General features: G+C 43.0%; 52 protein-coding genes and 2 tRNA genes (2 of these 54 running past the window's edge). 23 read left to right on the top strand and 31 right to left on the bottom strand.

Going from position 1 to position 57,671, the window contains the following annotated elements; all coding sequences use genetic code 11:
* Both ACP69U_RS04765 and ACP69U_RS04760 read right to left on the bottom strand, forming a co-directional pair.
* A protein-coding gene (locus ACP69U_RS04765) for a YheT family hydrolase (RefSeq protein WP_426137959.1) crosses the window boundary here: on the bottom strand, positions 1 to 1,011 show its 5' portion. It extends 54 nt beyond the left edge of the window; only the first 1,011 of its 1,065 coding nucleotides appear in the window; the start codon lies at positions 1,009 to 1,011; its stop codon lies off the left edge, out of view.
* 113 nt (positions 1,012 to 1,124) lie between these two features.
* Complete coding sequence (locus ACP69U_RS04760; protein WP_426137958.1) at positions 1,125 to 1,736, bottom strand: YigZ family protein; 612 nt, start codon at positions 1,734 to 1,736, stop codon at positions 1,125 to 1,127.
* A 196-nt stretch (positions 1,737 to 1,932) separates the two neighbouring features.
* On the opposite strand from ACP69U_RS04760, the gene ACP69U_RS04755 reads away from it, so the two are divergent.
* Positions 1,933 to 2,637 carry a pseudouridine synthase gene (locus ACP69U_RS04755; protein WP_045442943.1) on the top strand — a complete coding sequence of 235 codons (705 nt, stop codon included), beginning with the start codon at positions 1,933 to 1,935 and terminating at the stop codon, positions 2,635 to 2,637.
* A 423-nt stretch (positions 2,638 to 3,060) separates the two neighbouring features.
* A complete protein-coding gene (locus ACP69U_RS04750) occupies positions 3,061 to 4,125 on the top strand; it encodes a disulfide isomerase DsbC N-terminal domain-containing protein (protein WP_250163446.1) in 1,065 nt (354 codons plus the stop codon).
* A gap of 154 nt (positions 4,126 to 4,279) precedes the next feature.
* Here ACP69U_RS04750 and ACP69U_RS04745 read toward each other — a convergent pair whose 3' ends face one another.
* Entirely contained in the window at positions 4,280 to 4,933 is a 654-nt protein-coding gene (locus ACP69U_RS04745) for a DUF2939 domain-containing protein (RefSeq protein WP_426137957.1), read from the bottom strand.
* A gap of 442 nt (positions 4,934 to 5,375) precedes the next feature.
* Here ACP69U_RS04745 and dnaJ point away from each other — a divergent pair, with 442 nt between their 5' ends.
* Complete coding sequence (dnaJ, locus tag ACP69U_RS04740; protein WP_193008379.1) at positions 5,376 to 6,515, top strand: molecular chaperone DnaJ; 1,140 nt, start codon at positions 5,376 to 5,378, stop codon at positions 6,513 to 6,515.
* Positions 6,516 to 6,697: 182 nt separating this feature from the next.
* Positions 6,698 to 7,546: a 4-hydroxy-tetrahydrodipicolinate reductase gene (gene dapB, locus ACP69U_RS04735; RefSeq protein WP_426137956.1), complete on the top strand. Its 849-nt coding sequence runs from the start codon at positions 6,698 to 6,700 to the stop codon at positions 7,544 to 7,546.
* A 151-nt stretch (positions 7,547 to 7,697) separates the two neighbouring features.
* Here dapB and ACP69U_RS04730 read toward each other — a convergent pair whose 3' ends face one another.
* Positions 7,698 to 8,591: a LysR family transcriptional regulator gene (locus ACP69U_RS04730; protein ID WP_193008381.1), complete on the bottom strand. Its 894-nt coding sequence runs from the start codon at positions 8,589 to 8,591 to the stop codon at positions 7,698 to 7,700.
* Positions 8,592 to 8,688: 97 nt separating this feature from the next.
* On the opposite strand from ACP69U_RS04730, the gene ACP69U_RS04725 reads away from it, so the two are divergent.
* The 3 genes from ACP69U_RS04725 to thrH are packed head-to-tail and all read left to right on the top strand — an operon-like array spanning position 8,689 to position 10,159.
* Positions 8,689 to 8,889 carry a hypothetical protein gene (locus ACP69U_RS04725; RefSeq protein ID WP_045454801.1) on the top strand — a complete coding sequence of 67 codons (201 nt, stop codon included), beginning with the start codon at positions 8,689 to 8,691 and terminating at the stop codon, positions 8,887 to 8,889.
* Positions 8,886 to 9,494: a LysE family translocator gene (locus ACP69U_RS04720; protein ID WP_193008382.1), complete on the top strand. Its 609-nt coding sequence runs from the start codon at positions 8,886 to 8,888 to the stop codon at positions 9,492 to 9,494. Before ACP69U_RS04725 ends, ACP69U_RS04720 begins: the two co-directional genes overlap by 4 nt.
* Before the next feature lie 11 nt (positions 9,495 to 9,505).
* Complete coding sequence (thrH, locus tag ACP69U_RS04715) at positions 9,506 to 10,159, top strand: bifunctional phosphoserine phosphatase/homoserine phosphotransferase ThrH (RefSeq protein ID WP_193008383.1); 654 nt, start codon at positions 9,506 to 9,508, stop codon at positions 10,157 to 10,159.
* Positions 10,160 to 10,268: 109 nt separating this feature from the next.
* Here thrH and ACP69U_RS04710 read toward each other — a convergent pair whose 3' ends face one another.
* The 8 genes from ACP69U_RS04710 to erpA all read right to left on the bottom strand — a co-directional run bounded on the left by ACP69U_RS04710 (position 10,269) and on the right by erpA (position 19,087).
* Entirely contained in the window at positions 10,269 to 11,444 is a 1,176-nt protein-coding gene (locus tag ACP69U_RS04710; RefSeq protein ID WP_055125679.1) for a type III PLP-dependent enzyme, read from the bottom strand.
* A gap of 164 nt (positions 11,445 to 11,608) precedes the next feature.
* Positions 11,609 to 12,163 (bottom strand): peptide deformylase, encoded by a 555-nt coding sequence (def, locus tag ACP69U_RS04705; protein ID WP_045442956.1) that lies wholly within the window; start codon positions 12,161 to 12,163, stop codon positions 11,609 to 11,611.
* Between the two features lie 314 nt (positions 12,164 to 12,477).
* Positions 12,478 to 12,732, bottom strand: coding sequence for a GlsB/YeaQ/YmgE family stress response membrane protein (locus ACP69U_RS04700; protein WP_045454808.1), 255 nt, complete (start codon positions 12,730 to 12,732; stop codon positions 12,478 to 12,480).
* A 369-nt stretch (positions 12,733 to 13,101) separates the two neighbouring features.
* A complete protein-coding gene (locus ACP69U_RS04695) occupies positions 13,102 to 14,625 on the bottom strand; it encodes a Mur ligase domain-containing protein (protein WP_250163450.1) in 1,524 nt (507 codons plus the stop codon).
* 426 nt (positions 14,626 to 15,051) lie between these two features.
* Positions 15,052 to 15,690: a copper resistance protein NlpE N-terminal domain-containing protein gene (locus ACP69U_RS04690; protein ID WP_426137955.1), complete on the bottom strand. Its 639-nt coding sequence runs from the start codon at positions 15,688 to 15,690 to the stop codon at positions 15,052 to 15,054.
* Between the two features lie 488 nt (positions 15,691 to 16,178).
* Complete coding sequence (locus ACP69U_RS04685) at positions 16,179 to 16,706, bottom strand: disulfide bond formation protein B (RefSeq protein WP_426137954.1); 528 nt, start codon at positions 16,704 to 16,706, stop codon at positions 16,179 to 16,181.
* Between the two features lie 76 nt (positions 16,707 to 16,782).
* Positions 16,783 to 18,357, bottom strand: coding sequence for a glutamate--cysteine ligase (gshA, locus tag ACP69U_RS04680; protein ID WP_426137953.1), 1,575 nt, complete (start codon positions 18,355 to 18,357; stop codon positions 16,783 to 16,785).
* A gap of 349 nt (positions 18,358 to 18,706) precedes the next feature.
* Positions 18,707 to 19,087 carry an iron-sulfur cluster insertion protein ErpA gene (gene erpA / locus ACP69U_RS04675; RefSeq protein ID WP_404641660.1) on the bottom strand — a complete coding sequence of 127 codons (381 nt, stop codon included), beginning with the start codon at positions 19,085 to 19,087 and terminating at the stop codon, positions 18,707 to 18,709.
* A 467-nt stretch (positions 19,088 to 19,554) separates the two neighbouring features.
* Here erpA and ACP69U_RS04670 point away from each other — a divergent pair, with 467 nt between their 5' ends.
* The gene (locus ACP69U_RS04670) at positions 19,555 to 21,576 is read left to right on the top strand and encodes an ABC-F family ATP-binding cassette domain-containing protein (RefSeq protein WP_426137952.1); all 2,022 of its coding nucleotides are present in this window, start codon (positions 19,555 to 19,557) and stop codon (positions 21,574 to 21,576) included.
* Between the two features lie 110 nt (positions 21,577 to 21,686).
* On the opposite strand, the gene ACP69U_RS04665 is transcribed toward ACP69U_RS04670, so the two are convergent.
* On the bottom strand, positions 21,687 to 22,049 hold the full coding sequence (locus ACP69U_RS04665) for a septal ring lytic transglycosylase RlpA family protein (protein WP_045442968.1): 363 nt from the start codon (positions 22,047 to 22,049) through the stop codon (positions 21,687 to 21,689).
* A gap of 572 nt (positions 22,050 to 22,621) precedes the next feature.
* Between ACP69U_RS04665 and ACP69U_RS04660 the strand changes: the two genes are divergently transcribed.
* Both ACP69U_RS04660 and ACP69U_RS04655 read left to right on the top strand, forming a co-directional pair.
* Entirely contained in the window at positions 22,622 to 23,593 is a 972-nt protein-coding gene (locus tag ACP69U_RS04660; protein ID WP_426137951.1) for a DnaJ C-terminal domain-containing protein, read from the top strand.
* 92 nt (positions 23,594 to 23,685) lie between these two features.
* Complete coding sequence (locus ACP69U_RS04655) at positions 23,686 to 24,009, top strand: chaperone modulator CbpM (RefSeq protein ID WP_426137950.1); 324 nt, start codon at positions 23,686 to 23,688, stop codon at positions 24,007 to 24,009.
* Between the two features lie 91 nt (positions 24,010 to 24,100).
* On the opposite strand, the gene sstT (ACP69U_RS04650) is transcribed toward ACP69U_RS04655, so the two are convergent.
* The 5 genes from sstT (ACP69U_RS04650) to ACP69U_RS04630 form a co-directional block, all read right to left on the bottom strand.
* Positions 24,101 to 25,303 (bottom strand): serine/threonine transporter SstT, encoded by a 1,203-nt coding sequence (gene sstT / locus ACP69U_RS04650; RefSeq protein WP_060490156.1) that lies wholly within the window; start codon positions 25,301 to 25,303, stop codon positions 24,101 to 24,103.
* A gap of 215 nt (positions 25,304 to 25,518) precedes the next feature.
* Positions 25,519 to 26,721 (bottom strand): serine/threonine transporter SstT, encoded by a 1,203-nt coding sequence (gene sstT / locus ACP69U_RS04645; protein ID WP_426137949.1) that lies wholly within the window; start codon positions 26,719 to 26,721, stop codon positions 25,519 to 25,521.
* A gap of 213 nt (positions 26,722 to 26,934) precedes the next feature.
* A complete protein-coding gene (locus ACP69U_RS04640) occupies positions 26,935 to 27,420 on the bottom strand; it encodes a DNA polymerase III subunit chi (RefSeq protein WP_426137948.1) in 486 nt (161 codons plus the stop codon).
* Between the two features lie 36 nt (positions 27,421 to 27,456).
* The gene (locus ACP69U_RS04635; protein WP_426137947.1) at positions 27,457 to 29,136 is read right to left on the bottom strand and encodes a leucyl aminopeptidase; all 1,680 of its coding nucleotides are present in this window, start codon (positions 29,134 to 29,136) and stop codon (positions 27,457 to 27,459) included.
* A 190-nt stretch (positions 29,137 to 29,326) separates the two neighbouring features.
* Positions 29,327 to 29,947, bottom strand: coding sequence for a cysteine hydrolase family protein (locus ACP69U_RS04630; RefSeq protein ID WP_426137946.1), 621 nt, complete (start codon positions 29,945 to 29,947; stop codon positions 29,327 to 29,329).
* Between the two features lie 564 nt (positions 29,948 to 30,511).
* Here ACP69U_RS04630 and ACP69U_RS04625 point away from each other — a divergent pair.
* Together ACP69U_RS04625 and lptG are read left to right on the top strand one after the other, a co-directional pair.
* Complete coding sequence (locus tag ACP69U_RS04625; protein ID WP_426137945.1) at positions 30,512 to 31,807, top strand: LPS export ABC transporter permease LptF; 1,296 nt, start codon at positions 30,512 to 30,514, stop codon at positions 31,805 to 31,807.
* Positions 31,807 to 33,033, top strand: a complete 1,227-nt coding sequence (gene lptG, locus ACP69U_RS04620) for an LPS export ABC transporter permease LptG (RefSeq protein WP_426137944.1) — start codon at positions 31,807 to 31,809, stop codon at positions 33,031 to 33,033. The genes ACP69U_RS04625 and lptG overlap by 1 nt, the downstream gene beginning before the upstream one ends.
* A gap of 121 nt (positions 33,034 to 33,154) precedes the next feature.
* Here lptG and ACP69U_RS04615 read toward each other — a convergent pair whose 3' ends face one another.
* From ACP69U_RS04615 to recN, 9 genes are all read right to left on the bottom strand, one after another.
* Positions 33,155 to 33,763, bottom strand: a complete 609-nt coding sequence (locus ACP69U_RS04615; RefSeq protein WP_045454832.1) for a class I SAM-dependent methyltransferase — start codon at positions 33,761 to 33,763, stop codon at positions 33,155 to 33,157.
* 140 nt (positions 33,764 to 33,903) lie between these two features.
* Positions 33,904 to 35,040, bottom strand: coding sequence for a YecA family protein (locus ACP69U_RS04610; protein WP_226950278.1), 1,137 nt, complete (start codon positions 35,038 to 35,040; stop codon positions 33,904 to 33,906).
* Between the two features lie 2 nt (positions 35,041 to 35,042).
* On the bottom strand, positions 35,043 to 35,981 hold the full coding sequence (gene xerD / locus ACP69U_RS04605; protein WP_426137943.1) for a site-specific tyrosine recombinase XerD: 939 nt from the start codon (positions 35,979 to 35,981) through the stop codon (positions 35,043 to 35,045).
* 24 nt (positions 35,982 to 36,005) lie between these two features.
* On the bottom strand, positions 36,006 to 37,208 hold the full coding sequence (locus ACP69U_RS04600) for a methyltransferase (RefSeq protein ID WP_426137942.1): 1,203 nt from the start codon (positions 37,206 to 37,208) through the stop codon (positions 36,006 to 36,008).
* Positions 37,209 to 37,345: 137 nt separating this feature from the next.
* Positions 37,346 to 37,672, bottom strand: coding sequence for a sulfurtransferase TusA (tusA, locus tag ACP69U_RS04595; RefSeq protein WP_426137941.1), 327 nt, complete (start codon positions 37,670 to 37,672; stop codon positions 37,346 to 37,348).
* A 60-nt stretch (positions 37,673 to 37,732) separates the two neighbouring features.
* Positions 37,733 to 38,212: a hypothetical protein gene (locus ACP69U_RS04590; RefSeq protein WP_193216895.1), complete on the bottom strand. Its 480-nt coding sequence runs from the start codon at positions 38,210 to 38,212 to the stop codon at positions 37,733 to 37,735.
* Positions 38,213 to 38,304: 92 nt separating this feature from the next.
* On the bottom strand, positions 38,305 to 38,832 hold the full coding sequence (ruvX, locus tag ACP69U_RS04585) for a Holliday junction resolvase RuvX (protein ID WP_426138021.1): 528 nt from the start codon (positions 38,830 to 38,832) through the stop codon (positions 38,305 to 38,307).
* Positions 38,833 to 38,956: 124 nt separating this feature from the next.
* Positions 38,957 to 39,520, bottom strand: coding sequence for a YqgE/AlgH family protein (locus ACP69U_RS04580; RefSeq protein ID WP_045443003.1), 564 nt, complete (start codon positions 39,518 to 39,520; stop codon positions 38,957 to 38,959).
* Positions 39,521 to 39,667: 147 nt separating this feature from the next.
* Positions 39,668 to 41,347, bottom strand: coding sequence for a DNA repair protein RecN (gene recN, locus ACP69U_RS04575; RefSeq protein ID WP_426137940.1), 1,680 nt, complete (start codon positions 41,345 to 41,347; stop codon positions 39,668 to 39,670).
* 733 nt (positions 41,348 to 42,080) lie between these two features.
* On the opposite strand from recN, the gene ACP69U_RS04570 reads away from it, so the two are divergent.
* Positions 42,081 to 42,416 (top strand): pyrimidine/purine nucleoside phosphorylase, encoded by a 336-nt coding sequence (locus ACP69U_RS04570; RefSeq protein WP_045443006.1) that lies wholly within the window; start codon positions 42,081 to 42,083, stop codon positions 42,414 to 42,416.
* 212 nt (positions 42,417 to 42,628) lie between these two features.
* Positions 42,629 to 43,399 carry a 23S rRNA (guanosine(2251)-2'-O)-methyltransferase RlmB gene (gene rlmB, locus ACP69U_RS04565; protein WP_055123702.1) on the top strand — a complete coding sequence of 257 codons (771 nt, stop codon included), beginning with the start codon at positions 42,629 to 42,631 and terminating at the stop codon, positions 43,397 to 43,399.
* Here the strand turns inward: rlmB and coaE are convergent.
* From coaE to pilB, 4 genes are all read right to left on the bottom strand, one after another.
* Positions 43,362 to 44,042 carry a dephospho-CoA kinase gene (gene coaE / locus ACP69U_RS04560; RefSeq protein ID WP_426137939.1) on the bottom strand — a complete coding sequence of 227 codons (681 nt, stop codon included), beginning with the start codon at positions 44,040 to 44,042 and terminating at the stop codon, positions 43,362 to 43,364. The two genes, rlmB and coaE, sit on opposite strands and share 38 nt — an antisense overlap.
* A gap of 124 nt (positions 44,043 to 44,166) precedes the next feature.
* The gene (locus ACP69U_RS04555) at positions 44,167 to 45,069 is read right to left on the bottom strand and encodes a prepilin peptidase (protein WP_426137938.1); all 903 of its coding nucleotides are present in this window, start codon (positions 45,067 to 45,069) and stop codon (positions 44,167 to 44,169) included.
* 25 nt (positions 45,070 to 45,094) lie between these two features.
* The gene (locus tag ACP69U_RS04550) at positions 45,095 to 46,318 is read right to left on the bottom strand and encodes a type II secretion system F family protein (protein ID WP_045443014.1); all 1,224 of its coding nucleotides are present in this window, start codon (positions 46,316 to 46,318) and stop codon (positions 45,095 to 45,097) included.
* Between the two features lie 392 nt (positions 46,319 to 46,710).
* The gene (gene pilB, locus ACP69U_RS04545) at positions 46,711 to 48,420 is read right to left on the bottom strand and encodes a type IV-A pilus assembly ATPase PilB (protein WP_426137937.1); all 1,710 of its coding nucleotides are present in this window, start codon (positions 48,418 to 48,420) and stop codon (positions 46,711 to 46,713) included.
* 641 nt (positions 48,421 to 49,061) lie between these two features.
* On the opposite strand from pilB, the gene tpiA reads away from it, so the two are divergent.
* The 9 genes from tpiA to truB all read left to right on the top strand — a co-directional run.
* A complete protein-coding gene (tpiA, locus tag ACP69U_RS04540; protein WP_087814885.1) occupies positions 49,062 to 49,874 on the top strand; it encodes a triose-phosphate isomerase in 813 nt (270 codons plus the stop codon).
* 214 nt (positions 49,875 to 50,088) lie between these two features.
* Positions 50,089 to 50,397, top strand: coding sequence for a preprotein translocase subunit SecG (gene secG, locus ACP69U_RS04535; RefSeq protein WP_025652589.1), 309 nt, complete (start codon positions 50,089 to 50,091; stop codon positions 50,395 to 50,397).
* A 186-nt stretch (positions 50,398 to 50,583) separates the two neighbouring features.
* Positions 50,584 to 50,667, top strand: a tRNA-Leu gene (locus tag ACP69U_RS04530).
* A 125-nt stretch (positions 50,668 to 50,792) separates the two neighbouring features.
* Positions 50,793 to 50,869: transfer RNA gene (locus ACP69U_RS04525), tRNA-Met, on the top strand.
* Between the two features lie 446 nt (positions 50,870 to 51,315).
* Positions 51,316 to 51,816 carry a ribosome maturation factor RimP gene (rimP, locus tag ACP69U_RS04520; RefSeq protein ID WP_045454872.1) on the top strand — a complete coding sequence of 167 codons (501 nt, stop codon included), beginning with the start codon at positions 51,316 to 51,318 and terminating at the stop codon, positions 51,814 to 51,816.
* 158 nt (positions 51,817 to 51,974) lie between these two features.
* Positions 51,975 to 53,459, top strand: a complete 1,485-nt coding sequence (gene nusA, locus ACP69U_RS04515) for a transcription termination factor NusA (protein ID WP_055123697.1) — start codon at positions 51,975 to 51,977, stop codon at positions 53,457 to 53,459.
* 151 nt (positions 53,460 to 53,610) lie between these two features.
* Positions 53,611 to 56,337 (top strand): translation initiation factor IF-2, encoded by a 2,727-nt coding sequence (gene infB / locus ACP69U_RS04510; RefSeq protein ID WP_426137936.1) that lies wholly within the window; start codon positions 53,611 to 53,613, stop codon positions 56,335 to 56,337.
* 203 nt (positions 56,338 to 56,540) lie between these two features.
* Complete coding sequence (locus tag ACP69U_RS04505) at positions 56,541 to 56,945, top strand: ribosome-binding factor A (RefSeq protein WP_045443024.1); 405 nt, start codon at positions 56,541 to 56,543, stop codon at positions 56,943 to 56,945.
* A 16-nt stretch (positions 56,946 to 56,961) separates the two neighbouring features.
* Positions 56,962 to 57,671 carry the 5' portion of a tRNA pseudouridine(55) synthase TruB gene (truB, locus tag ACP69U_RS04500; protein ID WP_045454875.1) on the top strand. The gene runs 370 nt beyond the window's last position, so only the first 710 of its 1,080 coding nucleotides appear in the window; the start codon lies at positions 56,962 to 56,964; the stop codon falls past the right edge of the window.

The raw sequence follows: 57,671 nt of genomic DNA, 5'->3' as shown, positions 1-57,671 counted from the left end.
AGGTATCCAGTTGATATCAAATCTTGATTTTTTATAAAGATGAGGTGACTTGTCTTTGTCGGAGCGATAACGAATAAAACCCACATGCCCGCCATGCTCAGTGTCTAAAATAGTGACACTGTCAGACACATCGTTTGGCATGGCGGTAAAACCAAGGAAGGGGTCGTCTTTGGCACTAATAAGTAACAATGGTTTCGTTACTTTTATTAAATAAGGCAGGGCTGATGAGGCTTGATAGTAGTGGTTATTAGAGCGGTAGCCATGACGCGGCGCGGTAAAGATATCGTCAAAGTCACTGATGCGATTGACCGCTTTGATCGAGTCGATCTCCTCTTTGCTGATGTCATTGGCTAAGGCTTTTTTGATAATTGGGTTGAGCAAATAAGGGGTGTAAATTCGATGGCTCAAAAAGCTGTGCATACTAAGCGCCGCCGATGACATATCGACGGGAGCGGAGATAACAGCCGCGCCTTGGCAGATTGCTTTATCACCATATTCGCCCATGTACTTTGCCAACGCGTTACCACCCAGTGACACCCCAACTGCATAAATATTGGCGTACTGTTGACTTAGGTTTTGCAGCGCGTGATGCACCTCATCGGTATCACCCGCATTATAAAAAACCCGACCATTAGCAGGAATGCCGCCACAACTGCGGAAGTGCGCCACCACAAAGTGCCAGCCCTGAGCGTGCATCTGATGCGCCAAAGCACGTGCATAATGGCTGTCGCTGCTGCCTTCCATACCGTGGAATAGCACGATTAATGGCGTTTGCTCACGTCCGCCATTTTCTACGGTTTCGATAGAATGCGCATCATAAAAGTCATAAGCAATATCACTTTCATCCAACGAGTCTTTTTCGACCACACGGCGATAAGTGGGCGCTTTAGGGGCAAAAAACTTAGGAAGGATACTTTGCAGGTGCGAATTGGTCAGCCAAAAGGGCGGTTTAAAAGGCGCTGGAGAGAAGGGTTGGCTCGGTTTTGAAGTTGGCGAATTTGATGTTGGCATAAAGGTATCTTATTTAATGGGCGTTAAAATCATCTTTAACAATCAGTGCCTTATCATACCCATGGCAGTTATCAAAACCAATAAGATTTAGTGAATGCTCAGTGAACGCATGGTTACTCATTCAATTTTCCCGACGCATTTAATACCCGTCCATCCATCGCCAGACGTTCTTTTAAATGGTCGATATCTGCTTCAGCAATCGTAACAGTCAATGTCACTTGTTTACTATAAGCAACATCATCGATACTGCCATTTAAACTGTCGACCACATAGCGGCATTGAGCTTCGGTCGCAAACTCTGCCAATATTTGCACTTGTACCATTGGCACATAAGGGCTTAAATCCATCTCATCGACGACTGCTTGCGCTGCGCCTGCATAAGCACGGGTTAGACCGCCTGCGCCCAGTTTAATACCACCAAAATAACGTACGACGATAATAATGACATTGCCGATAGATTTGTGTTGAAGTACGTTTAATATCGGGCGACCTGCCGTACCATTTGGCTCGCCATCATCATCAAAACCAGCACTGGTGGTGTTATCGGGATCGCCAATGATATACGCCCAGCAGTGGTGGCGCGCATCGGCATATTGCTCACGTAGTTGTTCCACGTGAAACATCGCCTGCTCACGCGAGGTTACAGGATAAGCATAAGCAATAAACTCGGATTTTTTAATTTCTAAGCGCGCAGTGACAGCGCGTTTTAGCGTTTGATAGCTCATATTTCATCAGGTCTAGGTTGGATATGGTAAACTTGTCTAACTTTCACTGTCGTCCATATTGGGTGCAGTGTTCATTTAATTTTTTATTATAGTACCACTTCTGACCCATGAAGATAGCGAACAAGCTCAGTGTGAGTGCTGGTATCGTTAGCTGCTACGGTAAAGTAGGTATCATCAAACGAATGGTAGGCAATATATGCGTCTAGATAAATTTTTGAGTAAAGCCACTGAGCTATCGCGTAAAGAATCTAAAAAAATTCTGCACGCTGGTGAAGTGACGGTAAATGATCAAGTCATTAAAGACCCCGGTGTCCATGTCGATGTCGTCAATGATGATGTGATTTGGGCAGGCGAGCCATTATCGGTCGCTGCGGGCAGTCGTTATATTCTATTACATAAGCCTGAAGGCTTTGAATGTACGCTGAAAGTAAAAGAGCATCCAATTGTCACTGAACTGATTGCAGTGCCAGAGCTTGGTAGCTTGCGCATTGCAGGGCGTCTCGATGTTGATACGACCGGCGCATTATTGATGAGTGATGATGGTAAATGGTTGCACCGTGTCACCAGCCCTAAGCATGAACATGCCAAAATTTATGAGCTGACTTTAGCAGATGCGATGGATGAAGCGGCGCAAGCCAATGCCGTCAAAGAAGTCGCTGAAGGCATCCTTTTAGAAGGCGACCACGAAGAAACAAAACCTGCGGTTCTAGAATTCATTGACGAGACCCATGCACGTTTGACCCTTGAGCAAGGTAAATATCATCAGGTAAAACGGATGATGGGTTACTTTGGTAATAGAGTGGTTGAGCTGCATCGCGCTAGTGTCGGTCATATTACTTTGGAAGGGTTAGAGAAAGGCGACAGTCGCTTTTTAACACCTGAAGAAGTCGCTAAGTTCTAAGTTTTTCATCTTGAAATGAACTCGCAAGCACTTCTTTACAATCAGCAGCCACTTCACGTGTGCTGCTTTTTTTGACCGTAGTGTTTGACCATGGTTTTTAACTATCGGTTTTACCCTGTTATGTCTCGCGTGCACACTGTGTTGCCTATCTCTTAAAGCTCAGTAGCAGTTTTGCAAAATTGAGCCGTTAAACCTTTGCAAAAGTATTCCTTGTGCTAAAGTCTGCCTATCTTTTTTTAATCTATTTTTTTACATAATATCGTTATCTTTATTAAAAGTAGCTATTGTTAGAAACGAGCATTATTAGAAGCGGCTATTCTTAAGATTGAGTGTTGTTAAAATTAAAGGTTGTTAAAAATCGTTGTTACTGAAACGCGCTGTTATTAAAAGCTGTTTTTGTTAAAACCAGATAGGACTGTCTCTGTGAAATCATCTCTATTAAAATCTGCCAGTTTAATTGGCGCCATGTTATTGGCAACCACCGCTTGTGCCCAGTCTAGTGATACTATGGCTACTAATCAAAAAACGAGCCAGAGTACTCAAAATACAAAAGCCGCTGGCACCGTTAGTAAGTCTGTTGACAGTCGCTTGCGCCAATTGCTCACTCAGGCAGGGATCAAAACACAAATCAGCTCTATTGTGCCGTCCAACTTGCCCAATATGTATCAAGTCAATTTGGCGGGGCAGTTGCCTTTGCATATCACTGAAGATGGCAAATATGTCATTCAAGGCGAGCTACAAAAGAATCCAAGCAAGCGTGTGGTCACCAAGACGCCAGCGCGTAGCACCAGTGCGCAGGCAGGCAAACCTGTCAGTGCGAGTGTCAAAGCTGATATATTGGCAAATATGGATGCGCTGAAAAATATGAGTGCCAAAACGCCGTTCTTTTATACCGCAGTGCCAGGTGTGATTTGGGGTGCGACATTGGAAGGCGTGCCTTTTTTACTATCGGATGATGCACAATATATTACTGATGGCGAGATATCTGTCATCGAAAACGGTCAATTCATCGGACTCGATGAGCAGTTTGAAAAGCGTAAAAATCAGTCTGTGTTTGCGACTTTAGATGAAAGCCAGCTGATTAATTATCCAGCGACAGGCCCTGAGAGAGCGGTTATTTATGTGGCAAATGATGTCAATTGTCCTTATTGCCGCCGCTTGCATCAACAGCTACCGATGCTTAATGCCAAAGGTGTGACGGTCAAAACCATTGGTTATCCGATATACGAGCAGTCCCCTGAGCAAATGCGTGGCATTTGGTGTCAAAGTGATGAGGACAGCCGCCGTAAAGCTTTTGATAAAGCAATGTTGCAGGGTGAGATGACACCAGCACCAGCAAGTTGTACAGCCGATCATGTGACGCCCAATCGTGAAAAAGCAGCAGGGCTTGCGGTGATGGCAACGCCTGCTATCTACCGTGAAGATGGCGTGCTGTTTCAAGCGAGCTTTGAGAGTCCTGAGTTTTTAGAATTTTTGGGTGTGCAGTAGCTCACACAGATGTTTAATCTCGCATAGATGTTTAATAAAGTTATGAATAAAAAATGTATTAAGAGATGACATTCCTTAATATTAATAAAAAACCGCCACATAAGTAATCTATGTGGCGGTTTTTTATTACCTATAACCGTTAAGGATATCAAGTCTATTGTGGCAACACGATATCAACGATTTTCCAATCAATTAAGCCGTTACGCTGCATCTCGATGGTGAGCGGATAACCTTTTACCTGACCGCTAATAGTGAAGCAATTAATACCGCAATAGCTTAATTTGGGCTTGTCACTGTCAGACCCTTGCGCTACCTGTTGCTCCAGTTCAGCGGCTTGTTTCTCCATGATTTGCTGCATTTGGCTTTTGACCACTGCATCCACATCACCGCGCTGGATGATAAGATTTTGAATCAAATTTTTGAGATCGACTTGATTACTAGCGATTGCCCATGCGGCGGCCAGCTCTTTGGTTGCGGTATTGGCCTGACCTTGGGTATTGATGACTTTTTCGATATTTTGCGGTGTTATAGCACCATCTACCGCCTGCGTGATAAAGCTATTGGCGGCTTGGGTTAATGCTTCGCCGCCCAGCTCAGCGACCAATGGATAATTGGCCATAGTCGCCGTAAACTGACTGGTGAGTTGGTTTTGGATACTAGGTCGCACTTGCTCATAGTCGATCGCTGCGGCGATGGTCGCGCCGTCTTTGGCATCGTAGGCATTTTTAAGCTGATAAGCGCTGTAATAGGGCGAGCCTGCATAGACAGCGACGGCAATGACGATTAATAAAATAATCAGCTTCTTCATAAAAATCAAACCCTTATCGCAAAATAAAAACGTAATGATGGGCAAATTTAATACTGGTGAGTATAAATATAAAACCCCAGAAATATAGCGATAAATATTAGCATGGCTGGGTCTTTTTAAGGTATGAAAACCTTTGTTCATTCCTTAATAAAACCTTTTTGTATGGCCAAGCGCACTATAGTGGATACTTTCCCTGCCTAAGCGCTTGATAAATCACCATAGCATCTCCATAAATAGCGCAAACTTTTAATAATTGATTTGGCTAAGCAGCATCCCGCCGTATTCGCTTGTAAGATTCATAGCAGTATCACCTCTTTTCTCTCACTATTTATGATGTTTCATGTGAAACCTTTGAGTGTCATAGTGAGTCGTATTAAGGTGGTGGTTGACTAGAACTACTGAATCGACTGTCCGGTGGACTGTAAAGACGATAGGAGAGCCCATGAGTAAGCGCGATTTTTATGAAGTATTAGGTGTGAGCAAGACCGCTGAAAGCAAAGAAATTAAGCGAGCTTACCGCAAGCTGGCTATGAAATATCACCCTGACCGTAACTCTGATGATCCAGATGCTGAGGATAAATTCAAAGAAGCATCCATGGCTTACGAAGTACTAAGCAGCGAAGAGAAGCGCTCTGCTTACGATCGCATGGGTCATTCAGCCTTCGAAAATGGTATGGGCGGCGGCGGCTTTGGCGGTGCAGGTGGTGGCGGTAATTTCCAAGATATCTTCGGTGATATCTTCGGCAACTTTGGCGATATCTTCGGTCAGCAGCGTGGTGGCGGCGGTGGACGTTCGCGCCGTGGTTCTGATTTACGTTACGTCATTGAGCTGACGCTAGAAGAAGCGGTACGTGGCTGTAAAAAAGAAATCAGTTTCACTGCGCCTGCGCCTTGCGACACGTGCGATGGCAAAGGGGCAAAAAATGCCTCTGATATCGTGACTTGTCAGACCTGTCATGGACAAGGTCAAGTGCGTATGCAGCAAGGATTTTTTGCCGTGCAGCAGGCTTGCCCACATTGTGGCGGCACTGGTAAACAAATCAAAAATCCGTGCTCTGACTGTCACGGTAATGGCGTTAAAGACAAATCACGTACGCTAGAAGTGTCTATCCCAGCGGGTGTCGATGATGGTGATCGCGTCCGTCTAGCAGGCGAAGGTGAAGCGGGCGGCGCGGGCGTCCAAAACGGCGACTTATACGTTGAAGTACGCGTAAAACCGCATAATGTCTTTACCCGTCAAGGGGCGGATCTATATATGGACGTACCCGTTAGCATCACCGATGCAGCACTGGGTAAAGAGGTCGAAATACCAACTCTAGATGGTAAAGTGAAAATCAAGGTTGCAGAAGGCACGCAAAGTGGTAAGTTGCTACGTGTGCGTGGCAAAGGCGTGACGCCAGTACGCACCACGATGAAAGGTGACTTGATTTGCCGTGTGGTTATCGAAACCCCAGTGAATCTGACTCGCGAGCAAAAAGACCTGTTGCGCCAGTTCCAAGATACGCTCGACGGTGATAGCAAGCATCAGCAGTCGCCACATAAGAAGTCATTCTTTAAAAAGATTGGCGACTTATTTGATTAACTGAGTTGTTTCAATCACTCGTTTGGTTAAATGACTAGATACAAAACCCCCAGTGTTTCATGTGAAACACTGGGGGTTTTTATTGACGCTATAAAAAACCATTCAGGTAGTGATATTTGCTAAACTTAGCATCATAACATTTAAAACCTTTCTTATTAATATAGAGCTTTTAGGATAAAAATATGAGCCAACAGATAACAGCGCAAGAAAATACAAATAAACAAGCCATCAAAGTCGGGGTTATTGGTGCTGGTGGTCGTATGGGGCGTATGCTAATAGAGGCAGTACAAGACAACTCGCAAACGACATTAAGCGCCGCGATAGAACGTCAAGGATCAAGCCTTGTCGGCGCCGATGCTGGCGAAGTCGCCGCTATCGGTCGCTTAGAGGTGCAGATTGTCGATGATTTAAAAGTTGTCATTAATGACATCGATGTACTGATTGACTTTAGCTTGCCTGATGCCACTGAACAAAATATGCAGATTTGCGCGGCAAACAATGTCGCGATGGTTATTGGGACGACAGGGTTCAATGAGCAGCAAGAGCAAGTGTTGGCAAAAGCCAGCGAGAAAATTGCGATTGTCTACGCTGGTAACTATTCAACAGGTGTTAATCTGTCATTGAAATTGCTCAACATGGCAGCGAAGGCATTTGGTGAGGATGCCGATGTAGAAGTTATCGAGGCCCACCATAAGCATAAAATCGATGCGCCATCAGGCACAGCATATATGATGGCAGAAGCCGTTGCAGAAGCTCGTGGACAGAACCTAAAAGATGTCGCTGTTTATGGCCGCGAAGGACAAACGGGCGAACGCAAAGCAGGTACTATTGGTATTCATGCCATTCGCGGAGGTGAAATCATTGGCGATCATACCGTGATGTTTATTGCCGATGGTGAGATGGTTGAAATTACCCATCGTGCCCGCGCGCGTATGACGTTTGCCGCGGGTGCTGTACGTGCCGCGACTTGGGTTATCAAACAAGAAGTTGGGCAATATAATATGCAGGATGTGTTGGGTTTGAATGACTAGATAGCGTTGAATATCTGAACAAAACTAATGGTCATAAAAAACGCGCTCATGATGGGCGCGTTTTTTATTACTCATCTCTGATGTACTCGTCTATGTGACCATAACTAGAGAATGTTAGCCTTGTTTTTAGAGGGCAGATAGCCGACATACTTTACAACTTATCTTGCAAATTTTTCATAAATTGTTCTTTACTGCGTGTCATCTTTATTTTCAACCAGTTTTTAAATATAACCTTCCTTTCATCTTCGTAAAAAGGGTAGTAGGACAATAAATGATAAGAAGAACTGTCCGCTACGGGAGGATGTACCAATTCTAAAAATTCATGTGAGATTTCTTTTTCCACCATAAATATTGAAACAATAGCTGTTCCTAAACCAGCTAAACATCCCTCAATACACAAATAGAAATGTTCTAACACCATGTGTTCGTACGATAAAATGTCACTACTCACCAACTTAGACTTATTTATGTGTTGCCATAAATGTGGTCGAGAAGAAGTAAGTAAAAGTGTATTGGTCTGATCCGTTCTAGTGTTGCGAACAGCAACTATGTATTCTTCAATAATTTTTTCATGAAATATATTCTTGTCCCATTCAAAATCATTTCTGCGCAAGGCAATATCGATAGATTTCCCTTGAAAGTCTACGATTCCACCGCCCGTCAGTAACACAATTTCAAAGCCATAGTTTAGTGAGTTAAATTCAGCCAAACGCGGTATCAACCATTTCATAGAAATAGTAGGTTCGCAGGATAGTACCAATTGTTTCTTTTCATATTGCTGATTTTTTAAATCTACAAGACAATCGTCTAATCTTGCAAAAACTTGCTGGCAACAGGCGAAAAGTAAGCTGCCATTGGATGTAAGTATGAGCTTCTTGTTCACTCTATCAAATAAAATAAGACCTAAAGCATCTTCTAGATTTTTAATCTGTTTGCTTACTGCGCTCTGTGTCACAAATAATTTTTGAGATGCTAACGTCACGCTACCATGCTGTGCAACGTAATAAAAAAACTTTAGCGAATTTAAGGATATCTTTTCTATCATGCCAAAAACTCATAAACTATCATGTAAATAACTCAATTTTAGTTTACTGAAAAATATAGGAAGATACAACTAAATTGAATAACTACATGAGGTAAGTGTGAAAAACACAGGAAATATAGCTAATAGAAGTATAGAGCTAAATAAATTTAATAATATTGATAAGTTTGTATCCATCTTAGAAGATGTAGGATATGTTTTTATTGATAGTAAATTATTCCAAAAGCTACAAGATTATAGGAATAACAAAGTAGTTTTAAGAGATGTACTAGTTGTTACTTTTAAAGAGATAGACAAATGACGGAATTTTTAGCCGTTATTATGATTACTATTCTTGCTGTCATCAGTCCAGGCGCTGATTTCGCTATCGTGACCAAGAATAGCTACTTATATGGGCGCTCTATTGGTGTATTAACTTCTATTGGTATAGCGTTAGGAGTATTAGTCCATGTCGCTTATACCTTGTTAGCCGTTGCCATTGTCATGGAGTTTGCGCCCAATTTTTTGACTATCATAAAATATCTTGGTGCGTTTTATCTCATTTATATTGGCTATAAAACATTTAGACAAAAACCTGTAAAGGACGTGGGTTCTTCTACCTGCATCAGTTCTGCACAATCGTTACGATATGGTTTCTTTACGAATGCCCTGAATCCTAAGACTACCTTGTTTGTTATTAGCACCTATACGCAAATAGTTAGCGCTATCACCCCAAAATCTATTTTAATCGGTTACGGGCTGTTCATGTCTGTAGCTCATTTCATATGGTTTGCTCTAGTGGCTTTATTGTTCTCTCAGCGTACTCTAAGAGAAAAAATGTTAAATAAACAAGTAGCGATCAATCGAGTGATTGGTTTCATATTAGGTTTGTTAGGTGTATTTTTGCTCTTTACAAACTTAAACTAAGGAGAGTCAAAATGAATAAAGTAGCCTTTATTGATGTGGAAGGTGTTTTAGTCCCAGAGATATGGAAGTTTTTAGCTAAGCGCCTAAATATATCTGAGCTAAGCATAACAACAAGGGAAGTAGAGGATTATCAAAAACTGATGCTATATCGCATAGCTGTTCTAGAAAAGTATAAGATTACTCTGCCAAAAATACAAAGTATTATCGGGCAACTCAATCCAATTGAAGGAGCAAAAGAGTTTCTGCATGCATTGAAGATGAAAGGTTTTGAGATTAAGATCGTGTCAGACTGCTTCCGTGAATTACTTGAAGGATTCTTGCAGCAACTCGAAGTTCCAATGGACACTGTATATTGTCATCGTTTACAGGTCGATAGTGCAGGTTATATTAATAAAGTGCTATACAGTCGCCAGCATGGTAAACATGAGATTATAGGAAAATATCCTTTATCATTGGGAAATAGTATGGCAATAGGCGATGCGTTTAATGATTTTAGTATGTTAGAAGCAGTATCTCATGGATACTTATTCTCACCTTCAAAAGAGGTCTTAGAGAAAGCTTTACCTACATTTAATATCGTAAATAGCTATCAGGAGGTTGTAGATTCTATTGGCATAAAATTTTTCGATAATAATGCCTTTTGTCAGGGACATGGTAAGTTATAGACGCTCCGTTACTGGACTCAATAAAAGGGTACTTTTACAAGAGACCTACTGTCAATGGAAAACGCGCCCGTCATGAGCGCGCTTTTTATCGATAATAATCTATTACAGATTAGTCAACGTAGATCACTTCTAACGGTGGAAAACCATTGAACTCAATAGATGAATACGAGTTAGTATAAGCACCCGTGGTCAACCAAAAGATTTTATCACCAATCTCCAGCTCTTCTGGCAATTGATAGCCCGCTTCTTCATACATGATATCGGTTGAATCACAAGTAGGACCTGCCAGTACTACAGTGCCTTTGCTGGTTGATGTTTCCATCTTAGGCGTATAAACCGGATACTTGATGGCTTCACCCAACGTCTCGATTAAGCCTTGGAATAAGCCCACATCGGTATAGACCCAACGCGTTAAATCGGTGTGCGACTTACGCGAGATAAGCACCACATCACTGACCAATACGCCCGATCCACCAACCAATGAGCGACCTGGCTCAAGGATAATCTCAGGCATGTCTTCTTCACTATAGTCGTCTGTCAAATAACGAGTGATCTCTTCAGCGTAGACTTTTATAGGGTTCACTTCACTGATATAGTTGGCTGGAAAACCGCCACCCAAATTGATCATTTGTAGCTTAATATCTTCTTCGTTTTTCATCCAGTCAAACATGTATTTGACCTTGGCTAGCGCATCATCCCAAGCGGCAACGTCTTTTTGCTGACTACCGACGTGGAATGAGATGCCATAAGGCACTAGACCCAAATCACGAGCTTGAATCAACAGCTCAATCGCCATATTGGGATGACAACCAAACTTACGAGACAATGGCCATTCAGCGGTCTCAGAGCCTTGTACTAAGATACGTACAAAGATTTTTGAACCAGGAGCGTGCTTGGCAATATTTTTTAGATCCGCTTCTGAGTCGGTCGCATATAAGTCAATACCTTTTTCAAAGGCATATTTGACATGCTCCGCTTTTTTGATGGTATTGCCATAAGAGATACGCGATGGTTCAACGCCGCAGTCTAATACGCGATCAAGCTCATAGATGGAGGCACAATCAAAGTTCGAACCAAGATCAGCAAGCAGGTTAATCACTTCAACAGCAGGACTGGCCTTCATTGCATAATGGATTTTAGCATTGGGAAAAAACCCAACCATTTCATGATATTTCGTTTTGATACGGCTAAGGTCCACGACCAAAAATGGCGTCTCGCGACCTTCAGCAGCTTGAGTGAATTTCTGCCAGCCGGCAGGGTCAAAATATTGGTCAATTTTGATCATGGTCATGGTAGGAAACCTTTAATAAAGACAGTAGGTGTTAAAGAGTAAATGCTCGCATCACGTCATTGTCATCTCACATTAGTGTCATCACGCATCTCACAGGTAATGAAACCTTGCGTCCATGCTGATTAAATGACGTAAAAATAGCTTAGAGGATGAATGGACTAAGAATGGCTGGGCTGTGGCTGTTTATCCGCCATTTGTTCGCCTTGTTTTTCGCGTATTTTAACGATTTTACGCACTTTATCGCGAGCACGAGTTTGCTTGAGACGTGATAGGTAATCGACGAATATGACCCCATTTAAATGATCCATTTCATGTTGGATACATACCGCGAGTAAGCCTTCTACTTCTTCATCGATTTTTTGACCATTCTCATCTAAGGCTTCAATGCGCACTTTGTTTGGGCGCTCGACACTGTCATAGACTTCAGGTACGGACAAACAACCTTCTTCATAGGGCTGTTTCTCTTCTACCAAGGGTGTCACCTTTGGATTGATAAAAACTCTAGGGCTATTTTTATCTTCAGACAGATCCATGACGATGAGCTGAATATGGCGATCCACTTGGCTTGCCGCCAAACCGATACCTTGTGCCTCATACATCGTCTCAATCATATCAGCGATTAAGGTTTTGATTTCAGCAGTCACTTCCTTAACAGGCGTAGCAATAGTACGCAGGCGCGGGTCTGGGTAATTTAAAATAGGGAGTAAAGCCATAACGCTCACCTCAATGATAGGGATAAAATAGGGTTGATATTATAGGATAAATGGGGACAAAAGTAATGCTTATCAATACTTTCGCACAATTATTGCTTTTTATCATCGTAAAAAATCAAGGAGGTCGCTTTTATTATAGGCATAAAAAAGCCCTGCAATTCGCAAGGCTTTTTTATTTATATAAGCTAGATTAGATGTAATCTGACTTGCATAAGTAGAGCTGCTTTTTAGTAAATTGAGTTTAGTAAATCAAATCACTTCTGAGTCATTAAAGTCACTTGGGGCAGCTAAAACATCTGACCAAAAGTGCAAAGTTATACGCCACGTTTGCTCATAATCATCTCGTAGATAAATAACAGGATGATCGCACCTATTACTGAGAATATCAAACCAGTAAATCCGCCATCAGCATTGATACCGATAAGACTAGCTAAGAAGCCACCTAATAAAGCACCGACGATACCCAATACAATCGTCATTATCCAGCCCATCGGGTCGCTACCTGGCTTGATAGCTCGTGCCAATAAACCTGCAACCAGACCTACAATAATCATCCAAATAAAGCTCATATTATTCTCCTAATTTATTATCATTTATAATAGTTAATCAATTTTGATAAGCTCATTGTAAGCACTGTATAGACGTAAAGGTAAGCGCGAAATGTTACCAGTGTATGAGCTATGTGAGGAAAATCGTAGATTTGCTAATATGCAGGTAGAATAGGTAAATGAAAGGTTACAAAGGTAGTGAAGTCGAAAACGCCATTTATATATTAAGGCATTTTTGGATATCGACGCTCCCTAATACTGATACGTTCTATAGTAATCGCAAGTAATCAGAAAAAGTTGATCATAAAAAAACGTTGCTCATTTATAATAAGCAACGCTCTTATTTGACACCAGAACTAGACCAGCTAGATTATTTGTTGCGTAGCTTTATTAAGTGGCTTTACTACGTAGCGCAGTTAATAAGCGTTGATGAATACCTTCAAAACCGCCATTCGACATAATCACAATGGCGTCACCCGCTTTTGCGTGCGTGTCGATATGCTCGATGATAGCATCGATACTAGAGAGCACCTGTTGGTTGCCCATGTTAGGATTTGCGCTATTGGCATTTTCAATGACTTCTTTTAGACCCCACTCCAGTCCTGTCGGCTCATACCATAAGGTATGATCGGCGAGAGCAGCAGACTCAGCCAAGCTGTCTTGATGAATGCCCATTTTCATGGTGTTACTACGTGGTTCAATAATCGCCCAAATGCGTCTGTCCGCCAGTTTCTTCTTGGCACCATCTAAGGTCGTAGTAATGGCCGTAGGGTGATGAGCAAAATCATCAAAGACTAAGATATCATTGACATCGCCAATCAGCTCCATCCGACGTTTAATGCCCGCGAATGCTGATAACGCCGCGCACGCAGTTTTGACACTGACGCCGATGTTATAAGCCGCTGCGGCAGCAACCAAGGCATTATTCACATTATGCATGCCGCTCATCGACCAATCGATGACTCCCGTGGCTTCTTCATCAGCAATATCAGCCGCAAAACTAACCGCAAATTGACCACCATCTTCGCTGATAAGTTCAGCTTGCCAATCACTACTATCTTTTACATGCTTATCTTTTGCATGGGTATTATCTGTTGCATAGGTATTATGTGCCGCTGAATTCAATACTGCTGTCCGCCAAACGGGTGTCCAAACCCCTTTCGCTAACGTCTCCTCTAAGCTGGCAGTCGCTGTGGGCATAATGATTTTGCCCGTGCTTGGAATCATGCGCACCATATGATGGAATTGGGTCTGAATAGCTTCAAGATCCGCAAAAATATCCGCATGATCAAATTCTAGATTGTTTAAAATAGCCGTACGCGGACGGTAATGAACGAACTTTGAACGCTTATCAAAAAATGCAGAATCGTATTCATCCGCTTCGATAACGAAATAGCCAGTATTTACCGAATCGTCATTATCAATTTTGTCAGCACCCAAATAACTGCTGTGAGCGAAGACGTGCTGTAAATGCTCATCAGTGGTATCAACCAGTGGCACACCGCCGATTAAAAACCCAGTATCGATACCCGCATAGTGCAATATCCAAGCGAGCATAGTCGTCGTCGTGGTTTTACCGTGAGTACCGGCAACGGCTATCACATGACGCGATTGTAATACCTGCTCAGATAAAAACTGTGGTCCTGAGGTATAGCGTAGACCTGTGTCCAGCATATATTCGATGACATCCATACCGCGCTTCATGGCATTACCAACGACGACTAAATCTGGTGCTGGTTGTAAATGCTCTACCAGATAGCCTTGCTCAATGGTCACGCCCGCGTTTTCCAGTTGGGTGGACATCGGCGGATAAACGTTGGCATCTGAGCCCGTGACCGTATGCCCAAGCTCGCGCGCTAGCAATGCCAGCGAGCCCATAAAAGTACCACAAATACCAAGAATATGAATATGCATAGACGTTCCGTACGAGCTTAAATTAAAAGAATAAAAATGGAGCATTGTCCCAAAAGTTACCGATATTAACCGTGGTTTATTCTAGGATACGCTCAACCTAATGATCATCAGTCTTGGCTATAATTAAAATATCATAAATGGTGACGGCGTTAACCGTGCTTCATGTACCAAACGTACTATTGACGCCCGCTTGCCTTATCTCTACTTTATATTGCTTCGACCCTATATTCTGTCACAAAAACAGTATAGGTTCGCCAAATAGCAGCGTCGAAAACAAGCCCTTATTGTAAAGTAAACACCGCATGATGACCAATAAAAAACGCCCAACAAGTAGGCGTTATTAAAAGGATGGTTTTGCTCATTGAGCATCACTATATTCAGAGCACCTAAAATTTAGAGCCTCTAAATGTTTATGCCGCTATTTTATTATTTACGCGACAGGGTATAATCATTGTTAGGTTTTTTATGTTCATCCATTAAGACAAGATGATTGTCTTGAATATGATACGCTTCAATGTTTTTGTCTTCATAGACAATCGTAATCATATCATTGTCTTGACGATAGACACCAGGTTCAAACAGGGGTGCATTCGGCATTTCCGGATTGTTATCTATACTGGTTTTTAGCACTGAACCATCAGCGAACAAATTCAATGTAATATCGGTGCTATCACAAGATTTACAGGGTACCATGCCACCATAATCGCCCATTAACGTGGCTTGTAACGTGCCATTACGCGGCTCTGAGCGTGTCAGCGATTGATGGGGATATGCACCGTTACTCGATTGGGCAGCTGCAATCAGCGATTGTCCTTCTGACACTTTATCTAGCTCACTACCCGCATTTAATAGATTGGTCTCTGACAAGTTCTCTGCGCTAGCTTGTGCGCTGTTCTCTTCTACATGATCGATAGGGGCGACCTTAGTCGTCATAGCTTTATCGCCGCTAGACGAGGTACTATCACAGCCGATGAGCAGCACACAGAGGGGCAGCGCTAGCAAACAACGACCACCGCGTTTGAGGATAGTTAGTGTGTTAGAACAAGTAGGCAAAAAATATATCATGGTCACACCAAAAAACAGTTTTTTAATAGTCATTCCAAATGATTATCGACACTATCGACAACTCAATACGTTGTCAAAAAGGAAAGATAATAGGAAGTATAAATGTTTAAATTAGAGTAGAAGACTACGAGACTACAAGTGCCATCTGAGGCTAGGCGGCAAGAAGAAGCTATCGGTAGCCTATCGCCAATCAGTCAACAGTGATGGATATTTGAAACGCTATTTTACCCATCAAAAGCAAATAAACTGTGTCAAGATATCAAAGGTTAAAGATATCTCTGTGGCCTTTTTGTTATGATAGGTTTAGCCATGAGCTAAGAATAATGGTTTAACATTGATAGATATGACGAACGAAAATTATCGGAGATATTCAATAGTGGTTCATTAAAGAACAGACGTTTAGTAATAAATACGCCTGTTCGTTTGGAAAAATGGATCTAGCAAAAACGAAGGATATAGCAAAAAGCAACGTATGGGCTAATTCGCTATCAAGCAAGGCGGCTAGGGGCAACAGGTCGTAAAATGCGCCATAATATCAACACGTGTACAACCAATAGCAGACTAAATAGAATCAAAGATTGTTCAGGAATACTTAGACCCATAAATGTCCACTCAACAGAGGCACATTCGCCAGAACCTGCAAAAACTTCTTTAAATACTTGCAAAATCGGTAGCGTATCTAGCCAATAATCCAGCCCTGGACCACAAGAAGGTACTTGATCGGCAGGTAGATGTTGTAGCCAAACATGACGTCCAGCCACGGCAGTCGCCCAGCCGATACCTGCTAAGCTACCAAGCCATAATACCAATCTAACTGCCTTAGATTTAGGATTGAATAATGCCGCTATCAAAGCAAAACTGCCCATGATTATGAGGCCAATACGCTGAAAAATACACAGTGGGCAAGGCGAAAATCCCATATAGCGCTGTAAAAAAAACAGCGCAAAACTCATACCTATCACGGCTATTATCACCAAAAATATTTGCAAATTGCGGTAAGTGGTCAGCTTTAGCATCGGGCAGTTACTCTTATAAAATAGTCATCTATACACGTTAAGTGGCGGTCAGAACTCAGAACTCAGCAATCAAAACTTAGCGATATTGCTGTAAAAATTCCATAAAATCTTCAGTTTCGGCTTTTTCAATCTCAGCTTGCTGTAATATCGATTTTTCTGCCAACACTTCATATTTGGCTTGGGTGTTCGGACTAAGCGTCTGCTGTAATAAAGACTCACGATGCTGCTGCGCCAAGGTAAAGCCAAGCTGCCATAAGCTGCCTAAACGCTGACTATCAGAGTTTACTTGTGCTGAAATGGTCGATTCTGAGTGCCCTGCTTTGCCTTGCATTAACGCGACTGCTGCACGGTAATCGTTGCCGCCATAATGCGCATCAAGTAGCGCGGCAAGTGGTTGCATACGTTCTAAATGCACCAGCATCCAGCTCTCAAGTAATTGCTCTTCGCCGTTGTTTATAATGTGTAAACCTTCGCGGCGACCTTCGTTTACCACGCGCTCAAGATTGATGGCTAAGGTCTCTTCTTCCTCAGGTAATAGATCAGGTGAGTCGCTCAGCAGACAGTACAGCGCCATGACCTCTAAGAAACAAGCGCTAGACAGACGAATACCGACATCGCTATAAGGGTCTAGATCGATGGCACGGAACTCAACATAAGCAATACCGCGACGCTCCAGTGCTTCTGTCGGTGTCTCACCGCTCATCGCGATTTGTTTTGGGCGGATAGGGCTATAGTATTCATTTTCTATTTGTAAAATATGATTATTGATTTGAATAGGATTGCCGTCGGCATCATCTAAGCCAAGCTTTGCAAAGCTTTCGTGCGGTGTCTGAATCGCACGGCGCAGCCCATCGACATACTCTGGCAGATAGTTATAACGAATATCGAGCTGTTCTTGCACACTATTGGTATAGCCAAGCTTGCCCATACGTAGACTGGTCGCGCCAGGCTTATAATAGGTTGAGTCGTTGAGTAGCTCTAAATCATGCTCACGACCGGCTAAGAAACAAGGACAAACGCTAGGACTAGCACCCAGTAAATACAGCACCAAACTGGTCAAGCGCTTAAAGTTACGGATAAGCCCTAAGTACTTTTCGTTTTTGAATTCTGCCAGCGTTTGTTCTTGCGCCGCGGGCGTTTCAGCTTGCCAGACTTCAAATAACCCGTCGCCAAAAGACAAGTTATAATGCAAACCTGCAATCGTTTGCATGCGGCGACCATAGCGGATACCAAGCCCGCTACGGTATAGCGTCTTGAGCTTACCCGTATTAGAGCTGCCATAATCAGCCAGTGGGATGTCTTCGTCATTCGATGACAGCATACAAGGCATAGACAGCGGCCACATCAGTTCACCTTCAGGCATGGCTTGATAGACCAGTACGTGCAACTGACGCAGCATGTTTAGCGTCTCTTTTGGTGAGGTTTTGGGGTCAGTAATTAGCTCAAGTAGGCTTTCTGAATAATCAGTTGTGATAAACGGATGGGTGAGCTTTGAGCCAAGTTTGGCTGGATGCGGTGTCTGAGCCAAGTAGCCATCGGGTCTTACGCGCAGCCCTTCTTTTTCGATACCGCGGAGCATGCCCGTTAAATGCTTGCTATCAAACCAATTAGGAATGTCAAAATTCACAAAGCTACTCGCAAAATTACTCATAATAGTCATCTATTGTTATTTATTATGGCGGCTCAAAACACGACTGGCGTTTGACCATAATGAAGGTAAATATTGGATTAAGAATGCCGTCAGTTTAGCTCAAAGCTGCCCTGAAAACCACGGACAATTACAAATACGATAAGCTTTACAGGCGCTCATTCCTCTTGATTTTAATAGGTATTTCAATAAAAAATTTTATGCACAGCGCATTACTGTTTTCTAAAAAACGCATAAAACAAGAAGCATCTACCTACGAGATAGATGCTTCAAAAGTACGACGTTAAGCTGTTTATGATAGCGTTGACTAACGAGGGAGGTATCTTGATCAAAAGTCATGCGTCTCGCCAACTTAAATAGAGAAGGATGAGCCACAGCCACACGTGGTGGTGGCATTTGGATTGGTGACGATAAAGCGTGCGCCTTCTAATCCCTCAGTATAGTCAACGGTAGAGCCTTGTAAATACTGATAGCTTAGTGAATCGACGACCAAGGTTACATCGTCATTATCAAAATTGGCATCGTCTTCATTCAGCTCATTGGCGAAGTTAAAGCCGTAAGAAAAACCTGAGCAGCCGCCGCCCGTCACATAGACACGCAACATCAGAGCGCTGTCGCCTTCTTCTTCACGTAGACGTCGCACCTTTTGTGCAGCGCTATCGGTTAAGCTTAAAACAGTTGGGTCTACTGGCTGGCTGGCGCTTGGATTAAATTGGTTGGCTGATTCGTTCATATCTACCTCAGTTGCTAGGATCAAATGCGGTCGTCCAGTTAGGGTTTGCAATGAAATAGTTGCAAATAAAGATACGCACGGCGTTTGATTCAATTGGGTGCTGTTATTATGGCGCTGCTATTGGTATGACTAATGGCGCATTATAAATATGATATCTGTGTCATTACAACGATTTGGTTGATAACGGGCACTTATCTCATCGCAGTATATCATAATGGGGGTATTGATTCGTTTGTCAAGAGTGACGCTACTGGCTGAAGGTGGCTGATTGATACTAGCGGTTATTATCCCCATAAACTCATGCTAAGAGAAAGACTTTTTGTGCGAATAAACACTTGGTTTTGAAATAGTTATTTAATCGTTTGCCTATGGGGCAAGCGTTTGAAATAATAGCCGCCAGTTAACATGCCAGATGTGTGTTTTTTATTGCCTTATATTTTATATTACTGTTGAGTTGAAGAGATTATATGATCGAATTTAAAGACGTTGGTGTTCGCCGTGATGGTCGAGAGTTGTTTGCAGGGGCAAGCTTCCAGCTACATCCGGGTCACAAAGTTGGCTTGACGGGCAACAACGGCACCGGCAAATCTACCTTATTTGCCTTATTGTTGACGCGAATGGGCAGAGGAGATACCGAGGTCACGCTTGATAGAGGTGAAGTCAGTATTCCTGATAGCTGGCATGTTGCACACATGGCTCAGGAAGTTGGTGCTACGACGCAGTCTGCGATCGATTATGTATTGAGCGGTGATGAGCAGTGGTATGAGATTAATGCTTCTTTGAATGATTTGAGTAGCGTCAGTGATGAGCAGATTGGGGTATTGCATCAGCAGTTTGATGAAATTGATGGCTATCGTACACCCACTAAAGCGGCACAAATCATGGCAGGTCTTGGTTTTAATACCAGCCAGCATGAATTACCCGTAGAAGGGTTTTCGGGTGGTTGGCGCATGCGTCTAAACCTTGCCAAAACCTTGATGAGCCGTGCAGACTTAATGTTACTCGATGAGCCGACCAACCATTTGGATTTGGATGCGATTTTGTGGCTTGAAACATGGATCAATGCCTATACTGGTCTGGTTATCGTCATCTCGCATGACCAAGCCTTTTTGGATGCCACCGTCGGTCATATCTTGCATGTTGAGCAACAAAAAATCACCCTTTATACTGGTAATTATCAGCAGTTTATTCGCACCCGTCACGAGCGTATGGCACAGCAGCAGCAAGCGTTTGAAAAACAAGAAGCGACTAAAGCACATTTGGATGACTTTATTCGTCGTTTCCGTGCCAAAGCCAGTAAGGCTAAGCAAGCACAAAGCCGTATCAAGCAGCTTGAGCGCATGGCTGAGCTGTCACCGATGATGGCGGACAACCCGTTCTCTTTCCGCTTTTATGAGCCAGCAAATATGAGCTCACCACTGATTGAGCTGACCAAAGCGGATATTGGCTATAGCGATACGCCACTTCTATATAATGCCAATGTGCAAGTGACGCCGGATACGCGTCTTGGCTTGCTGGGTATGAATGGCGCAGGTAAATCAACACTGATTAAAGCGCTGGTCGGTGAGCTTGGCGTATTAACAGGGACGTATCGTGTTTCGGATACCTTAAAATTAGGCTATTTTAACCAGCATCAAATGGATATCTTGGATGCCAAGGCCACGCCTATAGAGATGTTGCGTCGTCTAGCCGGTAAAACCTCTGATGCGATGTTACGCTCGTTTTTAGGCAGTTTTGACTTCCGCGGTGAGCGTATTGATACGCCGAGTGAGCTATTCTCTGGGGGCGAGCGTGCGCGTTTGACCCTGGCATTGATTGTTTGGCAACGTCCGAACGTTCTGGTACTCGATGAGCCGACCAACCACTTAGATTTACAAATGCGCCAAGCGCTGACCATCGCCTTGCAAGGATTTGAGGGGGCAGTGGTACTGGTTTCGCATGATCGTGAGTTGATTGCCAACGTCTGTGATGAGCTGTTTTTGGTACATGATGGTCAAATCGAGGAGTTCGATGGCGACATCAGCGACTACGGTAAGTGGTTGGCAGAGAAGCGTAAACAAGAGAACTCATCAGATAAAAATACCAGTAAGAAGAAAAGTAAAAAAGAGAGTAAGAAATTCGTTTCACGTGAAACAGATAATGGTCAAGTGAGTAATAAAGCACCTGATCATTCATCAAAAAGTAAAGCGACGACGCCTACGCTTAGTAAAGATGCGCAGCGCAAATTGGCGGCTGAACAACGCAAACTCACCGCGCCTATTCGCCGTGAGATAGAAGAAATAGAAAAGGCATTGGCTAAAATTGATGGACAGCTCGTGACGCTTGAAGAAAAACTGGCTGATACGGATTTGTACGAAGAAGGTCGCAAGTCTGATTTGCTGTTATTACTTAACGAGCAAACGGCATTGCAGCAGCAGCACAGTGACAATGAAGAAAAACTATTGCTTTTGATGACGACATTAGAAGAAATGGAAGCGGGTTTTGAGTAGAGAGCTGTTCGTTATAGTAAATAGTAGGTTTTGATTGTTTTTTAATCTATATTTGCTTGATAATACAGTCACAAAAAAGGGAGAGCGCTGGCTCTCCCTTTTTTATTACGTTATTCCTTACGGTATTTACCATCACCATAAGACAGTATTTCCATTGTGGTCGTACATAACTGACAGTTTATTTGACCAGCAGCGGCTTTCGATAAATCCAAAATACGACCCCGAATGAAAGGGCCTCTATCGGTAATTTTTACGATTACACTCTGCTTTGTCTTCTTGTTGGTCACTTGTACCTTCGTACCAAACGGCAACGTGCGATGCGCAGCGGTCAAAGAGTTCATGTTGAAGATACTACCACTAGCAGTGCGTTTACCGTGGAACTGACTACCGTAATAACTGGTGTTTCCAGCAAAAACGGTGGTACTCAGCAATAGTGATAATGTGATAACCAAAGACTTGATTAAATAAGACATTTAATACCTTTAAGCAATTTATAAAATAGACAGATACACTTGCCTATGTTATTCATACTCCCTATGAGTATAAACAATATATTCATTTTACAACACATACTTTGTCATATTCTTACGGTTCTGTAAAAGAACTACCAAGGTCAAAACGCTCATTTATGCACGCTAGCTACTGAATACTAGTGATCTATATGTAATTGTTTTAAATACTGATTTACATTGTTAATGGTATTTTTGGCTTGACTCTCTATTTTTTCATTAGGGCGAGTGTTAAATTGATATGACGTCTGTGGTTATCAAAGAATAGTAATGCCAGAATTATAGAGAAACACATCACTACCGTGGCACAAGTGAATAACAATGTATTAAGTGCTTCAAACAACCTAAACACTGCTGTTGTTCGGCACTATTACTGGTAATATTTGTATAACGGTATTGAATTTTTATATTACTATCATTATTAGATAGACTATCGTTACCACCTGTTATGTCGCAGTTGAATAAATTTCCGTACCATATCGTTTAAAATGGGCATACCAGTATCATTAACATGCTTTTATGTTGAGGACAAAAACATGGCAGAGAAAAATTACTATGACATTTTAGGGGTCAAAAAAGACGCGTCAGCTGCAGATATTAAAAAAAGATACCGTAAGCTTGTCCGTCAATATCACCCTGATGTGAGCGATGATCCAGATGCAGACAATAAGATTGCTGAGATTAATAATGCTTACGAAACCATTAGAGATGAAGAAAAGCGTGCTGAATATGACGCCATGCTAGACAATCCCTTTGCTGGTCAAAGTGGTGGTTTTGGTGGTCAATCTGCAAGTGGCGGGCAAGGCGGCTATCGCTGGGAAGATATCAAAGATCAGTTTGGTGAAGGCGAAGCTTATGGCGATGGTGGCTTCCGCTTCGATGACATCTTTTCGGCATTTGGTCGCGGTGCGGGTGGCCAATCGCAGCGTGGTGGTTTTGGCTCGCAAGATAGCAAAGGTCAAGATCAGCACGCAGAGATTACAGTTGATTTGGCGTCCGTTTATAATGGCGACGACTACAGCATTAAGTTGAATGTCCCTATTCGTCAACCGAATGGCAGTGTCGAGTATGACAACAAAACGCTGAAAATTAAAATCCCTAAAGGCATTACTGATGGCAAGCAAATTCGCCTAGCAGGGCAAGGTGCCGCTGGTATTGGTGGCGGTAAAAACGGCGATTTATTTTTAAAAGTAAAAATCCGTCATGCAGACAATATCCGTATCGAAGGCGCTGATGTTTATCAAACCGTCAATATAGCACCATGGGAAGCGGCGTTGGGTGAAAAAATCAACGTCAGTACGCCAGCTGGTACGCTTGCTGTGACTGTGCCTAAGAACAGCAAGTCTGGTAGCAATTTACGTCTAAAAGGTAAAGGTATCCCTGCTAAGCAAGCGGGTGATTTGTATCTAACCTTAAACATCGTGAACCCTGATATTAGCACTGAGGCTGCGACCCAAGCTTATGAGCAACTAAAACAAGCCTTTGCCGATATCAATATTAGTCGTTAATGGCCACCAAAAATTACTCACATTGAAACACTGTAATAGAGATGAAGACCATACGATAACGATGAAATAAAGAGCAAACGAGGATAATAGCTATGAAACACTCGCCTGAATTTACCGACATTATCATGAGCTTGGATGAGCTGGTATCTGCCTGTGGCCAAGAGCGCCAATGGGTCATCGAATTGATTGAAGAGGACATCATCGAATATGATGTGCCGGAACGTGAGCAGTTCACTGGTTATCAGCTGACGACAGTGCGCCGTGCCTCGCGCCTTAGCCGCGACTTTGAAGCCAGTGTTCCTGCGATTGGCTTGATACTTGAGTTATTGGATGAGCTCGAACAATTACGCCAATTTAAACGCCAATTAGATATGCAGACACCAGTGATTGAAATTGAAATCGATCCTTCAAAATAACTTATATCCCTTTATTCGGTACGTAAAAAATCAGCATAAAAAAAGGGTCTCTAAAATGAGACCCTTTTTTTACAAATAATATATTTAGCGTTTAACGCGCATATTTTGGATCAGCTGCTGCGGTGAACAGTACATCCGTTGAAGAGTTCAACGCCGTTTCGGCTGAATCCTGTATCACACCAATAATAAAGCCAATCGCAACCACTTGCATAGCGATATCATTTGGAATACTAAATAAGCTTGCTGCTAATGGTATAAGCAATAATGAACCACCAGCGACACCAGAGGCACCGCACGCACTAATGGTTGCAACCAAACTGAGTAGCAGTGCTGAGGCAAAGGTCACTTCAATACCGAGTGTATGCGCGGCTGCAAGCGTTAAGACGTTAATCGTAATCGCCGCGCCGGCCATATTAATGGTCGCACCCAGTGGAATCGTTACCGAATAAGTATCTTCGTGTAGACCCAGTTTGCGGGCAAGGTTCATATTGACGGGAATGTTAGCAGCCGAGCTACGCGTAAAGAATGCGGTAATCCCTGACTCACGCAAGCATTTGAATACTAGCGGATAAGGGTTTTTGCCCGTTTTGATCAGTACAATAATAGGATTAGCAATCAAAGCGATAAATAGCATACAACCGACCAGTACCATCAAGATACGCGCATAACCTGCCAAAGCCGCAAAGCCTGTCTCAGCGACGGTGTTGGCGACCAAACCCAAGATACCAAAAGGTGCTAGGGCAATGACCCACTTCACCACTTGGGAGATGGCGTCAGAAAAATCACCGACCACAGCGCGTGTGGTATCACTGGCTTGGCGCAGGGCGAAACCGATGATAATTGCCCACGCTAAAATACCAATATAGTTGGCTTCAGCGATGGCATTAACTGGGTTTGCGACCAGATTTAGTAGTAGATTGGTCAGTACTTCTTTGAGGTTGGCTGGTGGGACTTGCTCAATTGTGGCGTTGACCAATACCAGTTCTGTCGGAAATAAAAAGCTCGCGCCGACAGCTGTCAGTGCGGCTAAAAAAGTGCCAAACATATACATGATAAGCACAGGCTTGACGTAAACTTCATTACCGCTGCGATGTTGGCTAATGGCCGCCATGACCAACACAAATACCAGTATCGGTGCAACGGCTTTTAGTGCTCCTACAAATAAGGTACCCAACAATCCTAAGGCAATACCGATATCTGGTGCCAACCAACCTATCAATACTCCCGCTATCAAACCGATAATAATAAGTGGTACTAGACCAATGCGCTTATACATCGCAAAAAATGAATACATCCTTACCCCGACAATCTAATGAATAATAAAAGAGATCAAGCCATTTTATGTTTTTTGCTTTACTAGTCTCATACTCGTATAAAGGTAAGATTCGTAAAACAGAATAAAAATGGGTAAAGTATAACCAAAAAAAGGGCAGTTAAGCCCTTTTTTTATTTTTATACCTATCAATTAAGGTGATTGGTTTGTTATGGTCGTCTTTAACACACCCAACATTAGCGTGCGTATTTTGGATCAGCAGCGGCAGTAAACAAGACGTCTGTTGATGAGTTCAATGCGGTCTCTGCGGAGTCTTGCAGCACACTAATAATAAAGCCAATAGCCACCACTTGTAGCGCAATGTCATCAGGAATATTGAATAAACTGGTCGCCAAAGGAATGAGTAGTAATGAGCCACCAGCGACGCCAGAGGTGCCGCCAGCACTAATCGTAGCGACTATACTGAGCAGTAGTGCTGAGCCAAAGGTCACTTCAATACCGAGTGTATTCGCGGCTGCAAGCGTTAACACATTAATAGTAATCGCGGCACCTGCCATATTAATAGTGGCGCCTAATGGCAGGGTGACTGAATAAGTATTTTCATGTAAGCCTAATTTGCTGGCAAGGTTCATATTGATAGGAATATTGGCAGCAGAGCTACGGGTAAAAAACGCAGTAATACCAGATTCACGTAAGCAGGTGAATACCAGTGGATAAGGGTTTTTACCTGTTTTGAAATATACGAGGAGAGGGTTGGTCACCAAAGCAATAAACAACATACAGCCTATCAGTACTAGCAAAATTCGTGCATAGCCCAATAACGCAGCAAAGCCAGTATCAGCGACGGTATTGGCGACTAACCCCAAGATACCAAAAGGTGCTAGCGCGATGACCCATTTGACTACTTTTGAGATGGCATCTGCAATGTCATTGACAGTGCTGCGAGTCGTCTCGCCAGCTTGTCGTAGCGCAATGCCAATAATAACGGCCCAAGCTAATATACCGATATAATTAGCATTGGCTAGTGCAGCAACTGGATTGGCGACGAGACTGAGTAATAAATTGTTCAATACTTCTTTTAAGTTTGCTGGCGGTACTTGCTCGATGGTCGCATTCACTAACGTCAATTCGGTTGGGAACAAAAAGCTGGCACCAACAGCGACCAAAGCGGCTATAAAAGTGCCTATCAGATATAAAAACAGCACCGGTTTTACATAGACCTTATTCCCGCTACGATGTTGACAGATAGCTGCCATCACTAAGAAAAATACCAGTATAGGGGCAACGGCTTTTAGGGCACCTACGAACAGGGTCCCCAAAATACCTAAGGCAATACCCACACTTGGCGCCAGCCATCCTATCAAAGTACCTAGTACTAAACCGATAACAATCAGCGTTACCAATCCTATTCGTTGGTACGTCGCTATTAATGAATGCATTTTTACCCCTTTAGTCCATTTGGAAATAAATATTAGCTTAAAAATCGTTAGCTTAACGACCGAAGGATGTTAGCATTTTTTGTGATAAGCGCCTACTGACAGATTTTATAAGGCAGTAGGCAATAACGTACTTATAAGCCTCTAAGAATTTTAAAAGTCAAAATTTAAGCACAAAAAAACGCCATAACTGGCGTTTGATTTTGTAATAGAAGACTAAACTTTGAAATGGGTAAGCTCATACCCTAATTGCTGGTAATGCTTATATTTAGCGCGTCCTGCCTCAGTGCTGACCATATCAGGTTTGATAAGCTCTAAAATACGAGTTGGCAACGTATTGCTGGTAGCATTTATAAAGTCATTAACGGGACGTATCGTAGTATTGAGTACGATCCCTTTAAAATCGGCTGGCATATAGCTGGCAAGCAACACTGGTGCTAATAATTTATGATTAATATCAGTATTAGCAACATCCATATCAGCGCCTTCTGTATTAGAATCTAAAAGGCGTTGATGTGGTATAAAGCTCGTATCTTCTTGTGCCCAAAGCGCTTTATCGAGCTCACCAATTAACGTTTCATCCTCAGCAAGGATTAATAACGATTGGCTGCTCTTGTTGAGCGCCGTCTGGGTCAGCTGACAAATAAAGCCCAAGAAATCTTGGGCTTTATTCTCAGTTAATACATAAAAGCTAACTTTCATAGAGTGGTTTTCATTGAGTGATGATTCATCAATAGATTATGCCATATTTGCGCTATTTTTTAGGTATTGCATAAATAATGGCACAGGACGACCAGTCGCGGCTTTGTCTTGACCTGAAACCCATGCCGTACCAGCGATGTCTAAATGCGCCCATGCTTGGCCTTCTTCGATAAAGCGCGATAAGAAACAGGCAGCAGTCACAGCGCCAGCACCTTTACCGCCGATGTTTTGTATATCAGCGATAGGTGAGTCAATCTGCGCTTGATATTCGTCATCCATTGGCATGTGCCAGATTAGATCGCCTGATAGGTTACTGGCGTTTTCTAAGTCAAACAACACATCTTCGTCATTACTAAAGACTGCCGAGCGTACATGACCCAACGCAACCACACAAGCACCAGTCAAGGTTGCGACATCAATGATGGCTTTTGGCTGATAATACTTCTGCACGTAGCATAAGGTATCGCACAATACTAAACGACCTTCAGCATCGGTATTCAGGATTTCAACGGACTTACCGTTCATTGCTATGATGATATCGCCAGGGCGCGTTGCCTCTCCTGATGGCATATTTTCAGCACAAGCTAGGGCACCGACGACATTGATCGGTAGACGCGCTTCACATAATGCTTTTAGAGTACCAAGTACCGCAGCAGAACCGCCCATATCAAATTTCATCTCATCCATCGCCGCACCCGGCTTGATTGAGATACCACCTGAATCGAAGGTAACACCTTTACCGACTAAGACGATAGGCGCGTCATTATTTGCAGCATTGGCATTGTCTTCGCTATTCTGTTCAGCATTTTTAGCGGCTTTTTTGCTAGCAGCTTTGGTTGGTAATTTATCAGCCAACGCTTTTAGACCGCCAGCGACTTTTGCGCTGTTGGTGGTGGCTTTGTTAGTATCGCTATCAGTATTGGCGCTAAAATTAGACTTGCCGCGATACTCCATGAGTACCAGTTTGCCTTCTTTGGTAGAGCCTTGCGCGACCGATAAGAAGCAGTTCATACCCAGTGCTGACATCTCGTCTTCACCAAGTACCGTTACTTTTAAGAGGTCAGGATAAGTGTTTGCCAATTCCTGTGCTTGCTCAGCCATATACGCTGGGAAACAGATATTACCCGGCTCATTGGCAACATCACGGGTCAAGCTTTGACCAGTAAAGACCGCTTGTGCAAAGTCTAACGAATCTTCTAAAGATGGCTCTGCCAATAAGTAGATATCCGTTAAAACAGGCGTTTGCTGCTCAGATTTGTACTTGTCAAAACGATAGCTTGCTGCCAGTAGGCTCAGCGCAAATTGGCTAAACTGGTTTTCTTCTAAGCTATCGCCCAGCACTACAGTGATAGAATCGACGCGTTTTTGGGTGCTCTTATAAATGGTCTTAGCAATTTTTTCTAGAACGCTATGACGCAATTTATCAACATTACCCACACCGACCAATAATAGCTGTACTGGATTTTCTTTGGTGGTTTTCTTATCACCCGCTAGCGCATAGTCAGCGACGGTTTCGCAAGCTTTGCCGTTAAAGTGCGATACTTCAATCAATTGCTCAATACGGGTTTGATAATCGCTCAATACTGACTCAGCTAAGATATTTTTTTGATCATCGATTAAGACGACGAGGCAGGCCGCGTCTTTACTTTTGGCTTCTTTTTTGAGGATTTTTTGCGTATGGGTTTTTGGCAGTGTTTGGGTTAATTTAATATTCATATATTTATCCTTATTGGGGTTATGACATTATAGTTATGACGTTAGCGCTATGAAAATGGCAGATTTTTTTAATTGCTGATACCTGTTAAATTATCAGATTGTTTGGCCAATCAAGCAATCGCAATAGTGTAGCATATTGCGAGGTGAGTGCGCAGTGAGCAAGGTTTAGGTCATGGGTTCGAACCGCTTATTAGCTATTAACTAACTCATCGGTTGCTACTAAAGCGGCAAATCTATCTTGCAGTGCTGCCATCGCGGTAGCATGCATGGTATCAGCGCTGATTTTCTCTTTTTTATAGTCAGGCAGGTCGCGAGTGGCACAAGCATCATGGCAAACAAAACTGTCAAAGCCTAAATCAAAGGCGGCTCTCACGCTTGAGCTAACACACATATGACTCATAAAGCCTGCAAAAATAATTTGCTGTTTTTGTGCAGCTGAAATAAGTGCTTGCAGCTGGGTATCATGGAACGCATTGGGATTTTTTTTGACGATGACGGTTTCGCTATCCTTTGGTTGTAATTCAGCGATAATCTCGACGTTAGATGATAAGGGATCAAAAACGTTGCCATTATCTGCGCCGTGATGGGCGATATGAAAGATAGGGACGTTCTGTTTACGAGCTTTATCCAGTAATAGGCGCGCATTTGCAATGGCGTTAGCACCAGCTTGCCCCAATGGCATCGTACCATCGACATATTCGTTTTGATAGTCAATAAAAACCACGGCGCAATTTGACCAATCGAGCGTATCAAATTGACCACCAGCGATTTCAAGTAAAGTAGAAGGGGTAGAACCGAGTTTATTTGTCATTAGTATTCTCCATTGGGCGAGATAATTAGGAATTTTTAGTTTTCTCAGTTTAACAAGTAATCCTAATGGTGCGAGGGCAGTGATACGAATGACACACAAAGGTTTCCAAATGACATCAAGTAAAAAGGTCATGCAAAGACTTAATAAAAAGGCTTCTTAGATAAGACAAACTAATGAGTTAAATGCTCATTATTCTTTTCATATCTTATCTATTATTAGTGAGCCATACAGCGTTATAGCAAGATGGACGCAATGTTTGCAAACACATTTCACAGCCATTTTTGAGCAAAATATGCTAGGATTAGCGGTTATCTTTATCGCTAATTTTTACAGCATGTCGCTAACCCGTCTCGCAGATATTTTCATATCTTTTACCGTTGCTTTTAGGGCTGTTTAAGTATCTGATTGAGCAGCACGGTCTTGTATTTCTATTGTCCAGTTATCGGTATCAGCTATTGTATTTAGAGCGGTCCATAATTGTCAGTGTTTGCCAATAAAGCTGCGATAAATCGTGCGACTATCAACCTTTTTAAAAGAGTGCCCATTGTGATATTACGCCGCTATATGACTCAACAAGTTGCCTCAACGACCGCATTGGTTTTGGGGTTTTTAGTGGTGATGATGCTGGGCGGTCGTTTGATCCGTTACTTTGGTATTGCCGCAGAAGGCAATTTAGATATCAGCTTGTTATTTACCATCATTGGTTATAATTTGCCCTACTTTTTAGAGCTTATCCTGCCATTAGCATTTTTTATCGCTCTCATGCTGGTATTCGGGCGGCTGTATGTCGATCAAGAAATGGCGGTGATTAATGCCAGTGGGGTGTCGCGTGGTAAACTTGCCCGTTTGATGACGCCTTTAATATTGGCATTGTTCGTTGGGGAAGCGGCTTTATCTATCGTTGGTAAACCGTGGGGCGTACGCTCATCGGAAAGTGTCTGGCAACAGCAAGCATTGACCAGCGCGTTTGATTTGATTCGTCCCAATGAATTTATTAGTAGTGGCAATTATCATTTGTATGTGGGCAGCTTGAGTGATGATAAAAAGCAATTGCAAGATGTGATATTGATTCAATCTGAGCCTGAAAAAAAGGGCAGTGCCTCTAAAAACAACACTGCCAAAGAGGCTGCCGTCGATGTTAAAAACACCATCGATCCCGAAACAGCTGAGCAATTAAATATTTCAGACATACCAAATATGCCAACGGCGATTACTAATAATACCAACATCAGCAAAGATACTATTACGTTGGCTAAGCGTGCCGAGCAAGTAGACACGGGTAATAGCGGTGTGACCCAATTGGACTTGTTCCAAGGACGGCGTTATGAAGTCGGTGCTGGCAGTCTGAAATATAATCAAGTGGGCTTTGATCGTTACCGCATTACTTTGACAGAATCCTCAAAAGAAGTCATCAACGAAGATAATATCGAAACGCAAGCGATTGGACCATTATGGCAAGCCGCGACGGGTGGTACGGCAAGTAGTGGCAACTCGCTGCGTGTGGCACAAAGTGAGCTTGGCTATCGTCTAGCATTGCCGTGGTTGATGATCATTGCACCAATGCTCGCTGTACCACTGGCGCAAGTACGTCCGCGTCAAGGTCGCTGGTTACGCCTTTTCCCTTCTATTTTATTGTTTGTCAGCTGTGCGCTGGGTATTATTTCACTCAAAAACGCTGTGAGCAAAGGCAGCGTGAGCGTCTGGGCATATGCGTGGCTCATTTTAGGGTTTATGGCATTGGCACTTTATATGAATTGGGGTAGCCGTGTGCAGCATCGATTACGCTTTCGCAAACCGAAGAACACACCTTTAACGGTTGCCGATCATCAGAGCAGTGGCTCACAAGGAGGGCAGTCCTAATGAGTGTCTTATCTTCTAAACCATCTAATCCTGACTCGAAAAATGCTCATGCTAAGTACGCTCGCAAACCTGCCAAACTAAAAGTGCTGAGCCGTTACGTCAAGCTGAACGCTTTGCTCGCAATCGTCGGAGCTGTCATAGGCTTGTGGGCATTACAGCTGGTATTCTCTTATTTGTCTGAGCTGGATTCGTTAGATGATAGCTATACCATGGGCGAGGCGATTAAGTATATTTTTTATCGCTCGCCTTATTTTTTAGAGCAATTTATTCCCACTGGCGCATTGCTAGGTGCAGTGGTTGGCTTGGGCTTGCTTGCCAATAAAAGTGAGCTGGTCGTGATGCGTGCCGCTGGCGTCAGCGTTTATCGTATCGTCGGTTGGGTATTGCAGCCTGCTTTGATTTTTGTGTTGCTCGCATTGATTATCAATCAGTTCGTGCTGCCACACTCTAATCAATTGGCAAAAGAAATCAACGATGAAGACAGCAGTTCATTGGTCACCTCGGTACGCGGTTATTGGACGTTGCAGCCACGCTTTGAGAGTACAAAAGACGGCAGTGCCAAGCCAGATGGTAGCGATATTTTGTATATCGATTATGCTGATGTACAAGGTAATATCGGTGAAGTTAAACGCTGGCATTTAGACAATAATGGCAATCTGCAAACGGCCATTCACGCTGAGGGTGGTAAATATATTGGTCGTGAACCTGTTAATCCTGCCAGCAGCAAACCGAGCGAGCAATATCGCTATGAGTGGCAGCTGAACAACATGACCAAGCTGATGATTAATCAGGGCTTTGAGAGTAGCCAAGCCATCTCACCGTCAGATACCTTAAGCCTGCCCTTTGCCCCTGAATCGGTATATCTGCTTACCCGTAAGGCAGAGGATTTGTCATTGACCCAGCTGTACGAGCATCGTCAATTTATGCGCAGGCAGGGCACGCGCTCGTTAAGTCATGAGCTGGCTTTTTGGCAAAAGCTACTATCACCGCTATCAATTTTATCGCTGGTGATTGTTGCCTGCTCATTCGTCTTTGGCTCACTACGTACGCATAGCTTAGGCTTGCGTATCGTCGTGGCATTATTGTTTGGCTTGCTATTTAGTTACGTGCAAGACTTGGTTGGCTTTGTCTCATTGGCGACTGGATTTTCGCCGTTATTAATGGTGATATTACCGATTATCGCCAGTGCGATATTGGGTGGCTATTTGCTCAAACGGCAGATGTAGCCAGATATCATTTGCCATAAAGAAGCCCGCTAGATCATGACGATTTAGCGGGCTTCTTTGACTATACGTATTGTAGGCTAAGCAATTTTGATACAGCTAATCGTATTTTTGGCGTTTGGTATTAGTCTTTAGTCGCCATGGTAATCGTATAGGTTTTGCCTTGTTTGATCTTTTCGCTGTTGCCAAACACTTCGGTAAACGAGCGCTTCATAAACTGACGCAAGCCATTGATGGTGACCACGTAAAAACGCCCACCTTTACGCATACGAGCATAAGCATCAAGGAAATACAGATAATGCTGCTCTTTACCTACTTTGGCTGGCAAGTTTGACATCACCAAGCTAAAGTCTTTGTCTTTCGCCACGTGATTGAAGCCATTTGATAAATGCACATCAACATTTTTTAGACCGTTTTTCTCACAGTTACGGCGCGCATATTCGACTGCCATAAAATCTTTATCAATCAACGTATGCAGACCGTTTGGACACTCACGCGCTGCCGTCATACCGAGTACGCCATAGCCACAGCCCAAATCGATCGAGTCGTCATCCGCTTCAAAGTCAATATAATCAAGCAGCATCAAGCTACCGTCATCGAGCTTTTGCGGTGAAAAAATGCCCCATGTGGTCGAAAAATCAAATGGCTTACCCAGTACGTCTTGGCGAAAGTTAATATCTTCACGCCAATGTTGGGCATTTTTTAGTAGGTCAGCAGGTGGTCTATGGCTCATGAGCTTCTCGGATAATGGATAAGTAAAAGGTGGTGCATTGCTCAGTTATGCAGCGTGCACATCATACGCGTATTGTAACGAGAAAAGGGTAGGTTTGCAGCATGCTATTGTGGGAAATTGTGGTTGGGTCTAGTCGTAGGCTAGGCTTTATAAATATCTTCGATATTCCAACCTGAAAACTTAACACTATTATCAGCAAGAATATTTCTAGGTACATCTTCAAATAAATCTGAGCCTATACTGAAAAGCTCTTCAATTTTGTCACGCTGTATATCACTTAAGTTTCTCCACCAATCAGGAGAAATAAAAGAATTCTCAGCAGAGCTAAAGAAGAAGTTAACTAAGTAGCTGAACATATCTTTCTTATCTATCTCTAGTAAAGAGTTAATGAAATTATCTATCACTTTTGCTTTTTTTAACCAACTAAAAACTACAAAACCTTTCCTATTACTTGAAAAAGCATTGAATACTAGGTATTCAGGCTTTACCTCTAAATTTGATAAATCTTGTATGTGTTTTCCATTGAAGTCTTGTGTAGGATTAACTGCTGATGAAACTGTAATTGGTATCGGTGATGAGGACTCCATAACTAAGAAATTATAAGAGCGACTGCCTTTGCTTAAAAGTTCAAAATCTATATCATTTTTAATTATATATAAGTCATTAATTGCTGCTTCTAAGCCTAACTGATAAAAGAAATTCTGTTCTTGAATGTTTATTTGAAATACAAGATGTCTTCCTCGATCCATGTTTTTGACAAAATCTGCGACCTCTAAAGCATTCTCTTTAGCATAAATCTCTTTAGTTACTGCTCTATAAGTTAGTGCTATACACTGTTCTTGTGTTCCTAAAAATGGCATATCCTCAAAGCATGAAAATAACTGTTTATCGTGCTTTGAACAGAAGCCCTTGAAAGTAGAAGCTTTACTTATACCTATTTTTTCAAACCTTAGTTTTCCTTTATTTTTTCTATAATTCGCTAAATTCTGTTTTAAACCTAAAACGTGGTTAGTACTATCGGCAATATCAGTTAATCCACTAGATTTGGAGACAGTATGAGCTTTTATTATCTTTGTACATTCTGATTGTAACTCTTGAGGTGCATAGCAAGCTTCTCTCTTTGATATATTTTGCTCATATTCAATTACTTCGCCTGTAGAAATAGGTTTTTGATTTTCGCGATCTAGATGGCAACGTTTAAATTTCAAGCCTGAACCACACCAACATTGATCATTACGACCCAATTTGAGTATTTCATTGATATCAAATGTCATCATAGCTAACCTCTCGGATGATGCTCCGCATGCAATTTCTGCAATCTCGCCGTCGCTACATGGGTATAAATCTGTGTGGTTGATAAGTCACTGTGCCCTAGCAACAACTGCACGCTACGTAAGTCTGCACCATGATTTAGTAGATGCGTGGCAAAGGCGTGACGTAGGGTATGCGGTGATAGTTCTTTATCGATACTGGCAACTTTGGCGTATTTCTTAAGCAAGTACCAAAAATTCTGTCGCGTCATATAGCCACCTTGCGCCGTTAAAAACACCGCTTGGCAATTTCCTGATTTCAAATGTGCAATCAAATCACCACGAGCATGCGTTAGATAATCTTCTAGCGCATCGTTGGCATATTCACCTAGTGGTACCAGTCGCGTTTTATTGCCTTTCCCTGTGATTTGTAGCCAGCCAGCGTTTAGATTTACTTGCTCTAATGAGAGATTAATCAACTCGCTCACCCGCAGACCGCAGGCATATAACACCTCTAACATGGCTTTATCACGCAGTCCGAGCGCGGTGCTGGTATCAGGCGCAGCAAGGAGATTATCGACATCTGCTTCTGCTAAGTCTTTGGGTAATGGACGACCCAGCTTTGGGCTTTTGATGCGCTCACAAGGATTGTCTTCACGCAGATTGCTCGCAATCATCCACAGATAGAACTGGCGCAAGCTTGAGAGCATGCGTGCCTGAGTGCGTGGCGTTTTGCCTTCTTGAGTCAGGGTTGATAAGCAGTGCAGCACGTCATCAGGCTGCCAGCGTGTCAGGGCAATAGGATTGGTCAGCTCGCAGGAACGCAGATCGCGCACATACGCGTTACGAGTACGTGTCGCTAGCCCACGTGCCAGCATGGCTTGACGAAACTCAGTCACATAACTGGGTTCGTCATCTACTGCCAGCGCTTTAGGTTGGCGCTGTTGCACGGCACGATCACGGCTCATAACTCAGTACTCGGTGAGTGAATGTTAGATAAGCGTTAGACACCATAATGAAGTGACTTCAGCACTGCGAACGACATGTAGAGGATCCGTGTCATCTTGGCTGCGACCATGTTTAGGTTGGGTATCCAGACGATATTTTACCGCCAATCCAGCATCGGCAAACAAGCCTAATAACTCATCACGAGTGCGCAGTTGCAGGTGCTCTGCCAAGTCTGACATTATCAACCAAAGCTCACCGTGTTCAGCTAAATGCTGTTTGGCACCTTGCAATACCCCACGCAGCATCGCACTCTTGGCATCATAGACGGCGTACTCAAGAGACGAGCTTGGCTTAGCAGGTAACCAAGGCGGGTTACAGACAATCAGATTGGCGAGTGGCGCATCAGTCGGATACAAATCGGCTTGTTGCAGTTGTACGGCAGGTAATTCTAATCGTGTAAAATTCTCGTTGGCACAGGCCAAAGCACGTGGATTTAAATCCGTTGCGATCACTTGTGGAACACCGCGCTGCGCTAAGATAATAGCCAGCAATCCCGTTCCGGTACCGATGTCATAGGCGACATCATGGCTCTCTGGTAACGGTGCATCGAGCAATAGCTGCACATACTCATGACGGGTTGGTGCAAACACACCATAATGCGGGAAAACTGATAACCCTAAGCTGTCTATTGGGACGCCTTTTTCGCGCCATCCTGCTGCACCAAGTGCACCTTGCAAGTCACGAAATGACAGCACACAAGACTCATCCATTGCCTTATCTAGTGGGCCAAAAGCGGCTGTACAAGCTGCACTGACATCGGGGGCGCGGCGTAGTTGGCTGACATAATTGGCATCAAGCTCTAGTAGCAAACGGCTTAATATGCGCGAACGCTGCGCTTGCAGTTGGCGCTGCTGATGAAATAGATTGGGTATTTCTTTAGAGTTGCTTGAACCAGATTCTGTTGTAGATTTAGCCGCTTTTTTTGCTTTACGCAGCTCAGAGCGCTCATTGGTACGATCTATGCGACGACCAAGCGCTTGTAGCAACTGGCGTGCATTATGAAAATCACCACGCCACAGCAGTGAGCTGCCTTCGCAAGCTAAGCGGTAAGCGTCATCTGCGGTCGTTGTATCATCGACCAACACAATGCGCGCAGGTGGCATATGATTGCTTTCAGACAACCAAACAGCATTATGTAGAGTCTCGTTTTCTTGCCATTGTACATACTGCTTTTCTGTTTGTAACACGTAATAGCCTACCTTTTGTGAAAGATACTTCGCTTAAAATGCAAAGATACCTTTATATTGTTTATTGCGCTGTCATTGTTTTACTGTGATTAATGCCTTGCTGTGATCAATGCTTTGCTGCGGTCACTTGAGTACATTTAAGCGCTTTTTTTCTTAACCAGATAGCGATAAAGCGTGGCGCTGATTGGTGCATCCTCATCGCCAGCGACCATTATTTCATCGGGATCGACGTTTAGATTTACATTTTCAGCAAGCGTTTCTTGCTGCACAAGCTCATGTCCCAAATGACGACAAAAATTAGGAATGTCACGAGTGGTAGCTGGGTCGGTGGCGAGTATTTCAATCACCTCGCCAGCATCAGCGTTACGGATGGTTCGATGCAGCATCATGACTGGCTCAGGGCAAATCAGCCCTTGAGTGTCTAAATGATGATTGATCGTCGTTTTTATGGTAGAAGTGCTCATAATAGTCATTTAAATCGATAGTATAAGGTAAAAGTTTTTTGCGTCATTTATAAGTATGCTTTACGTTTCTTCAGCGGTTTCAGTGTCTTTTTCTGCTTCTAGAAAATTAAAAAAGCGCTTAAAGCTCACTTTAAATAAAAACGCCACACCTAGCCAACAAGATAAGCCTAACCAGGCGGTATCAGCGAATAATAAGCCACCAACCAATATGATGGTCGATACGCCAATGCTCATGGCAATCATCGACGCTTGGTTTAATCGATAACGATAAATCACCAGCGCATCATAAATAGTAATAGGAATCGTAAGCGCAACCAAGGCATAAGGCAAGTTATAGAAAAGTTGATAAAGCAGTTGATTGTCATGAAAGGCTTTGATACTGGCAATGGTGCCAAAGACCATAAAGGCGAGAATAGCAGCATAAATGAGATAAATCGCTATTTGATTCGCTCGCTGTGCGCCTTTGATACGGGCGATGGCAAGCGGCGCAAAACCATGTTGCGATTTATTTTGCAGGGAGTGGTCTGAGACAGTGGTCATAATAATCAGGTATTTATCCGTGTAGAGTGACGATATGTCAGAATTGGCAGTGTTTTAATTAAGAGTGCTTTAACAGCAGGTTTATCGCTGATTTAATCGGCTTTGATAGCGTCGATGGCGATACTGCTACTGGGGTCAGCGAAATAAGTCGACATCAGAATGCAGGCAGAGATGTCGTCAATTGGGTCGCGTTCATGCTTAATCCAACCATTATCCCATGCAATCTCACGCGCTGCCACTGAAGTCAGGCGCTCATCACAAAGGCTCACGACCACTGGTAGATGCTGTTCCATGACTCGATGCGCTAGACGACGAGCGAATTTATGCGCACGCTTAGACAGCATTGAGCTACTGCCATCCATATTAAGCGGCAACCCAACCACCACTTTTGACACGCCCCAGACTTTAATAATACCGAGCAGATTGTCCCAATCAGGCTGACCATTATTCATCGCTAAAATATCAAAGGCACGCGCAGTCTCGGTAATGGTGTTACCTAACGCCATACCCATCTTTTTTACCCCGTAATCGAGCGCCAAAATAAGATGAGGCTTAATAGCGGGTTCCGCCACAGTAGTGTCAGCAGTTTCGATTTTAATGCTCGTATCAGACTCTACCATCATTATGCATACTTCCTATTTCTATTGGGCGTGATTCATTTAGCTTAACGGCTTTAATTTGAACGCGACTTTGATTTAAATGCGGTTTTATTTAAATGGATAATTTAACTATCATAACCAATCATTAAGCATGACCAATGTCACTGCTAAGGTAATCAAAGTTAACGCCAATCTTATCCGCGGCAATTTGCCAGCGTTCTTCGAATGGCGTATCAAACAATAAATTCAGGTCAGCAGGACAGACCAGCCAATCGCCATTATTAAGTTCTTGATCGAGCTGTTTTTTACCCCAGCTGGCATGACCCAAGCACAGTTGATAGTGACCAACGCCTTGACCTGCGGCGATACGCTTAAGGATATCTTGACTGGTGGTAATACAGACGTTTTCTGAGATTGCAAAAGACGATGCCCATTCTGGTTGACCCGTATGCAGCACAAAGCCAACCTCTGGATACATCGGACCACCCTCTAATGCTACATCTTCCATCACTTGCGCATCCGTCACTTCAATGTCTAAATCTTCTAGCAGTTTGCCCACGCGTGCCTGCTCTAATGGACGATTGACCATCAGACCGAGTGCGCCATGTTTATCATGACGGCAAATATAGATCAGCGCCTGCTCAAACCGTGGGTCTGACAGCTCGGGTGCCGCGATTAAAAAATGATGGGTCAAATTGGCTTTAGACATAGAGACAAACGCACCCTAATATTGAAGGTAAAATAACAGAAATGACACACCACTATATGGCGATACTGAGGTGAAAATCAACCAAAGCAAATATTTAGCAGTGATGAGACACAGCGCTGCACAACTGGTTGATGAATGACCAAGCTTTTATTTCACATCGGTCAATAAGCTACGCGCATGGTCGCGAGTGACGTCAGTGATGATCACACCGCCAGACATGCGTGCCAGCTCGTCGACTTGTTCGCTATCGGTCAGTATTAATAGCTCGCTTTCGGTCTGCTCGTCATGGTGTTTTTGTACCAATATATGCTGATGCGCTTGCGCTGCGACTTGTGCTTGGTGAGTAATGGCTAGTAGCTGCTGCGTCTGCCCAAGTGCGCGCAGTAGCTCACCGACCACTTGCGCCGTACCGCCACTGATACCGACATCGACTTCATCGAATACTAACATGGGTTTGGCGGCATTATTATCGGCATTGGTCGCTTGCAGTACTTGCATCACCAGTGCCATTCGTGACAGCTCACCGCCTGAAGCAATCTTATGTAATGGCTGCATAGGCATACCGACGTTGGCGCTAAATAATAAATCAATATCATAGCAACCTTGCGCACTATATTGGCTGGCATCGGCTTTTTTGGTAAAGACAAACTCGCAGCGGGCATTGGGTAGCGCGAGCGGTTGTAGTTGCTGCATTAATTGTTTGCTGACGATCGGCGCGGCTTTCGAGCGCTCTTTATTTAACTGAGTGGCGAATGCAAGATAGTCTTGCCAAGCTTGTTCAATTTGTGCCGCCATCGCATCACTGCTTGGCTCGTTTTCTAGCTGCTCTAATTGCGCTTCCCAACCCTTTGCTTCATCGATTAAGTCGCTCGTTGGCAAGCTATGTTTACGTGATAAGCGATGTCCTAAGCTGATAAGACTGTCTAATGTCTGCAAACGCTCAGGATTAGGCAACTGTTGCTCAGCATAATCTGACAGTAAACCTGTTACCTCAGTAATTTGTTGCTGTGCTAAATGCAGCTGCTCGGAGGCTTGCTCAAAGGTTTGACTGACATTCATTTGATTATCACAAAGCTTAATCGCTTGCCCAAGCAAAGTCATCACATCTGGCTCATCCGTGTCATTGTCGAGCAGATGTAAGCCATGACTGGCCTCTATCATGAGGGCTTCGATATTAGACAGCTCTTCGTGCTCTGCTTCGACTTCTGCATAATCAACCGCCAATAACGGCGCAATATCAGCAAGTTGGCTTTGCAATAGTTGAATACGGTCTTGGCGCTGAGCCTCACGGCTCGCAATGTCGTCAGCACGGCGTTTGAGCTGCATGTAAGCTTGATAGCTACTGGCAGTCTGTAAAGCTAGAGACGTAATTTGTGCCATCTCATCGAGCCATTGCACCACAAACTGCGGCTTGAGGAGCGCTTGCTGAGCATGTTGACTATGGATATTAACTAACAATGCGCCTAAGCTTTTGAGCTCCGCCAAGCTGACAGGCGTGCCATTTAACCACGCTTTTGAGCGTCCAGTATTGCTGAGCTGACGACGAATGAGGACTTCAGGTTCTTCTAATGGTCGATCATTTTTAGCGAACCACTCAGCGATGACACTGTTATGCTCCACATCAAACTGCGCATAAATATCGGCTTGCGCCGCCCCGTGTCTGACCATCGCACTGTCTGCGCGCTCACCAACACATAAAGACAGCGCATCCAATAATAATGACTTGCCAGCACCGGTCTCACCCGTGATGACATTGAAGCCTTCAGCCACACTCAGCTCATGCTGAGCGATCAACGCAAACTGATGTAAAGTTAATGATACTAGCATCAATGCCTCTCATGACAGACAATAGACTTCATATACATCTCAAGAAGCCATATATAAAATAGGGTAGATAAGGGAATGAAATTATTCATTTAACCGTGTTAATGAGATAAATATTATAGGCAAATAGTATGGTGTTAAACGCGCTTAAATACAAACTTTCAAGCGATGTATAATAGATTTTATTGTTGGAAGATTACCATAAAAATGTCAAAGACTGGCTATGAGTCATCATCATAATATTCACAATATCAATCATTAAGATGATTAAGCCTGTCAAAATGATGCTTGTATACTAAGCATGGTTGCGAATTAAACTTATAAAAATAGCCCAATTGTAGTGATCAGGTGCTGACTCAAAAAAAGGTGAGTAAGTAAGTTTAAGATTCGCATCAAACAGCATTTTCCTAGTCGCTTTAACAAACTTTATAGATATAATGTGGTAGCATAATCTCACATAATGATAAACTCTTCTGATTAGATTAGTGCAGTGTAATACATGATAACGAGTCATAATTTTGTAAAATGATAGGCGTATAGTTGGAAGAGTATGCCACTCGGTCATTATTCTAAAGTATTTTCATAGAACCTGTGGCTAGCTTTAGCGCACAGACATCTAGTATAGAAGGATACAGTACGTAGTACAGAGGTGTCGGTTAACGACGCAACTCTGGCGGTACTCTAACCAATTACTTATTTTTTAGTTTTACCATAATTATTTGATAAGGAAGCCACTATGACAGCGGCGCAATTTACTAATGTAACAGTCAATGCTCAAGCGACGGTATCTTATGATGGTCGTTGTTCAAGCCACACTATTATGTTCGAAGATGGTCGACATAAAACATTGGGCGTTATCTTGCCTTGTGATAATTTGGTTGAGCATTATCATTTTAGCACCAATACCTCCGAGCGTATCGAGATCACGGGCGGTGAGTGTGAGGTCAAAATTAATGGTGACGAAGAATTCAGCTATTACCGCGCTGGTCAATCATTCGTGGTTGAAGGCAATAGTGGTTTTAATCTGCGGACAGAAGAAATTGTTCAATATATCTGCCACTTAGAAGGGTAAGTTTGCTAAAGCTGTTATTAAGTGATTGATGACAGCAAAAAGCCTTTTACTCAAAAAAAGAAAAACCTTATCGGATTGGTAAGGTTTTTCTTTTTCTGCTGATATTATTTATATGCAGATATCCATTTATTGATACAATTACTGTCATCTCTTTTTATCGCCTAGTTTTTATCATATAGCGCGATACCCACTTTATAATCAATAGGCCTATTATGGCAAAACCTACCTATTTTTATGGCATTCATGCGATTGATGCCTTACTCGAATATCGTCCTTTAGATGGGCTAAGCTTGTTTGTGCAGCAAGGTCGTGAGACTGATAGCCATGTACAAGCGATTATGGCGCAAGCACGTGACAATGGTATCAGTATCCAACCCACGCAAAAAGACAAACTCACGCAATTGTGTGGCAGCCCGCAGCACCAAGGTGTGGTGCTGAATGCGCGTCCTTTAGGATTTGCTGATGAAGGCTTGCTTGCTACCCTTGCTGGGCGTGACCAATGCTTATTATTGGTCTTAGATCAAATTACGGATGCACATAACTTTGGTGCTTGCTTGCGTACCGCAGTGGCGATGGGTGTGGATGCCGTGGTTTGTCCGAAACATCATGCGGCAAGTCTGACACCAACAGTGGCTAAAGTATCAGTCGGTGCAGCAGAGATGATGCCGATTATTAGTGTTACCAATCTGGCACGTACGCTCACGCAAATCAAAAATGCTGGGGTATTTGTGTTTGGTACGGCTCTTAATGCAGATGCCAAACCGATTCATGCCGCTGATCTGACTGGTAAAACAGCCATTATCATGGGTTCAGAAGGTGAGGGGATGCGTCGCCTGACTATGGAGAGCTGTGATGAGCTGGTGTATATTCCGATGTCAGGAAATGAGCATGGCAACCTTCAAAGTCTAAATGTGAGTGTTGCCACTGGTATGGCGCTGTATGAAGTCAATCGACAGCGTACTTTAGCTGCTGGGCAAGCTTAAGATATTCTTGGTGTAATGGCGCTAATTGCACATACAGAGCCGCAAGATCACTTTCGTTGAGCACCACATCATCTGCATGACGATTACGCTCTTCGCGGCTCAGCTGATTCACCATGATGGCTTTTATTTTTTGTATGCTCTGTTCGTCACGCTGACTGGCACGCGCAATCTGCGTATCCTCGGTGGCATCCATGACTAAGATACGTTGGCATAAATTGGCAAGCCCTGCTTCTGCTGCTTCAATAAGTAGAGGCGCTGACAATATCACGTAAGGCGAAGTACTGGTAGCCAACTGTGCTTTTGCTGCTTCGCGTATCGCTGGGTGGGTGATTGCTTCTAACTCAATCAATGCCTCAGGATGTGAAAAGACGTGCGTTCTTACTGCCACTCGATCCATTGATCCGTCACTATTCAACACCCAATCACCAAATTTTTTCTGGATTTTGTGCAGAGTGGTGCTACCTTTAGCGACGATTTCATGGGCAATCACATCCGCATCGATAATATCAATGCCTTGCTCAGCGAACCAAGCACTCGCAGCAGATTTACCACTACCGATACCACCCGTTAAGCCAACTACTAAGGTTTTGCTTTTCTTTTGCGGGGTCTGGGGCTTATGAGAATAAGATGCTTGTTTTGACATAATAATGACTTATCTGCTCGATATAATGACAGTGATGGTTATAAGCTAAGGAAGTATTTTGGTGTCTATTTTAAGATTTGGTGTTTGCTTGGAAAGGAGCGACCGAAATACTTTCTAGGACAATTTAGTAAGTATACATGCCGAGATACCAGTTGACGATATCTGAGCCATATAATAAAGCAACAATACCAGCGATAGCGATATAAGGACCAAAGGCAAACGGCTTGCTTTCACCCTGTTTCTTCATCAAAATAATCCCAACAATTGAGCCTAATAGAGAAGACAATAAAATAATCAACGGCAACATCATGGGCCCAAGCCAAGCACCTAATACTGCCAATAATTTGAAATCTCCCTGCCCCATACCATGCTTTTTAGTGACTAGATAAAATACTTTAACCACTATCCACAATGACAAAAACCCTAGCAATAAGCCCCAAATTGACTGGGTAGGTGAGACAAACCAGCCTTGTGAATTCACTGCTAATCCTAAACCCGCTAATGGAAAGGTCAAGCGATCAGGCAGTAATTGGGTATCAAAATCAATACCGGTTAAGGCGACCAGCGTCCATACCAAGATCAGGGCTGACAAGCCAGCTGCAGTTACGCCAAACTGATAAATCACTAATATTGATAGTAGGGCTGTTGCTAGCTCAACCAGTGGATAACGCAGTCCAATCGATGCTTTACATTCTGAGCAACGGCCACGTAGTATTAACCAGCTAATTAGCGGTATGTTTTCGTACCACTTTATTTTGTGGGCGCAATGAGGGCAGCGTGAGGCTGGTCGACTCAAAGTAATCGGCTGGTCAGCTGCTACGATATTTGTTAGGGGCAGAGTGTGTTCGCGAGGCATGTCTGCTTGTTCTGACATAAACTGGCTGCACTCTTGTCGCCAACTATAAACCATCATCAGCGGAATACGATGAATCACCACATTTAAAAAACTGCCAACGCAAAGACCTAATAGGCCGAATATGCCTAAAGCGATAGGCATATTATCTTGTAATAACTCTATAAATTGCATGAACAAGCTGTCCTTTAGTTAGCTTTTAGCCTACTACTGCGCCCATCTGGAAAATCGGTAAATACATGGCAATCACCAAGCCACCGATTAATACGCCTAAGACTGCCATAATCAAAGGTTCCATCAAGCTGGTCAATCCATCAACAGCGTTATCTACTTCATTTTCATAGTAGACGGCAACTTTGTCTAACATCTCTTCCAAACTACCGGATTCTTCACCAATGCCAACCATTTGAATGGCTAAGCTTGGGAAAAGGTTGGTCGAGCGTATTGAAAACTGTAATTGTTGACCAGTAGAAACATCATTTTTGATTTGCTGAGTGGCATTATAAAATACAACATTATTAGTGGCACCAGCTGTAGAGTCGAGGGCATCAATAAGTGGCACGCCCGCAGCAAAGGTCGTCGATAGTGTACGAGCAAAACGAGCAATAATAGCTTGATAGGCAATATTGCCAAATATTGGTGCTTTTAAAACCGCACGGTCTAAGAAGTCACGGAATTTCTTAGAACGTTTTTTCGTCTCTGAAAAGCCAATGATAGTACCGCCGATAATGATAATTAAAATAAACCACCACGCTTGCATCCACTCAGACATATTGACAACCATTTGGGTAAAAGCAGGCAGCTCTGCACCAAAAGATTCAAATAAACCAGAAAATACAGGAACTACTTTAATTAGCAGGATGATAGTCACAATAATAGCAACGACGATAACGGCGATAGGGTACTTCATTGCTTTCTTAATTTTGGCTTTAAGTAATTCACTTTTTTCTTTATAGGTAGCAACGCGTTCAAGCATGGTTTCCAGTGCACCTGACTGCTCACCAGAATCGATGAGTGAACAAAACAGATCGTCAAAATAACGTGGGTGCTTGCGTAATGCTGAAGCAAAAGTCCCACCCGCTTCAATGTCCGATTTTATTTGTAATACCAGATCTTTCATACTGGGATTATCAAGTGAGTCAGCAACAATCTCAAAGGATTGGGTCAATGGCACGCCCGCTTTCATCATGGTCGCCATTTGCCGAGAAAAAATAGCAATATCAATAGGTTTGATGGATTTCTTGAAAGTATAAAGCGGCTTCGGTTTTTTCTTAATACCTTTGACACTGATACCTTGTTTGCGTAAAGTCGCTTTTGCCAACTCTAAACTACGGCTGGTAGTCTCCCCTTTTACTTTTTGTCCGCGTCGATTCACCCCATCATAGACAAAGTCTAACAGCATGTCGGTCTTCGCTTTTGCCATGTTACTACCCTCAAAATATTGTCTAATATAGATATTGCAAAGATGTACAACGATGCCTGACTCATTACATAAAAAAGGCATACTTTATTTTAACGTAAAAAACCAGTATAACTCTGTTTTATATTTAAGTATATCTGGTAGGGATTATTGCTAATTTATAAAAGTCTGTACGATTAACGCCCATCATATAAGTCCTCATATAAATAATGGCATTATTCATATAAGAGTGATTCTGAACTTTCGACTATACTTTTCACCATCGCACTGACAAAGACTGCTTTTTAGATAGCTAAAGATTAAAAAGTAGTTGGTTAGTCGCTTTGAACGTTCCCTTTCAGCAATCAGCAGTGCTTTTTTCTGTGCGTATTTGACCTGTAAAAAAGCAAACATACTTACTCGGAAGTAACGCGCATCATTTCTTGAATACTGGTTACGCCTTGTAAGACTTTTAAAATGCCAGAGCGACGCAGGTCTCGGAAGCCATTTTTGAGTGCAGCGTCTTTGATATCTATCGCGTTACCATCTTCCATAATGATACGTGAGATATCAGGGCTGACTTTCATGACTTCGTAGATACCGACTCGTCCTTTATAACCTTCACGGCATTCATTACAGCCTACTGGCTCGTGAATGATATTGTCTGGATTGTCCAAATCAGCGTCTGTAAAGCCGAGCTCAAGCAGACTTTGCTTAGGGATGTTAATAGGTTTTTTGCAGTTTTTACACAAACGTCGTGCTAAGCGCTGGGCGATAACCAAGTTCACTGAAGTCGCGATATTAAAGGAGGCCACACCCATGTTCCGCAGCCGCGTCAGTGTTTCAGGTGCTGAGTTGGTATGTAGGGTTGAGAGCACCATGTGCCCTGTTTGCGCTGCTTTAATTGCAATTTCAGCAGTCTCAAGGTCACGAATCTCACCAACCATGACGATATCAGGATCTTGGCGTAAAAAAGATTTGAGGGCATTTGCGAAAGTTAGACCCACTTTTGGATTGACGTTGACTTGATTGATCCCCTCCAGGTTAATCTCCACCGGATCTTCAGCAGTGGATATGTTGGTCGCGCCAGTATTTAAAATATTAATACCAGTATAAAGCGACACGGTCTTACCAGAACCAGTTGGTCCCGTGATAAGCAACATACCTTGTGGTTTATGCAGTGCCTCTAAAAACATATCTTTCTGATCAGGTTCATAGCCGAGCGCTTCAATACCCAACATCGCTGAAGAAGGATCCAAAATACGAAGTACAAGTTTTTCGCCAAATAGGGTAGGCAGACAGCTTACTCGAAAGTCGATGGCTTTATCTTTAGATATCTTGAGCTTGATACGTCCATCTTGTGGCACACGGCGCTCTGAAATATCCATCTGCGACATGACTTTTAAACGGGCCGCAATTTTCCCAGCCAGTTGTACAGGTGGATTGGCCATTTTTTGCATCACCCCATCGACACGAAAGCGAACGCGATAGGTTTTTTCATAGGGCTCAAAGTGCAAGTCAGAGGCACCCATACGAATGGCATCAACCAGCATTTTATTGACAAATTTTACAACGGGTGCTTCCTCGACACCATCACTAAGCTTGGTCTCGCCTTCCTCTTCTTCACCTTCATCAAAGCCAACATTTAAATCGCTATCAGAGAAGCTATCAAAATTTTGCATGGTATCAGCGTAAAGACTCTCAATACGCTTTTTTAACTTGTCTTCTTCGACGACAATAGTTTCAATAGACAGCCGTGAATTAAAAGCAATAGCGTCAATTGCATCCACACGAGTTGGATCACTTAATGCGACGAATAAACGCTGTCCTCGTTTGAATAATGGCAACGCATTAAATTTACGAATAATTTTTTCATCTACTAAGTCTTTTGGAATGACATCAACATGTAAAGCATCAAGATCGAAAAGAGGATCGCCAAACGCTTGTGACAACATCTGCGCAAGATGATAAGCATCTGCCAATTTATTGTCGACTAGGTAGGGCACTAGTCCTACTTGTTGCTGTTGCGATTCTGTCTGCGCGATTTTCATATTCGCTTCGCTGACGATACCTTCGCTGATTAGCTGGTGCGCTAAACCACCATACTTGCTCGTGGTGATAGACATTACGACTTCTCCTTAATACCCAATATGCTATATATTTGTCTGAAATCCATACACTTCTGAAAGCCACTTACTATTGTAATTTTTAACAAATACCTGCTATAAGTCATTGTTAGCCTTTGAGCTATCATTAATAACAGTCAATGCAGAGATGCTCTTATAAGAGATTTAGCAGAGAAACCGTTTTAATAGTGTAGGTTATCAGTAGCTTAGTTGTTAGATTCTTGATAATGTTCTGTTATATATAGACACAATACTATAAAACATTACTTTAGTTTAAAGATTTTATATGGACGATTGAGTGCTTGACCCAAAAAATCATAGCTCGAGACAATGTCTAGAGCATATCCTCAATTTAATAGACTATCCTCTAAATAAGTTGAAAATGGTTGGATTTTGCCAAACATCGTCGAGTAGCCTATCAATATCTCGATAATATTTGCGCTACTTTCATTGTTTGACAGTAATTTATCTCATTTTTATCATCATTTTTTAGAGTAGTGAGGATACGCCCTAGTAAATATTCGCACTGACTGTCTGTTTTTCTGCTGGCGGCAGCATACTATAGCACTTGAGAATTATTTGTTATACTGGCGCGCATATTAGCCAAATTGGCAAGAATAGATGAAACAAGGTAGATGAGTATGCAAGCTTGGGTAATTGGTAATTGGAAACAGAATCCAGCAACGAGTCACGACGTCGATTTATTGTTGAATAATTTGTTGACTACAATTGATGCTAAAGAGCAAGCCGACACAGAACGGTCAAGTAGTCGCTGTCAGTTGATGGTGGCACCAAGCTGTATTCATCTGGCAGCTGTCAGTGCGCGTTTAGCTGGTAGTTCGATATTGAGTGCAGCGCAAGACGTCAGTGCGCATAGTGCCAGTGTTGGCGCTTATACGGGTGATTGCTCAGCACAGCAAATAGCAGACGCTGGGGCAACTTGGACGATACTGGGTCATTCTGAGCGTCGCCAGTATCATAGCGAGTCTCACGATACGTTATTGCAGAAAGTGACTCACGCACTCACCCAAGGTTTGGGCGTGGTATTTTGTATTGGCGAAACTCAGGCTCAATATGATGATAAGCAAACCCTTGACGTAATTGACACTCAGTTATCAGTAATAAAAGAAGTGATTACTATCCAACCAGATCTCATGTCATCACTATCTAATCGACTGATCATTGCTTATGAGCCAGTGTGGGCGATTGGTACTGGCAAAGTCCCAACCGTGAGCGAAGTCAGTCAAACGCATCAGCATATTAAGCAAACCATCACAGGCTTTGCAGAATCACTAAAGATAATGAGTGTGCTATATGGTGGTAGTGTCAATGCGGACAATGCTGATAGCTTTGCCGCAGATCCTATGATTGATGGGGCATTGGTTGGCGGCGCATCATTAAAGGTAGAGAGTTTTTTGGCAATTGCCAATGCCTTTAGTCGAGCTAAAGACTAGTCAACAAAGATAAAACGTGCATTTCATGGCGGTCTCGATTATAAAATGTCTTAATCAGTTGGCAAAAGTAGGTTTAACAGTGCCCTTGCAATCGTGTACAATGCGCCTTATTTATATAATCGATTTGGCAGCATTACCCGTCAATTGCTATTCCTATTAACCGTAAGATTTATTTTCCGTTATCAGTCGTCATTACGCGGCAAAAGAGGCCACCATGTTTACGTTTATATTAGCCCTGCATATTATCGTGGCGATTGCCATGATCGGCTTGATTTTGATACAGCATGGTAAAGGGGCAGACGCTGGAGCTTCTTTTGGCGCTGGCTCGTCAGGTACGGTCTTTGGTGCGGCAGGAACAGCGAACTTTTTAACGCGTGCGACAGCAGTCTTAACAGTGATATTTTTTATCACCAGTATGACGCTAGCCGTTCACGCGCGCAAACAGGCTGAAGATCAGTTTCGTTTAGATGCACCTGTGTCAGCACCACAAACGCCGCGTCCATTGACACAGAATCCTCAATAACTGTATTTTAAAGACACTTGCCTTTAATAGCTGTCTTTAGTCATTGCCTTTTAATTGAGGCAGCTCTTGCTATTTTGAGGCGTTAGATTTACAATGCTTTTCTGTTTTACCAGTCTGATTCTATCGATGCCTACCTTAAGCATCTATTATGATAGATTAGATAGTAATAGTAGAGCAGTGAAAAATGCGATTGTGGTGGAATGGTAGACACGCCATCTTGAGGGGGTGGTGGCGCAAGCTGTGGGGGTTCAAGTCCCCCCAATCGCACCAAGTTTTTAAAGTTGTAACGTATTAAGTACGGCGTTAATAATATAGGTAAAAAATTTAGTTTAATTTATTTAAAATAAAGATTGACACTTATATAAAACCCTCCTATAATACGCACCATAGATTGATGCGGGGTGGAGCAGTCTGGTAGCTCGTCGGGCTCATAACCCGAAGGTCGTTGGTTCAAATCCAGCCCCCGCTACCACTTTTTATACTGATGTTTTGTACACTAAATTTGTCAGTAACGATTAGCCCACCATTATGTTTGTGGGTTTTTTTGTATCTGACGGTCAGTGGTATCGCGGTATCTATCCTACTTATGCTAAGCTCTAGTTCTATAGAGTGCGATATTATTCGTTATTGGTTGTCACCTGCCGCTATCGGCGCGCTGCTTCTTAAGCACACTATCCTTTATTACTCACTCCTTTATTGATAGTACTGCTTTGTGAATAATAAAAGCATTGTCTGGCTGAGCTTGATGTTTTTTATGCTCATCCCTATATAAGCGCATATCATATAAAATAATATGTTTGTGATTTAAGATAATATAATGACTGTGTCTCTTACTACTAAATAAATTTCATGAGTGAGCGACAATTACGCGGTTTACTAAGTACGATAGATACGTGAATAGGAAAAGATAAATAGATTATGAAGCTTTCAACCAAAGTTACAGAACTGACCAATATTATTGCTCCTGCCGTCGCGGCTTGCGATGTGGCATTATGGGGTATCGAGTTTGCACCGCAAGGCAATCGCTCTTTATTACGCATTTATATTGAGGCATTGCCAGAAGAGCAGGCCCAAAATAAACAAGTAACCATTGAAAACTGTGCAGCAGTGAACCATCAAGTGAGCGGTATTCTTGAGGTTCATGATCCGATTGCTGGTGAGTTTATCTTAGAAGTTTCTTCACCAGGTTTCGACCGTGCATTCTTTTCCGATGAGCAGATGCATGCCTATGTTGGTCAAACCGTCAGCTTGCGTCTAATACAAGCGATTGGTGAAGGTGATCAAAAACGCCGCAAAGCGACAGGTACTTTAGATAGCATCGATGCAAATGTCTTAAATCTGACATCAAGCGATGGTCAGCAGTTTGAGATTGCGCTGAGTAATATTGATAAAGCCAATTTGATTTATGAAGATGCCTAAGCTTTTGTACAGCTTGGTTTGATTTGAAAAATTGAAGTAACAAATCATCCATCAGCATTTTAATATCCAAACAGCTTATATAGCTTACGGTGAAAATATAATAGTAATACATAAATTATAAAATTTAAGTCAATTAAAAATGATAGGACAGGTATAGCATGAGTCGTGAAATCTTAACGGTAGTAGAAACTGTCAGTAATGAAAAGGGCTTAAATCCTGAAGATATCTTTGAAGCGATAGAAGACGCTTTGGTGGTATCGACTAAGAAAAAAGTATACACCGAACAGCCAGAAGTGGCAGTACGGGTTGCTATCGACCGTACAACGGGCGATTATGATACTTATCGTTACTGGACAGTGGTTGCAGATGAAGACCATGAAATGCCTGCTTGTCAGCTAGCCATCAGCGATCTTGATCCAGAAGAATGGTCAATCGGTGATGTCAAAGAAGAACAGATTGAATCGATTGAGTTTGGTCGTATTGCTGCGACGCAAGCCAAACAAGTCATCATCCAAAAGATTCGTGAAGCTGAGCGTAATTTAGTAGCAGATGCTTTTGAGCCGCGTGTTGGCGAGATGATGTATGGTGAAGTCAAGAAGCAGACTCGTGATGGCTATATCATTGATCTAGGTGACAATGCCGAAGGCTATTTGTCACGTGATCAGATGCTGCCGCGTGAGCAATTACGTGCAAAATCACGTATCAATGCCATTTTGTATCATGTCAACCGTGAAAACCGCGGCGCTCAGTTGCTACTGTCTCGTACTCATCCTGAAATGCTTTCAGCATTGATGCAAAAAGAAGTGCCTGAGATTGCCGAACAAATTATTGAAATCCGCAACGTCGCGCGCTTGCCGGGTACTCGTGCTAAAATAGCTGTGAAAACCAACGATCATCGTATCGATCCAGTTGGCGCTTGTATTGGTATGCGTGGTACACGTATCCAAGCCGTACAGCAGGAGCTTGATGGCGAACGCATTGATGTGGTGGTGTGGTCAGATGATCCAGCACAGTTCATTATCAGTGCTTTAGAGCCAGCTGACGTCAGTAGCATCATCTTGGATGAAGATACGCAGACAGCTGATATTATCTTTAGCACCAATGATCAGTTGGCGCGTGCGATCGGTTCACAAGGTCAAAACGTACGTCTAGCGTCTGAGCTAACGGGTTATAAGCTTAATATGATGCTAGAAGAAGAATATCAGCAGCGTCAACAAAACGAATCGAAAGCCTTTATCGAATTATTCTATGAACGTTTAGAAGTGGATAAAGACTTAGCACAAGCACTTGTCGATATTGGTTTTACCAGTATTGAAGAAGTGGCTTACGTACCAGTTGAAACCTTTTATGATATCGAAGGTCTAGACGATGAAGCAATTGAGATGATTCAAGAGCGTGCAAAAGAAGTGGTCATCGCTGATGAGCTGGTCAAACAACAGAACATGAAAGAGCCAAGTCAAGAGCTACAAGAGCTTGAAGGTATGACAGTCAATTGGGCCTATAAAATGGCACAAAAAGACATTATTACCGTTGATGATTTGGCAGAACAAGCAGTCTTCGATCTCGAAGATATCGAAGGTTTAGACTCTGAAACCGCAGGAAAACTCATCATGAAAGCTCGGGAATCTTGGTTCAATGAATAAGCGGTAACTGCATATCGCTGTCTTTTAGTGATATGCTATCGATAATAAAGTGCTGGTGTCAAAGTAGTACCAATACCAGCCTTACCCCAATCATTTGTAGCCAACAACTGAATTGAACATATAGCAAATAATAGACAGTAGGTGATAATAAATGGCAGATAAGACCGTCAAAGAACTGGCAGATATGGTAGGCAAAACCGCAAGTGCTGTACAACAGCAATTGGTAGATGCTGGACTGCCTGCTCGTGCAGAGGGTGACCTAGTCACTGAGCTTGAGCAAGAGAAGTTGGTGACGTATTTAAAGCAAAGTCATGGTCAGCAAGAAAAGCGTCGTATTAGTCTTAAATCTAAGACAACTAGCACTGCGCGCGTGACCGGCTCTTCAGGTAAATCTAAGAGCGTCAATGTGGAAGTGCGTAAAAAGAAAGTATTTGAAAAGCCTGATCCAGAAAAAATGGCTGAAGAGTTGGCTGCGCGTGAGCAAGCGATGATTGAGTCGCAAGAACGTGCTGCTAAAGATGCTGAAGAGCGTGCTGCTACCAAGAAAAAATCTGAAGAACGTCAAGCTGCAACCTTGGCTGCAATGCGTGCAAGCTTAGGCTCTAGCAAAAAGTCAGATGATAAAAACGACGATATCTCAACCTCAGTGGTTGTGAAAAAAGGTGGCAAAACCACTGTCGAAGTCAAACCTAAAGACCAACCGAAGAGAAAAGTTGCAGCGACGAAACCGAAAGTTGAAACGGCGGTTGAGCGTAAAGCGCGCGAAATGCGTGAGAAAGAAGAAGCTCGTTTACGTGAAATCGAAACAGAAACACGCCGTGCTCAAGCTGAAGAAGCACAGAAACGTACGCTTGAACAAATGCGTAAAATGGCTGGAAAATATACAGATCAGCCTGCTTCTGAAGTTCGTAAAGATGAGCCACTCGCTGAAGGTTTGGTTGGTGATGCCTTAGAAGAATCATTTGAAAAAGAACGTCGTGAAATCAAGCGTGGTACCAGTAGTACTAGTGCTCGTGGCCGTGGTCGTCGTAAGAATCAAGATGAGCGTGAAATCAAAAACCGTAAAAACGGTTTGCGTTCAACGCAAGCATCACAGCATAAGTTCGAAAAACCTGTTGAAAAAATTGTTTACGATGTTGAGATTAGTGAACAAATTACCGTCGCAGATCTTGCTCAACGTATGGCAGTTAAAGCGCGCGAAGTCACCAAATTGCTTATGAAAATGGGTGAGATGGCTCGTGAGTCAGATACGATTGATCAAGCGACAGCAAGTTTGCTCGTTGAAGAGATGGGTCACAATCCAGTACTGGTTAGTGATACTAAGGTTGAAGACGATCTACAAGACGCCGTTGATGAGCGTAGCAGTAACGTTCAAACTCGTCCGCCAGTAGTCACGATCATGGGTCACGTCGATCACGGTAAGACATCATTACTTGATAAAATTCGTGAAACAAAAGTGGCAACTGGTGAAGCAGGTGGTATTACTCAGCATATCGGTGCTTATCACGTTAAAACCAATCGTGGTGTGATTACCTTCCTTGATACTCCAGGTCACGCGGCCTTTAGTGCTATGCGTTCACGCGGTGCACAGGCGACTGATATTGTTGTGTTAGTTGTTGCCGCTGATGATGGTATGATGCCGCAAACAGCAGAAGCTATTGATCATGCTCGTGCTGCTGGTACGCCAATTATCGTTGCAATTAATAAAATGGATAAGCCAAGCGCTGATCCAGATCGCGTTCTTAATGAATTGACTGCTAAAGAAGTTGTTTCAGAAGAGTGGGGCGGCGATACGCCAATGGCTCGCATCTCAGCCAAAACCGGTGATGGTATTGATGAGCTGTTAGAACTTATTAGCCTACAAGCTGAACTAATGGAGCTAGAAGCACCGTTAGATGGCGCTGCTCAAGGTGTGGTCATTGAATCAAGACTTGAAAAAGGGCGCGGTCCAGTTGTTAGCGTCTTAGTTAAAAAAGGTACATTGAAGCAAGGCGACTTGGTCTTGGCCGGCGAGCATTACGGTAAAGTTCGTGCGATGACTGATGAACATGGTAAGCGTATTCAATCAGCAGGTCCTTCTATCCCTGTAGAAATTTTAGGCCTACCTGAAACACCAGCAGCTGGCAGCGAGTTCTTAGTCTTAACCGACGAGAAAAAAGCTCGCGAAGTGGCAGAGTTTAGAAGCAACCGTGAGCGTGAGCGTCAACTTGAACGTCAGAATGCCATGCGTTTAGAAAGCATGTTTGATCAGATGGAACAAGGCGATGTGTCATTCTTGAATATCGTATTGAAAACCGATGTTCGTGGTTCGCTTGAAGCACTGCTTTCTGCATTGAATGAGCTATCAACTGATGAAGTTAAAGTCAGAGTAATCAGCTCAGGCGTCGGTCCTATCTCTGAATCTGATGTGACACTTGCAGAATCTAGCGAAGCGGTATTGTTAGGTTTCAACGTTCGTGCTGATGCGACCGCACGTCGCAAAGCGGATGCCGCCAACATGGATATCCGTTATTACAGCGTTATCTATGGTTTGATTGATGATGTCAAAGCAGCTATGAGTGGTATGCTTGCGCCAGAACATCGTGAGAAAATCCTTGGTGTTGCAGACGTTCGTGAAGTATTCCGTTCTAGTAAGTTCGGTGCTGCTGCTGGTTGTATGGTGGTTGAAGGTACAATTTATCGCAACAAACCGATCCGCGTATTGCGTGATGACCAAGTTATCTTTACCGGTCAATTGCAATCATTGCGTCGCTATAAAGAAGACGTTAATGAAGTACGTACTGGTATGGAATGTGGTATGGCTGTTCGTGGCTATGATGTCGAAGCTGGCGATAAGATCGAAGTCTTTGAAATCCAAGAGTTTGCACGTACTATCTAACGTTACAGTTCGATAGCAGGATATCTAATCATGCAATATGCTTAATCAGCTGAGCAGGTTAGTATCTTCTTAATATCTAGCTGTACTTAGGCCTAACAGGTACATCCTGCTAGGCCTTTTTTACCAACTATTAGTCCTAAAATTTGTTAATGAGCCAATATATCAATCAGTGAAAATAAGCCATATTAAAGTAAGGTAAAAATATGAACCAACGTCTACAACGCTTAGCCGACCAAATTCAGCGTGAGCTTGCTGTTCTCATCCGTGATGCAGTCAATGACCCTCGTTTAACTGGTTTTGTCACTATTTCTAGTGTCAAAGTTAGTCCTGACTTAGGATATGCTGATGTCTATGTCACCATCATGGAGCCTGAGCTTAATGATTCCATGAATAAGACCAATCATGAAGAGAGTATCAAAGTACTTAATAAAGCGGCGGGCTTTTTGCGTACTGAATTGAGCCATAGTCTCAAAACACGTACCACACCACGCTTGCGTTTTCATTATGACGAAGTGACTGCTCGTGGTAATTACATGATGGATTTAATCAGTAAAGCAGTTATTAAGACTGAAGAAAATGAGTCTGACGAGCAAGAAAACGAAGAGTAGAAGGGTAAAAGTCGTTATGTCTATCGCATCTACGCAAGCGGATAAAAAGTCTAGTAATCACTTTAACAAGATTAAAGTCTCGGGTGTTATTTTAGTCGACAAGCCTCAAGGTATGACCTCTCAGCAAGTCGTATCGAAGGTGAAGTATCTTTTTAAGTCGCCAAATCATGACAGTAAAAAAGCGGGGCACACAGGGACACTTGATCCAATGGCAACCGGTCTATTGCCGATTTGTATGGGTGAAGCGACGAAATTTAGTCATTATCAGCTAGATGCAGATAAATCTTATCAAGCAACTATTCTACTTGGTGGTCAAACTGATACTGGTGATGCCGATGGTCAAATCGTTGCACAAGCACCCATTCCAAAATTTGATGATGTACTTTTAGACAAAGTCGCCCAGCAGTTTTTAGGTGTTCAGCAGCAGATACCGCCAATGTATTCTGCACTAAAAAAAGATGGCAAAAAACTCTATGAGTATGCTCGTGCGGGAATTGAGGTAGAACGAGCGCCTAGAGATATTGTAATCAAGGCCATTGATCTAAAAGCGCTTAATCATGAGAAAATTCAATTGACAGTGACCTGTACTAAAGGTACTTATGTGCGTGTACTCGGTGAAGACATCGCCAAAGCGATGGGTACATTGGGGCATTTGACTGCATTACGCCGTACGCAGGTTGGTGATTTTAAAATCAATGATGCGATTACTTTGTCAGACTTGGAAGT

This window comes from Psychrobacter sp. TWR1-1-1 (genome assembly GCF_049895865.1).
Classification (GTDB): domain Bacteria; phylum Pseudomonadota; class Gammaproteobacteria; order Pseudomonadales; family Moraxellaceae; genus Psychrobacter; species Psychrobacter immobilis_A.
The sequence above is the reverse complement of the archived record's forward strand: the minus strand, read 5'-3'. Positions and strand labels throughout refer to the sequence as shown.

Coding starts and splice junctions, on each gene's coding strand:
- ACP69U_RS04760 (WP_426137958.1), bottom strand. CDS start 1,736: ATGAGCTATCAAACGCTAAAACGCGCTGTCACTGCGCGCTTAGAAATT.
- ACP69U_RS04755 (WP_045442943.1), top strand. CDS start 1,933: ATGCGTCTAGATAAATTTTTGAGTAAAGCCACTGAGCTATCGCGTAAA.
- ACP69U_RS04745 (WP_426137957.1), bottom strand. CDS start 4,933: ATGAAGAAGCTGATTATTTTATTAATCGTCATTGCCGTCGCTGTCTAT.
- dnaJ (WP_193008379.1), top strand. CDS start 5,376: ATGAGTAAGCGCGATTTTTATGAAGTATTAGGTGTGAGCAAGACCGCT.
- dapB (WP_426137956.1), top strand. CDS start 6,698: ATGAGCCAACAGATAACAGCGCAAGAAAATACAAATAAACAAGCCATC.
- ACP69U_RS04730 (WP_193008381.1), bottom strand. CDS start 8,591: ATGATAGAAAAGATATCCTTAAATTCGCTAAAGTTTTTTTATTACGTT.
- ACP69U_RS04720 (WP_193008382.1), top strand. CDS start 8,886: ATGACGGAATTTTTAGCCGTTATTATGATTACTATTCTTGCTGTCATC.
- thrH (WP_193008383.1), top strand. CDS start 9,506: ATGAATAAAGTAGCCTTTATTGATGTGGAAGGTGTTTTAGTCCCAGAG.
- ACP69U_RS04710 (WP_055125679.1), bottom strand. CDS start 11,444: ATGATCAAAATTGACCAATATTTTGACCCTGCCGGCTGGCAGAAATTC.
- def (WP_045442956.1), bottom strand. CDS start 12,163: ATGGCTTTACTCCCTATTTTAAATTACCCAGACCCGCGCCTGCGTACT.
- ACP69U_RS04700 (WP_045454808.1), bottom strand. CDS start 12,732: ATGAGCTTTATTTGGATGATTATTGTAGGTCTGGTTGCAGGTTTATTG.
- ACP69U_RS04695 (WP_250163450.1), bottom strand. CDS start 14,625: ATGCATATTCATATTCTTGGTATTTGTGGTACTTTTATGGGCTCGCTG.
- ACP69U_RS04690 (WP_426137955.1), bottom strand. CDS start 15,690: ATGATATATTTTTTGCCTACTTGTTCTAACACACTAACTATCCTCAAA.
- ACP69U_RS04685 (WP_426137954.1), bottom strand. CDS start 16,706: ATGCTAAAGCTGACCACTTACCGCAATTTGCAAATATTTTTGGTGATA.
- gshA (WP_426137953.1), bottom strand. CDS start 18,357: ATGAGTAATTTTGCGAGTAGCTTTGTGAATTTTGACATTCCTAATTGG.
- erpA (WP_404641660.1), bottom strand. CDS start 19,087: ATGAACGAATCAGCCAACCAATTTAATCCAAGCGCCAGCCAGCCAGTA.
- ACP69U_RS04670 (WP_426137952.1), top strand. CDS start 19,555: ATGATCGAATTTAAAGACGTTGGTGTTCGCCGTGATGGTCGAGAGTTG.
- ACP69U_RS04665 (WP_045442968.1), bottom strand. CDS start 22,049: ATGTCTTATTTAATCAAGTCTTTGGTTATCACATTATCACTATTGCTG.
- ACP69U_RS04660 (WP_426137951.1), top strand. CDS start 22,622: ATGGCAGAGAAAAATTACTATGACATTTTAGGGGTCAAAAAAGACGCG.
- ACP69U_RS04655 (WP_426137950.1), top strand. CDS start 23,686: ATGAAACACTCGCCTGAATTTACCGACATTATCATGAGCTTGGATGAG.
- sstT (WP_060490156.1), bottom strand. CDS start 25,303: ATGTATTCATTTTTTGCGATGTATAAGCGCATTGGTCTAGTACCACTT.
- sstT (WP_426137949.1), bottom strand. CDS start 26,721: ATGCATTCATTAATAGCGACGTACCAACGAATAGGATTGGTAACGCTG.
- ACP69U_RS04640 (WP_426137948.1), bottom strand. CDS start 27,420: ATGAAAGTTAGCTTTTATGTATTAACTGAGAATAAAGCCCAAGATTTC.
- ACP69U_RS04635 (WP_426137947.1), bottom strand. CDS start 29,136: ATGAATATTAAATTAACCCAAACACTGCCAAAAACCCATACGCAAAAA.
- ACP69U_RS04630 (WP_426137946.1), bottom strand. CDS start 29,947: ATGACAAATAAACTCGGTTCTACCCCTTCTACTTTACTTGAAATCGCT.
- ACP69U_RS04625 (WP_426137945.1), top strand. CDS start 30,512: ATGACTCAACAAGTTGCCTCAACGACCGCATTGGTTTTGGGGTTTTTA.
- lptG (WP_426137944.1), top strand. CDS start 31,807: ATGAGTGTCTTATCTTCTAAACCATCTAATCCTGACTCGAAAAATGCT.
- ACP69U_RS04615 (WP_045454832.1), bottom strand. CDS start 33,763: ATGAGCCATAGACCACCTGCTGACCTACTAAAAAATGCCCAACATTGG.
- ACP69U_RS04610 (WP_226950278.1), bottom strand. CDS start 35,040: ATGATGACATTTGATATCAATGAAATACTCAAATTGGGTCGTAATGAT.
- xerD (WP_426137943.1), bottom strand. CDS start 35,981: ATGAGCCGTGATCGTGCCGTGCAACAGCGCCAACCTAAAGCGCTGGCA.
- tusA (WP_426137941.1), bottom strand. CDS start 37,672: ATGAGCACTTCTACCATAAAAACGACGATCAATCATCATTTAGACACT.
- ACP69U_RS04590 (WP_193216895.1), bottom strand. CDS start 38,212: ATGACCACTGTCTCAGACCACTCCCTGCAAAATAAATCGCAACATGGT.
- ruvX (WP_426138021.1), bottom strand. CDS start 38,832: ATGGTAGAGTCTGATACGAGCATTAAAATCGAAACTGCTGACACTACT.
- ACP69U_RS04580 (WP_045443003.1), bottom strand. CDS start 39,520: ATGTCTAAAGCCAATTTGACCCATCATTTTTTAATCGCGGCACCCGAG.
- recN (WP_426137940.1), bottom strand. CDS start 41,347: ATGCTAGTATCATTAACTTTACATCAGTTTGCGTTGATCGCTCAGCAT.
- ACP69U_RS04570 (WP_045443006.1), top strand. CDS start 42,081: ATGACAGCGGCGCAATTTACTAATGTAACAGTCAATGCTCAAGCGACG.
- rlmB (WP_055123702.1), top strand. CDS start 42,629: ATGGCAAAACCTACCTATTTTTATGGCATTCATGCGATTGATGCCTTA.
- coaE (WP_426137939.1), bottom strand. CDS start 44,042: ATGTCAAAACAAGCATCTTATTCTCATAAGCCCCAGACCCCGCAAAAG.
- ACP69U_RS04555 (WP_426137938.1), bottom strand. CDS start 45,069: ATGCAATTTATAGAGTTATTACAAGATAATATGCCTATCGCTTTAGGC.
- ACP69U_RS04550 (WP_045443014.1), bottom strand. CDS start 46,318: ATGGCAAAAGCGAAGACCGACATGCTGTTAGACTTTGTCTATGATGGG.
- pilB (WP_426137937.1), bottom strand. CDS start 48,420: ATGTCTATCACCACGAGCAAGTATGGTGGTTTAGCGCACCAGCTAATC.
- tpiA (WP_087814885.1), top strand. CDS start 49,062: ATGCAAGCTTGGGTAATTGGTAATTGGAAACAGAATCCAGCAACGAGT.
- secG (WP_025652589.1), top strand. CDS start 50,089: ATGTTTACGTTTATATTAGCCCTGCATATTATCGTGGCGATTGCCATG.
- rimP (WP_045454872.1), top strand. CDS start 51,316: ATGAAGCTTTCAACCAAAGTTACAGAACTGACCAATATTATTGCTCCT.
- nusA (WP_055123697.1), top strand. CDS start 51,975: ATGAGTCGTGAAATCTTAACGGTAGTAGAAACTGTCAGTAATGAAAAG.
- infB (WP_426137936.1), top strand. CDS start 53,611: ATGGCAGATAAGACCGTCAAAGAACTGGCAGATATGGTAGGCAAAACC.
- ACP69U_RS04505 (WP_045443024.1), top strand. CDS start 56,541: ATGAACCAACGTCTACAACGCTTAGCCGACCAAATTCAGCGTGAGCTT.